The sequence below is a fragment of the Nonomuraea sp. NPDC004354 genome, from assembly GCF_053602555.1.
On sequence record NZ_JBSGDV010000008.1, the window covers coordinates 113,599 to 167,308 of the forward strand.

A 53,710-nucleotide genomic window follows, 5' to 3' on the forward strand; every position below is an offset into this window, starting at 1 on the left:
CATTTCGCCCATTTATCGGCCACGCAGCGGGCCCGGGGATCAGTTTGTACACGGGCACGGAGCCCGTAGCCGCGCCGACGCCTGGTCCACGTAGGTGGAAGATCTTCCCGGTGAGGGCGTGCGGGACTCCTGCAGGTTACGGATGACCTTGAGGTCACGCCTACAGGGCTACCCCATGGCGTAGGTGAGGATGTGCGTGGTCTTGAAGACGCGGCCGTAGGCGGCGATCGCACTCCCGAGCGGGGTGGGGTTACCCGCCTTTGCTTCGTCGTCGCGTACCAGGCGGCGGTGGTGGCGTGCTCATCCTGCTCCCACTCGCTCCGCACGGGCATCCCTCGCGTCGGTGATTACAGTAAGGACCGCCGACCACAAACAAGAACGGGCTCATCCGTCCAGGAAGCGCACCAGCTCCGCAGTGACGAACTGGGGGTTCTCCTCGACGAGCCAGTGTCCCGCGTGCGGCACGTCCACCGCGCGCACGATCTTGGTCATGCGCGGGGCCACTGTGGCTCGGATCGCGTCGAGCTGCCCCTGGGCGGTCATGAGCAGGGTCGGGACACGTACCGGTGCTGCTGCCGCGGTGTCGCGAACGTCTTTGTCGAGGGCGCGGTAGAGCTCGAAGCCGCCCGACAGGACCTCTGGCCGGCTGTAGGTCCGTGCGTACTCGTTGATCTCGGTGTCGGAGAACGGGGACCGATCAGATGTGCCGCCGAACGCCGTGCCGCCGAACGAGACCTGGGGATAGAACAGCGCCAGGTACTCGCGGACGTCGTCGCGTACGACCGCCTCGGGGACCCGTCGCTGGGAGTGAAAGGCGATGTGCCAGCTCAGTGAGCGGTACGTGGACGCATCGATCCTGGGCCCGGGTAGTGGCAGGTCGAAGTAGCCGAGGCGGGCGGTGTCATCGGGGAATTGGCTGGCGTACTGGAAGGCTACTGCGGCGCCGAAATCGTGCCCGACGACGCGGGCGTCACGTATCCCGAGCCGGTCGGCGATCAGCGTGTGGACGTACCGCGCCAGAGTGGCCTTGTCGTAGCCGGTCGGTGAGCCGGTGCTGTCGCCCAGTCCGGGAAGATCGACAGCGTAGACGGTGTGGTTCTTGGCGAGCGCCGGCATGATCGGCCACCAGCCGTACCAGGTCTGCGGCCAACCGTGTATCAGCACTACCGGCGTGCCGCTGCCGCCGGTCACGTAGTGCATACGGACGCCGTCGACGTCGGAGAACTTGTGTCGGAAGGTGTTCTTGAACTGGGGGTCGTCCTGGGTTGCGACGGCGTAGGGGGGAACGTCGCCGGCTGTCGGCGTGGAACAGGCCGCGGTGCCGATCGTGAGCAGGAGGGTGAGCGTGACGGTCGCCACCGTGCGCGCGGATCGGAAGAAGCGGCGCGACAACAGTCGTGTTGCGGTGATCATGTGGTCCTGTTCTGGAGAAGGTGGATCAGCGCCCGGTCGCGCCGTCGATCAGTTCGCGGAGGATGTCCGCGTGGCCCGCGTGACGGCCGGTCTCCTCGATCATGTGGGTGAGGGCCCACCGGATGCTGGGAGCGGGGCGTTCCGGTCGCGGTCGAGGAATCGGCGCGCCGAGATCGGTGCACCCGTCGAGCAGTTCGTTCGCGCGCCTGACCGTTTCTCGGTAGCGGGCGACGACGTCGGCCACTCTGTCCGCCGGCGCAGCCTGGAACGTCGCCTGCCAGTCGGTGACGTCGTCCCCGAGGAACATCGAGCGTTCGACGAAAGTCAGGTGGTTGAGCAGGCCGAGCAGGTTCGTGCCCGACGGCACCACGGCTGTTCGCGCCTGAGGTTCGGGGGCACCCTCGACTTTCGCGGCGATCGAGGTCCGGAGGTAGTCGAGGAATTCGCGCAGGATCTCGGTCTCGCTGCTTCCGGTCCGGGGCGGCGGGGTGTCGCCGCGGCGGTCGCGGCGCGTGGTGCTGGGCACAGTGGCTTCCTTTCTTTCGCTCTTTCGCCGGGGGCGGGTCTGGTGCCGTGTCAGGCGGTACGTCGGATGAGTAGGACGTGGTCGGTGATCTCGGCGGTGCGCCCGCCCGGTCCGGTCGCGATCCGGCGGGGTGTGTCGGCCCGCTCGACCGTCCATGTCGGTGGGTCCAGATCGATTCCCGCGGCGACCTCCCGCGGGCTCGGGTACCGGACGTCGGGATCCTGGTTCCACGACCATGGCGCGGCCGAGCCGTGGTCGACGACCAGCAGCCGCCCGCCCAGGCGCAGTGCGCGCGCGGCTGAGCGCAGGACGGTTGCCCTGTCCAGGTCGAAGGGGGTGTGCAGGTAGTGGGCACAGATCAGGTCGAATCCACCCTGCGGGAACGACTTGTGCAAGTCGTGGCGCACGGTGATGACACGGTCGCCCAGGCCGCGTGAGCGGGCGAGGACGGCGAGCCGCTCGACCGCCACGGCCGAGATGTCGGCGGCGGTGACGTGCCACCCCTGGCCGGCGAGCCACAGCGCGTCGCCGCCGTCGCCGCATCCGAGGTCCAACGCGTCGCCGGGCGGCAGGCTCGTGATCGTCTCGGTGAGGCGCGCATTTGGCTGCGGGTCAATGGCTGCCGGTCGGGCCGCGTGCAGGTCGTCCCAGAACGTGACCGCATCGGTGGTGCTCATCAAGGCTCCTTCTGTCAGGAGCGCTCAGTCTTGCCAGGCGGGCCCGATCTGGCACAGAAACTTGCGGTTCCGGCAAGATGGCCTCATGGATCGCGAAACGGACGACGTCCTTGACGCGGTGGGGCCGCGACTTCGTGCACTGCGTCGTGACCGTGGCATCACCCTCGCTGCCCTCGCGGCGACGACCGGCGTGTCGGAGAGCACCCTGTCCCGGCTGGAGAGCGGGCAACGTCGGGCAACCCTGGAGCTGCTGCTGCCGCTGGCTCGTACCTACGACGTTCCGCTGGACGATCTCGTCGGCGCCCCGCGCACCGGCGACCCCCGGATGCACCTCAAGCCGATCAAACGGTTCGGGATGACCTTCGTGCCCCTGTCCCGGCGGCCGGGCGGAGTGCATGCGTTCAAGATGATCATCCCTGCCCAGCCGAAACCGCTCGAACCGACCCCGCAGACCCATGAAGGCTTCGAATGGCTGTACGTGCTCAGCGGTCGCCTGCGGCTCGTCCTCGGTGAGCGCGACCTGACGTTGCCGCCAGGTGAGGCAGCCGAATTCGACACGTCATTGCCGCACTGGCTGGGCAGCGCCGACGGCGGCGCGGTCGAGCTTCTCATCCTGTTCGGCCTGCAAGGGGTGCGTCTGCACGTACGCGCTGCCCCTCATCGGTCGTCTCACGGCGAGAGCCGGCGGTGAACTCGGCGCAACCGTCGGGGATGGCGTGGCAGTGAAGAACCGGGAGCGGGCGCCGGTGCTCCTCGGCCCCCGCGGCGCTCGACGAGGCCGTGGTTGTCCAGCACTTTAGAGTACACAATTGCATCTAATGGCGGGCTCCGTAAGTCTCCGCGATAAGATGCGCAGGTGGACCGTAAGCGGGAGCGGACCGCGGCTGAGCACGAGGCGATCAGCGCGCAGGCGGCGGAACGTCGTGCCGACGCCGGCACGACCCGCGACGGCGGCGCGTCCCGTCGACGCGGCCGCAAGCTCCAGGACGCGATCCTCGACGCCGCGTGGGACGTGCTGGTCGAGCACGGATATCACGGCTTCACCTACGAAGCGGTCGCCGCCCGCGCCGGCACGAGTCGTCCTGTGCTCTACCGGCGCTGGCCGCAGCGCGACGACCTGCTGCTGGCCACTCTCGCCAAATTCTGGCAGCCGATCACGGTGCCCGACACCGGCAGCCTCCGCGATGACGCGATCGGCTTCCTGCGCAACGCCGACGCTGACCGCGCAGGCATGATCACGTTGATGAGCGTGCAGCTGGCGGACTACTTCCGCGACACCGGCACCAGCCTCGGCGAGCTTCGCGACACCCTCCTGCCGCCGGGCCGGCCGACCACCTTCGAGATGATCGTCGCTCGCGCGGTCGAGCGCGGCGAGCTGCCGGACGTGCCGCGTTCGTCCCGTGTGGTGAACCTGCCGCTGGACCTGTTGCGCCACGACATGTTCATGACCATGCGCGCGGTGTCGGAGGAGTCGATCGTCGAGATCGTGGACGAGGTGTGGCTGCCGCTGCTGGGGGTGCATGGGGGTCCGTCCGCCTCACCGGCCTGAGCCTCGCCGGCGACCTGGCCCGCCAGGTGTTGACCGACCCCCTCGGCGGGCAGGTCGGCGCCCGGCCGGGCGGGTGCAGCCCATGCGACGTGTCACTCCCGGCCTGGCGGGCTCGACCAGAGAACGGCCGGCCGGAGCCACCCGTCTGCCGCCGCCGCCACACCCACGAATGCTGCAAGAGGTCTTGCGAGATCGCCGAAATGCGGGGTCGCCGCGCGCAAGATATGGCTCTCCAGCTTCTGCAGTGATTGGGGTGGAAATGCTGAGTCGCAGGAAGTTATTCACGCTCGGCGGAGTCGCAGGGGCGGCGGTCTTGTTGCCCAAGGCGCTGGAATCATCGGCCGTGACCCGGGAAACCCCGCCCGGCCCCGGCCACACGCACCATTCGACCTCCCCCAAAACCGTCGTCTCCACCCGGGCGCCGGTCGCCCCCTTCTCTGCGCGCATGCCCGTGCCGCAGGTGCTGCGGCCGATCGCCCAGCTGCCCGAAGCCGATGTCTATGAGCTGGCCATCCGCCAGATCGAGGCGGAGATCCTGCCCGGTGTCCGGACTCCCGTGCTCTCCTACGGCAACCAGTTCGTCGGTCCGACCATCCGCGCCAAGAGTGCGCGCCGTACCCTGATCACCTTCCGCAACCGCCTGGAGGCGCCCTCCAACGTGCACCTGCACGGTGGGCACGTACCGGCCGTCAGCGACGGCCACCCCATGGACCTCATCCAGCCCGGGGGCGCCAAGCTCTACAACTATCCCAACCGGCAGCAGGGCGCGACGTTGTGGTACCACGATCACAGCCACCACACCGAGGCCGAGCACGTCTTCCGCGGCCTGCACGGCGCCTACCTGCTGGAAGATGACAGCGAGCGGCATCTCGGGCTGCCCGGCGGCGAGTACGACATCCCGATCCTGCTGCGCGACGCCGCCTTCGACGAGTCCGGGGCCCTCGTCTTCGCCGAGCCCGAGTACCGCACCACCCTCCTGGCCAACGGCAAGCCCTCGCCGTACTTCCCGGTCGCGGCGCGCAAGTACCGCCTGCGCCTGCTCAACGTCTCCACCCACCGCGACTTCACCCTCAGCCTGGGCGGAGTCGAGATGACGCAGATCGCCACCGACGGCGGCCTGCTGCCCGCCCCGGTGCCGCGGAGCACGCTGCTGCTCAGCCCCGGCGAGCGCGTCGAGATCGTGGTCGACTTCTCCCGCCATCCCTTGGGCACCCAGCTGGTGCTGGCCGACACGACCGGGCCGGTGCTCCGCTTCGACGTCGTACGGCGGGCCCGCGACAACAGCCGCGTACCCGACCGGTTGCGGGAACTGCCTCCCCTGCCGGAGGCGACCGCCACCCGCGAGGTCGTGCTCGGATTCGGGTTCGTCGGCGACGTGCCGATGGGCCTGATCAACGGCCGGCCGTTCGACCCGGACCGCATCGACGCGAAGATCAAGCTGGGCACCACCGAGATCTGGCGCATCACCAACGGCGACGTCGAGTACCAGGTGCCGCACAACTTCCACACCCACCTGGTGCAGTTCCGGGTGCTGGACCGCGACGGCAACCCGCCGCTACCGGGCGAGACGGGCCGCAAGGACACCGTGCACATCCGGCCCGGGGAGTCGGTTCGGGTGCAGGCCACCTTCGGCGACTACACCGGGCGCTTCCTCTACCACTGCCACCTGCTCGAACACTCCCAGATGGGGATGATGGCCCAGATGGAGATCACCCGTTAGGCGCGGCTGGCAGCATTCCCGCACAGCAGCGGACACCCTGCCGGGTGACACCGTGTTCCAGGACGGCGAGCTGACTCCGCAACGTCCATGCCGGCGGGCGTCGGCAAGGGGCGAGCGAGCCGGCGTGGCCGCCTTGGCGGGGCTCGCCCCCTCCCTGCCCCGGCACGCCGCCGCGTCCCGGTGGCCGGAGACCCTGGGACATCCCATCAAGCGGCGTCGAGGGCTGCGGTGATCTTGCGGATCATCTCGGTCAGGGTGGGGCTGGGCTCGCCCTGGTGGGTGCGGGCGGCCGCTTCGACGGCGACCAGGACGGTGCTGCGGAAGTTGTCGGCCTCTGCCGGATCCTGCTTCTTGAGCAGGCCCATGGCGGCTGTCAGGGCCGGCAGCACGTGGTCGGCGATCGCGGCCACGGACTTGCCGTCCAGAGTGATGTCCCTGGTCTTCTCGGCGAGCACGTGGCCGACCAGGCCGGTCGCGGAGGCCAGGGCGATGGAGCCCTCGGTGGCGACCTTGTGGGGCTTGCCGGCGGCATCGGCGGCGGCCAGCAGCGAGACGGCGCCGTAGGCGGCGGTGCGCAGGGTGGACTTGTCCTGGTCGGTCAGGGTGATGGACATGGTGGTGTGCTCCTTCAAAGCTGTCAGGAAATCCGATGGAACGGGCGGATGGTGGAATGCGGGGTGAGGTCCGGCCTACCGGGCGAGGGCGCGGGGTCAGTCGTCGATCGCCTGGTAGAGCATGGTCCAGAAGTCGTGGATCAGCCGCGTCGAATCCGGGGTGGACGCCCCGACCTGCGTGAGCAGGATTCCGGTGAGCTGGTTGGCCGGGTCGGCGTAGGTCGCGGTGCCGCTCCCGCCGTCCCAGCCGAACTGGCCGACGGGGGCGTAGTCGCCGCGGTAGGTACGCACCGCCATGCCGAAGCCCCAGCCGCCGTGCTGCCCCTGGCCGTGCGAGATGTGGACGTTGTCGAGGGCCATGGCGTTGCGGGCGGCGTTCTGCTCGGGCGTCAGGCGGTTGGTGGTCATCAGCTCGACGGCGGGCCTGGACAGGATCCGCTCGCTGCCGTGCATTCCGCCGTTGAGCAGCATCCGGAAGTAGGCGTGGTAGTCGTCGACGGTGGAGACCAGCCCGCCGCCACCGCCCTGGAACGCCGGAGGCCGGCTGTGGCGTCCCCCCTTGGCCTCGTCCCACACGAGGAACTGTCCGGTCTGCGGGTCGGGGGCGTACAGGGTCGGCAGCCGGTCGATCTTGTCGGCGGGCACGTGGAACCCGGTGTCCTTCATCCCCAGCGGATCGAAGACGCGTTCGCGCAGGAACGTCTCGAACGACTGGCCGGTGACCCGGGCCACCAGTACGCCGAGCAGATCGTTGCTGATGTGGTACTGCCAGCGCTGTCCGGGCTGGTGCATCAGCGGGAGCGTGCCCAGGCGGCGCATCCACTCATCCGGCCCGGGCATCGGCACCGGAAGATTGGGCGTGAGCCCCTGCTCGAAGATCGCGTTCATGATCGGGGTGCCCAGCGACGTCATGTCCATGCCGAGCCCGAACGTGGACGTCAGCACGTCCCGCACGGTGATCGGCCGCCGCGCCGGCACGGTGTCGTCCAGCGGGCCGTCGATCCGCTTCAGCACCCGCCGGTCGGCCAGTTCCGGCAGCCACGCATCGACCGGGTCATCCAGCCGCAGCCGGCACTCGTCCAGCAACACCATCGCGGCCGCCATCGAAACCGGCTTCGACGTCGAGGCCATCCGGAAGATCGTGTCCCGGCTCATCGGCGGGCCGCCGTCATGACGCATCGTCCCGATCGCCTCGACGTGCGTCTCACCGCCCCGGCTGACCAGGGCGACCAGCCCGGGAATCTTCCCGGAGTCGACATGCCGCGTCAGCACCTCGCGCAGCCTGCGCAGCCCTGCCGCGGAGAAGCCGCTGTTGCTTGTGTCCATCACGTAGCTCCCTGCCTCAAATGTTCGATCTCTGCGAGCCCGTCCCGGCGTGGCACCCCTGGCCTCGGCGAGCCGGGGCTCGGTCGCACCACCTGTGTTCGGGAATCCCTGAACGTCTGCGACACTACATTGCGTTTATACATCAGTCAACAAGCAAAGAGGAGCATTCCCCCTGCTCTTTGGGATCAAAGGGCGTGCATTGCAATGATTGTGATGCTGAATGCAATGGATGATCAGGGCCAGAATTGCAATGGACTGCGCGTGAATGCATACTGTGCAGCGGGGTACGCGGGCGCCGAGCTTCGCGCATGTCGAGCGAGAGGAAACAAGCACCGATGCCCGGAGGCAGGCTCACCAATGAGGACCGGCAGCACATCGCTACGGGGCTGGCCGAAGGACTCGGATACGCAGAGATCGGTCGGCTTCTCGGGCGGCCCGCCTCGACCATCATGCGGGAGGTCACCCGCAACGGCGGCCCCGACGGCTACGGGGCGGACCGGGCGCACGAGGCCACACGCCACCGTGCGCGCCGACGCAAGCAGGCTCAGTCTCCGGCGCCGCCGGTCCCCCACGGCGACCACGGGCGTGACCCCCGAGCGGTTCAGGACTTCACCGAGTCCTTCACCGATCTCCTCGTTCAGCAGGGGCTCCCCCAGATGACGGCCAGGGTGCTGGCCTGCCTGTACATCACCGACTCCGGCGCCCTCACCGCCGCCGAACTGGTCCAGCGGCTTCGCGTCAGCCCGGCGTCGATCTCGCACGCCGTCACCTTCCTCGAACAGCAGGGACTGCTCACGCGGGAGCGGGTTCCCGGCGGGCGCCGCGAACGCTATGTCATCGACGATGAGATCTGGCTCCGGTCCACCCTTGCGGCTGTGCAGACGAACGACGCCCTGGAGGCCGCGTCGCAGCGCGGAGCCGAGATTCTCGGGGTCGCAACCCCGGCGGGCGCCCGCTTCAAGTCCTCCGCCGAATTCCTTCACCTCGTGACCGAGTCCCTCGGGAAGGCCATGGAGCAGTGGCGGCAGAGCCTGGCCGCCCGGAGCACCCAGCACCCTGACCCGGACTCGCTGACCACAAAGGACGAACTCGCGTACTGAACACGGAGTGGGCAGCCGGCGGCTGACTGGCAAGGCTCTGACAGTGCCCAGCTGGCCATCCCGAACACGCAGCGCGCCTACGCCCTCGCCATCGATCACACCATTACCGCCCTCGGGCGGGAGCGGCCGTTGTCATCGGGTGAGGAGATCCGGCGGAGCGGCGCTCCGGTCGGCCCCGGCAAGTCACCCGCGGATCGCGCCGCCCCGCATGCGCGAGATCCGGGTCCGGTTCGCCAGGACCGGCGCCCCTGGCCGGGACCCGTACGACGACGAGCGCAGGACCACCATGCGCGTCGACGCCGAGTGGACCCAGGCCGACGACCCCCGCAGCCAGGAACAGGGAGCTGATCCTGCACAACCCAGTGGAGCCGTTCAGTGCACCAGGTTGGGGCGATGCGGTGAGGTGTTCACGGGGTGGGGTGCGCCGCATCCAGCAGGCGGCGTAGGTGCAGGGTGTCCGGGGCCAGGGCGGTGATCAGGATGGCGGGCCCGGCCAGGGGGGCCAGCAGGGCCTGGCCGGCTTCCGGGTCGTCGCCGAGCAGCCGGACGTGGGGCGGTTGCTGCTGCATGGCCGGATCGATGATGAGGATCTGGCCGACGGCGCGGTGGCCGGCCAGGACGGCGGGGCCGTCCCAGCCGGGTGCGCCGGGGCCGTACATCGCCTGCTGGTCCAGCAGGGGGCGACCGTCGCGCCGGACGGTGAGGCGGGTGGCCAGCCGGCCCGGCGGCTCGCCGGCGCGGCCGAGGACGATTTCTTCACGTAGGAGGAGTCGTGCGGTCGGGGCGAGGTCGATGGTGCAGCTCTGGCGCAGGTTGCTGCGGGCGGCGGAGATCAGCGGCTGGGGCAGCCAGTGCAGGCTTGCCCGCTCGGCAACGGTCAGGTGCACGTCGTAGGTGGCGTGCTCGGTGGTGGGGCCGCGCAGGGCGATGGTGGCGGCGGCGGAGGTGATGTGCAGGTGTGCGTCGTGCTCGGCGGTGGCCTCGATGCGCAGCCGATCGCCGCCCAGGGGGGCGCTCATGGCGGCGAGGACGCACACCCGCGCCTGGTTGCCGTGTGAGCGGCCGCGGCGCAGGTCGAAAGGGCCGTCACCGGCGAGGAGCGGGAGGGCGGTGGTGTTGCCCGCGTGGGTCGCCCGAATGCGGGCGGTGGCATGCACACCCGGCGCGGACCGCCCGGCCGGTGTGGGTGCAGAGGGCGCGAGTGTCATGCGGGGCCCGCGGTCCAGGCGGCCAGGCGCCGGCGGATCCAGTCGGCCACAGGTGTGATGCCGCCGTCGGTCTTGACCGCGGTCAAGACGGTGGGACGGTGGCCGCGCTGGGTCTCGGCGTCGCGTGCCATGGCTTCCAGGTCGGCACCGACGTAGGGGGCGAGGTCGGTCTTGTTGATGACCAGCAGGTCGGAGGAGGTGACGCCGGGGCCGCCCTTGCGGGGGATGTCGTCGCCGCCGGCGACGTCGATGACGAAGATCTGCGCGTCGGCCAGGCCTGTGGAGAAGGTCGCGGTGAGGTTGTCGCCGCCTGATTCGACGAGGATCAGATCGAGCGGGCCCAGGTGTTCTTCCAGGTCTTCGACGGCTTCGAGGTTGGCGGAGATGTCGTCGCGGATGGCGGTGTGCGGGCAGGCGCCGGTCTGGACCGCGGTGATGCGCTCAGCGGGCAGGACGGCCTCGCGCAGCAGGAACTCGGCGTCCTCGCGGGTGTAAATGTCGTTGGTCACGACGGCGATGGACAGCTCCTCGCGCAGCGCGCGGCACAGGGCGGCGACGGTGGCGGTCTTGCCGGAGCCGACCGGCCCGCCCAGGCCGATGCGCAGGGCGCGGCGACGGTCGTCAGGACGGGAGGAGGAACCGCCGGGGCCGTGGGCGTGGGCTTCGGGGAAGGTGTCGCTGTGGTGGAGGTGCATGGCTGCTCCGGGGGTGAAGGGGTGCTCAGGAGGCGAACAGGCGGGTGGGGCGGGCGGCGTGCTGTTCGGCGGTGATGTCGAGCAGCGGCGCGGAGACGGCCGGCAGCGCGGCCGGTCCGTCGGTGTGGACGCGCTGTGCGGCTTCGGCCGCCCGGGCCGCGACGTGGTCGATGTCGGCGGCCAGGCGGGCCAGGACGGCGGTGGCGTCGAAGGGGTCCAGTCTGAGCAGGCGCACGGTCGCGCTGACCGGGCCGCCGACGCTCTCATAGGCCGCCACGTACGCGGCGTCCAGCGGGGTCAGCCCGGCGGAGCGGGCGGCCAGGCCGAGCACCACAGGGTGATGAGCGCCCCGTGGCAGCGCCGCGGCGAGGGAGTCGAGCTCGGAGCAGGGCCAGGCGACTCGGGCGGCCCGCAGCAGCTGCCGGCCGAGCCTGCGCGCGGTGTGCCGCAGGGCGGGGGCGGCGGTGCGGGCGTCGGCCGCCTCTTCCAGCAGCAGCGGGTCGTACCCGGCGGCGGCCGCGGCGGCCAGGCCCGCCGCGACCAGGCCGCTGGTGTACAGCCGGCCGCGGCAGAACTCCTGCAGGCTCGCCACGTCACGCACCCGTCCCGCCGTGACCGCCGCCTCGGCCCCGCCGGAGTGGGCATGCCCTCCGGCGGGGAATCGACCGTCGGCCAGGACGAGCAGGGCGGCACGGTTCATGGTGCGTGACTCACCTTTCGCTGACATGGAGCGTGCCCCCGGGCTGCACGCACGGCGGGCCGTTCCGGGGCGGTCAGAACAGGAAGTAGCGCTGGGCCATGGGCAGCGTGTCGGCGAACCGGGTGCCGTCGACCAGCTGGTCGTCGATCTCCGTCTTGACGTCCTTGGCCTCCGCTCCGCCGATCACGACCTCGAAGGTGTCGGGATCGATGCGGATGTCGGGGCAGGCGTTGTTCTCCCGCATGTCGGCCTTGAACACCTTGCGGGTGTCGCGGATGGCCTTGAACTCCTTGCCCACCGTGAGCCGTTCGGGCAGGCCGGACTTGATGGCGTGTTCGGTGACGAAGTTGACCGCGTTGGCGGCAGGTGCCCGGCCACTGGCCCCCCACATGGGGCGGGGCAGGATCGGCTGCGGGGTGGTGATGGAGGCGTTGGCGTCACCCACCTGCGCGTAGGCGATCTGGCCGCCCTTGATCACCCGGTGCGGCTTGACGCCGAAGAACTTCGGCTCCCACAGCACCAGGTCGGCCATCTTGCCCACCTCGACCGAGCCGACCTCGTGATCGATGCCGTGCGCGATGGCCGGGTTGATGGTGTATTTGGCGACGTAGCGGCGGGCGCGGTGGTTGTCGGCCCCGTCGTCGCCGGCCTGGTCGCCGTCCAACGGGCCGCGCCGGGCCTTCATCACGTGCGCGGTCTGCCACGTCCGTATGATCATCTCGCCGATGCGTCCCATCGCCTGGGCGTCCGACGACATGATCGAGATGGCGCCGAGGTCGTGCAGGATGTCCTCGGCGGCCATCGTGGAGGGCCGGATCCGCGACTCGGCGAAGGCCAGGTCCTCCGGCACCAGCGGGTTGAGGTGGTGGCAGACCATCACCATGTCGATGTGCTCCTTGACCGTGTTGATGGTGAAGGGGCGGGTGGGGTTGGTGGAGGCGGGCAGCACGTTCGGCAGGCTCGCCATCGTGATCATGTCGGGGGCGTGGCCGCCGCCGGCGCCCTCGATGTGGAAGACGTGGATGGGGTGGTCGCCGATGGCGTCGATGGTGTCGGCGACCGCGCCCGCCTCGTTCAGCGAGTCGGCGTGCAGGGCCAGCTGGACGCCGGTCGCCCGGCACACCTCCAGGCACCGGCGCAGGACGGCCGGGGTGGCACCCCAGTCCTCGTGGATCTTGAAACCGAGGATTCCCCCTTCCACCTGGTTGTAGAGGGACTCGGTGGACATGGTGTTGCCCTTGCCGAGCAGCCCGATGTTGACCGGGAAGGCGTCCAGCGCCTCGAACAGGCGGGCGATGTGCCAGGCACCGGGCGTGACGGTGGTGGCGGTGCTGCCTTCGGCCGGGCCCGTACCACCGCCGATCAGGGTGGTGACGCCCGCGGCGAGCGCCTCGGTCACCTGCTCGGGGCAGATGAAGTGCACGTGGGTGTCGATGCCGCCCGCGGTGAGGATCTTGCCGTTGCCCGCGATGACCTCGGTCTCGGGGCCGATCAGGAAGTCCGTGGCCCGCTGGTGCCCGTCGTGCAGCCGGTCCATGGTCTCGTCGTTGTAGGCCTTGCCGAGCGCGACGATCCGGCCGTCACGGATGGCCACGTCGGCCTTGATCACGCCCCAATGGTCCAGGACGACCGCGCCGGTGATGACCGTGTCGGGCGGCTGCGGGGCGCCGAATCTCGCCGAGTCGCGCGGCGCGCAGGACTGCCCCATCGATTCACGGATCACCTTGCCGCCGCCGAAGATGACCTCGTTGCCGCTGCGCCCCGGACCACCCGACCAGTCCTCACTGATCTCGATCCGGAGGTTGGTGTCGGCCAGCCGGATGCGGTCGCCGACCGTCGGCCCGAACCGGTCGGCGTACTGGACCCGGGTCAGCGGCTGATCGATCGGCAGGATCTCCGGGCCTGGCACGCCATCCCGCGACGACGCCCCTGCCGCCAGCTCGTCGGGCGCGTCCGCCGCCGCGTCTGTCAGGGGCTCATCCATCGAGCTGCCCCCCGACCTCGCCGCGCAGGCCGGCGACGATGCGCCTGCCCTCGATGGGCACGAGCGTGACCGTCCTGGTGCATCGAGGCTCGAACCGGACAGAGCTGCCGGCGGGAATGTGCAGGCGCTTGCCGTAGGCGGCGGGACGGTCGAAGCTGAGGCGGGGGTTGGCCTCGTAGAAGTGGTAGTGAGAACCCACCTGGATGGGGCGGTCGTCACTGTTGGTGACGGACACGATCGTGATCTCGCGGCCCTCGTTGAAGGCCACCGGCTCAGCGCCCTCAGGATGGTCGATCTTCCCCGGATGAACCAGCGCCTCCGTTCCCGTTTCGGCGAAGGCGTCGCGGATGGTGACCAGCTTGGTGCCGTCGCGGAACGTCGCCTCGATCTGAATGTCGGAGATCATCTCCGGGACGCCCTCCATGACTTCGTCACGGGAGAGGATCTTCTCCTCGGCGGACATGAGCTCATGGACGGACTTGCCGTCCCGGGCCGCCTCCAGCACATGTGCCGTGATCAGCGCGACCGCCTCCGGATAGTTGAGGAGAACCCCCCGTTCTCTACGCCTCCGGGCCACGTCCGCGGCCACATGGATCATCAGGCGTTCCTGTTCGTGCGGAGTCAGATGCACTCTGCCACCTCGCCTTCGCTCTGCCCCGAGGCGTCGTCCCCGGGCGGCCAACGGTGCAGATCGCGGGGCATGACCGGCGTTCGGTCATGCCGCCGTCCGCTCTTCAGCCGAGAGGTGATCCCTTCGCCGTTGCGCTGGGCTTCGGCGGTCACCACCCGCTGCGACCGAAAGTAGTCCGATGAACGCTCTGAGTGATATGACGGAGGAGTGAAGCGTGTGTTACCAGTGACGCAGGGTGACCTGTCACACAGGCAGAGCCGTGAACCGCATCCGCCCAGACCGGCCGCCCGGCTGGAGACCCTGCTCAGCGGCTCCGCCTGCTCTGTTCCGCATCTGTCCGATCGCCGGCACTACAGGAGCCCGCGCTCCATGGCCACGACGACCGCCGCGGCCCGGGTCTCGACGCCGAGCTTGGCGAAGACGTGCTTGAGGTGCGTCTTCACGGTCGTCTCGCTGATCAGCAGGGTCCTGGCGATCTCCTTGTTGGCCGCCCCCCGGGCCACCAGGCGCAGCACCTCCAGCTCGCGCAGGCTCGGCTCCTGCCCCGCGGGCCGGCCGATGAGCGCGGAGGCGATCGACGGGGCCAGTACGGCGCCGCCGGCCGCGGCCGTGCGCACGGCCCGGTGCAACTCCTCGCGGGGCGCGTCCTTGAGCAGGTAGCCCGCGACCCCGGCCGCCATGGCCCGCGTCACATCGGCGTCTGTGTCGTAGGTGGTCAGCACGATCACCTTGATCTCCGGGTGGTCGACCCGCAACCGCTGGATCGCGCCGACGCCGTCGAGGCCGGGCATGCGCAGGTCCATGAGCACGACGTCCGGGCCCGCCCTCCTGGCCATGGCCAGCGCCTCGAACCCGTCGGACGCCTCGGCCACCACCTCGATGTCGTCCACGTTGTCGAACATGCCGCGCAGCCCGTCGCGGACCACCGGATGGTCATCGACGATCATCAGTTTGAGGGGATGCGCAGGCACAGTGCCGTCCCCTCTCCCGGCGCCGACTCGACCGTCAGCGTGCCGCCCACGCCGCGGGCGCGCTCACGCATGGCCGCCAGCCCGTAACCGGAACCGTGCGCGCCCGGGTCGAAGCCCGTGCCGTCGTCGAACACGTCCAGCGTCACCTCGTCGTCCATGTAGGTCAGTGTGATGGCCACCCGGTCCGCCCGCGCGTGCTTGGCCGCGTTGGACAGCCCCTCCTGCGCCGCGCGCAGCAGCGTGGCGCCCACCTCGGCCGTCAGCGGCCGGGGCGTGCCCTCCACCGTCACGGTGGCGCTCACCTCGGATGTGCGCGACCACCGCTCGGCGACCTGCGCGAGCGCCGCGTCCAGGTGCGCTTCCTGCAGCGGGCCAGGCCGCAGCGCGTCCACCGAGCGCCTGGCCTCCTGGAGGTTGTCGCGGGCCAGTTCCTTGGCCAGCGCGATCCTCCTGCGTACGGCGGGCAGGTCGGGCCTGCCCTGCTCGGGCATGGCCTGCTCGGCCGCCTCCAACTGGGTGATGATCCCGCTCAGGCCCTGGGCGAGGGTGTCGTGGATCTCCCTGGCGAGCCTCGCCCGCTCCTCCAGCACGCCGACCGTCTTGTTCTGCGCGCTCTGCCGCAACACGTAGGCCACGAACAGGCCGATCGCCACCACCAGGCCGCAGCTCCCGACGAGCCGCCACAGGGCGTTGGGGTCGTCCAGGTAGCCCCTGGCGGCGAAGGTGCACAGGATCGTCGCCACCGCCCCCGCGTACGACCACGGGGTGGAGAGCATCAGGTACGGCTGGGGCATCAGCCCGAAGATCACCACATCGAACGAGCGGTCCGTGAGTACCAGCGCGACGTACAGCGCGCACAGCACGGCCAGGTGGAACGCCATGGGGTGGAGCCGGCCGAGCAGGTGCGGGCGGCGCAGGACGAAGAACCAGTGCCAGCCGGCCAGCAGCGCGAGCAGGCCCAGGCTCACCGGGCCTGGGCCGGCGTCCTCGCCGAACGACAGCACCAGGCCGAGCGCCAGGCAGGCGTAGAACAGCATGTGGAAGGCGCGCAGCCAGCGCGCCTCCCAGACGTTCACCTCGTCACTCCCATCGGAACAGCGCGCCGGCCAGGGTCGTGCCCGCAACGATTATCCCGATCAGGATCAGCATCGGGAAGAGCGCGGCGGTGCCGCTCCAGGCACTGGTCAGCGCGTCCACGCCCGGGGTCAGGGGCAGGAAGTCGCCGATCTGCCGCAGCGAGCCGGGCAGGGACTTCCTGGGCACGGCCGCCCCCGCCAGGAAGATCATCGGGAACATGACCAGCATGCCGATCAGGCCGGCGCCCCTGGTGTTGCGCACGATCGCGGCGATCACGAACCCGATCGCGCAGACCGCCACCGAGCACAGCAGGAACGCCACCGCCAGCAGGGGCACGTTCGCGGGCGGCCGCGTGCCGAACACGACGATCGCGGCGGCGATCAGCAGCACCGAGCCCGCCAGGGCCGCGGCGACCTGCGCCACCAACTGCGCGGCCAGCAGCAGCACGGGAGAGATCGGCGTGGTCGCCAGCCGCTTGAGCACCTTGCGCTCGCGGTAGGCGGCCACGATGCCGGGCAGCGCGCCCATGCCACCGATGGCCGCGATCATCGCGACGTACCCCGGGACCGCGCCGGTGTCGCCGCGCTTGAGCACCAGCAGCATCAGCGGGAAGGCCAGCATGAAGAACACCGAGGCAGGATCACGCAGCAGCAGCCTCAGCTCGGTGGCCGTCAAAGCGGCGAACGCCTTCATCGGTCCGCTCCTTCCAGGGCGAAGTACGCCTCTTCCAGGCTGGCGGTGCCGGTCCGGGCGATGATCTCGTCCGGGGTGCCCATGGCCCGGATCCGGCCACGGGCCAGGACCGCCAGGCGGTCGCACAGGGCCTCGGTCTCGTCGAAGTAGTGGCTGACCAGCACCACGGTGGTGCCGGAGGTCTTCAGCTCGCGCACCAGTCGCCAGGTCTCCCGGCGGGCGATCGGGTCCAGGCCGGTGGTCAGTTCGTCCAGCACGACCACCTCGGGGTCGCCGACCAGGGCCAGGGCGAGCATCAGCCGCTGCTTCTGCCCGCCGGACAGGTCACCGTACGCCTTGCGCGCCAGCGGGGTCAGGCCCCAGCGCTCCATGACCTCCCGCCAGTCGGCGGGGTGGCGATAGAAGCAGGCGAAGGCGTGCAGCGCCTCGGCGACCTTCATCCGCTCCGGTAGCGCGCTGTCCTGGAGTTGGGCGCCGATGCGCTGGGCCAGGGCCCGGCGCCGGCGTGCCGGGTCCTCCCCCAGGACCCGCACGCTGCCTCCGTCGGCCCGCCGCAGCCCGATGAGGCATTCGACGGTGGTGGTCTTGCCCGCCCCGTTGTGGCCGGCGATGCCGAAGGTCTCACCGGCGTGGACCGTGAACGTGACGCCGTCCACGACGTTCGTGCCCCCGTACGTCTTGCGCAGGTCTGTCACCTCGATGGCTTCCATGCCTCAAGGTTCCCGTCGTGTCGGGACAGGCGGCATCGCCCATCTCGTCGCCCGGCATCCTCCATACGAGGGATGTCGGGCGAGGCTCTCCGCCTGGCGCCCAGCACGAACCCGCAGGTGCCGCCGCTCCTCGCCTACACCATCACGAGGCGGAGCGGGCGTGAACAAGCGCGGTTCGGAACGTGCGGTCGGCGCCGGTGGCGGTGTCGAGGGCCGCGACGTCCTGCCCGGTCGAGCCTCCGTATGTGGCGATCTTGTACTCGATCGCCATGAGGGAAAGGGTCAGCTCACGGATCCGGCGGCGGGTGGTGTCGCGATGTTCGACCAGCATGTCGAGCCGCTCGGGCACGGTGTGCTCCCCGGCGTCGACCAGTGAGATGTAGTGCTGCAGGTCGCGCATCGGCATGCCGGACAGCCGCATCCTGGTGAGGAACACCAGGCGCCGCACCGCCTCTGCGTCGTAGACCCGGTGACCGTTGCTGTCACGGGCCACCTCGACCAGCCCGGCCCGCTCGTAGTAGCGCAGCGTGTGAGGAGAGAGGTCGAGGAGGTCGGCGACCTCGGCGATCGTCATCGACTCGGGCACCTCGGCCAGGTCGGTGAGGCGGTGGATCGCCTCAACCGACAGCGGGCCGTCGTCCCCGAGCGTGTCGAGCGCCCTGGTCATCAGATCGTCGGTGGCCATGACAGCCAGCCTAAATCGGCCGGACCGACGCCGGGACGTCCTCGAAGTCGGCGCTGCGGGCGATCTCGGCCCACCGGTCGACCTCGTCCAGGCCACGCCGGTACGCACCCGAGATACGCTCGACCGCCTCGCGCCCGAGCGGCAGCCGCAGCGGCACCTCGTCACTGTGCGCGAGGGACACGATGATGTCCGCCGCCCGCGCCGGGTCGCCTTCCTGGAGACCGTCGGCTCCGGCCATGTCCGCGCGGACGGCGGCGAGCACGTCACTGTAGGTTTCGGACGCCTCGGCGAACTCGAGCACGTCCCCCGCGTTGAAGTCGGTCCGGAAGCGGCTGGGCTCAACGATCATCACGCGGATCCCGAACGGCGCGACTTCCCCGGCCAGGGCCTCGGACCAGCCTTCGAGGGCGAACTTCGACGCGGAGTACGTCGACACGCCGGGGAACGACATCCGCCCACCCTGGCTGCTCATCTGCACGATCGTCCCGGCGCCCCGCGCGCGCATCGCCGGCAGCGCCGCACGGACGAGCGCGGCAGGCCCGAACAGGTGCAGTTCCATCAGTTCACGCAGTTGCGCGTCGCTGACCTCCTCGACCGCTCCGACCACGGCCCGGCCCGCGTTGTTGACGAGCACGTCGAGTTGACCGAAGCGGTCGAGGGTGTCCCGCACGAGGTCCGCGGCAGCAGCGACGTCTCGGGCGTCGAACTTCGCGATCAGGCAGTTGTCCGGGTACTCGGCCTCCAGGTCGGCCATACTCTCGGGCCGGCGCACCGCCGCCACCACGCGGTCTCCCGCCGCGAGCGCCGACTCCGCCAATGCGCGCCCGAAACCGCGGGACGCGCCGGTGATGATCCAGGTCTGTGTCGTCATGGCGGCGACGCTACGGCTTCGAGCGCGCTCAAACGCAAACCTTGCGCGCTCGTCCCCCCTGCTGGGCGAACATCGTCGATCAGGCCGTCGTCCTGTTGCACAGCTCCGCCGGCTTCGCGTCCGCCGGGAAGTACGGCATCCACCGCGCCTGCTGGAGCCGCCTCAGCTCGTTACGTCAAGGGACGGTTGGGAGAAGCCGGTCGATGTCGGTGCGCGGGCGACGCCTTCGATCGCGATGGGGCCGGCCACCGACAGGTCCAGGTGGACGAAATGTGAGACCAGGCCTGCGAGGGCGGTCAGGGGGTCGCCGTCGATTTCATGGCTTGCGATGTCCAGGGTGCTGATGTGGAGTCGTCCGACCGGGTGTCCAGTTCCAGGGTGGTGAGGTTGGGGAGCGTGACGAGGTCCGGGCCGGAGCCGGGGAATGCCGATCCGTCGCTGATGGTGGCGCCGCGGAGGCGCTGGTCGGTCAGGGCGTCTCCGGCTATCCCGTGGAAGAGGAGCGCTCCTTCGACGGTCAGCGATCGCAGGGCAGGGAGCGATTTCCACATGGCGTCGGACGCGCTGCCGACGAGTCCCTCGTCGTAGTGGTCCATGGGTTCGATCCGGCCGCCGGTCGAGGTCCGCGCGCGGTGCGGCAGGGGCGGCCTGGCGCCGGCATGGGAAGCCGAGGACATCCACGCCCGCATCGGCGTCCTCGACAGTGGCATGACGTGGCGATCCTGGAGCGTGCGGTCAACGCGCGCCTGGTTCGCTGGTGGCCCAGTTCCAGGTGGTGATCGCCGTGCGCATCAGGCGGGCGGCGGTCGACAGGTGGCTGTCGGCGCCCCAGTACAGCGTGAGCGCGCGACGGCAGTCGGGGCTGTCCACGGTGATCGCGGCGATGGGGGCACGGATGGAGGTCCGCCGGGCCATGGAAGGGACGAGGCCGATGCCGAGCCCCGCGCCGATCAGGTCGGCGATGGCGCTGAGCTCGTCGACCTCACAGACGATCTTCGGTGTGAGGCCTCTGGCGGCGAAGAGCCGATCGAGGAGCCTGCGCTGCCAGTGCCCCTTGCGGGCGGTGACGAAGGACTGATCGGCGAGTTCGTCGAGGCTCACCGAGGTACGGCCCGCCAGCGGATGATCGAGTGACGTGGCCACCCACACCGCCTCGTCCACCAGCTGAACCGCCTCCAAGCCCTCAGCGTGGATCGGCTGCGAGGCGACACACAGGTCGACCTCTTGAGCCCGCAGGTGGCGGGCCATGTCCTCGGCCGCCGCCCAGCGGAGTTCGACCTCGATGGAGGGATGAGCGCGCTTGTAGGCCGCCAGCGGCCCGGTGAGGGTGAGGAACGTCTCCGACGCCAGTCGCACCGTGCCCACCCCCTCACTGGTGGCCTCGGCGACGGCTCGCCGGCCCGCATCGAGCTCACCGAGAGCGCGTTCGACGTGACCGCGGAAGAGCTTGCCCGTGTCGTTCAGCCGGAGCCGGCCGCTGCGCTCGAACAGCGGTGTGCCCAGTTCGTTCTCCAAGCGGGCGATGGTACGGCTCAGCGAAGGCTGGGCGACGCGCAGCTCGTCGGCCGCGCGGCTGAGGTGTTCGAGCCGCGCCACCACCAGGAACTGCCTGAGCGTGTTCAGCTCCATCATGCCTCCCGATACATAACACCATAGCGATATTGATCTTAGACAAGATAACCCGTGGGCCATAGCGTCGATGCCGTTCGCGAAAGCGACGACGAAGTGAGGAGGGCTATCGCATGCTCACCATGGCCGCGCAGCGGACGACACCGACGGGGTGGACACTGCGGGCCGTCGTCAGCGCGCATGTGGTGGCGATCGTCGGCCAGCCGGTGTTCGCCGGGGTGTATCTGACCGGTGACTTCGACAGCCTGCGCTGGCACGCGGTCGGCGCCGACGTGGTCACCTCCATCGGCTACGTGCAGGTGATCGTGGCGATCGTGGTGTGGATCCGGCTGCGTCAGATCTGGCCGTTCGCGGCCACGATGACCGTGGTGGCGGCCGAGACGGTGCAGTACTTCGCCGGGTTGGACGGCGCGCTGTGGTTGCACATCCCGTTGGGTGTGATGATCGTCGCCGCGCTCGTCGTGCTGTTCATCGCCGTCTGGCTCCGGCCCTTGCCGCGGCGGGAGGTCCACCGTGCGTGAGCATGATGCCCGGGGCCTGACCCGGCGGCGGGCGCTGGGCATCGGCGGGGCGCTCGGGCTGATGGCGGCCACCGGGCTGTCGGCCTCGGCGGCGCTGGCGCGCAGGCCGTCGATCACCGGCGCCGAGTTGCGCAGTGCCGTACCGCTACCGCCGCCCTTCCGCGTGCCGCTGCCGATTCCCTCCGTGCTGGCGCCGGTCAGCACCTCGGGCGGAGTCGACCGTTACGAGGTCACCCAGCGCGAAGCGAGCGCGGAGATCCTGTCCGGTGTCAGGACACCGCTGTGGACGTATGAGGGCACCTTCCCTGGGCCGACGATCGAGTCGCGCCGCGGCCGGCCGATCACCGTGTCGCACCGCAACGAGCTGCCCGTGCCGACCGTCGTGCACCTGCACGGCGGACGGACCCCGGCGGCTTCCGACGGGTACCCGACCGACCTCGTCCTGCCCGAGGGCTGGCGGGAGCACTCCCTGGAGACGGGGCACGGTTCCGAACACGGCATGCACGACCCGAGGGCCGTGGTGACCCAGCGGACCAGGGACTACACCTTCCCGCTGGACCAACGGCCCACGCTGCTGTGGTACCACGACCACCGGATGGACTTCACCGCCCCCGCGATCTGGCGGGGCCTGGCCGGGCTGCACATCATCCGCGACGACGCCGAGGACGCCCTCGGCCTGCCCGCCGGACCACGCGAGCTGCCCATCATGATCGCCGACCGGGCGTTCGCCGCTGACGGCAGCCTGGCCTACCCCTCCCTGGACCCCACCCTGCGCGTACGGCCCGGCGTCCGCGAGCCGTATCTCGCCGGGGTCCTCGGCGACGTGATCCTGGTCAACGGCGCCCCCTGGCCCGTGCACGAGGTCGACGCGGCCCGCTACCGGCTGCGCGTCCTCAACGCCTCCAACGCCCGCCACTACGAACTCGAAGCGGTCACCGACGACGGGCGCCGCCTCGACCTCGTCCAGGTCGGGGCCGACCAGGGACTGCTCGCCGCCCCGGTCACCCACCGGCTGCTGCCGATGGCACCCGCCGAACGCTACGACGTGGTCGTCGACTTCTCCGGCGTCCCGACCGGCAGCCTCGTCAAGGTGATCAACCGGCTCGGCTCCGGCCGTACCCGCGACGTGATGGCCTTCCGCGTCGCCCGCAGAGCCGCCGACGACAGCCGCATCCCCCGCACGCTGTCCACCGACCTGCCGGACTGGCGGCGATCGGACGCCGTCAGGGTGCGCGAGTTCGCCTTCCGCGCCGGGCAGATGCACACAGGTCACGGCTGGCTCATCGACGGTCTGCCGTTCGACCCTGCCCGCGCCGATGTCACGACCCGGCTCGGCGACGTCGAGGTCTGGCGGCTCGTCGCCGACGTCCACCATCCTGTCCACCTGCACCTGGTCGGTTTCCGCGTGCTCTCGCGCAGCGGCAGGGCGCCCCTGGCCCACGACGCGGGGCTCAAGGACACCGTCTCGCTACGACCCGGCGAAGCCGTGGAGATCATCACCCGCTTCGACGGCTACCGCGGCCGTTACCTCTTCCACTGCCACAACGCCGAGCACGAGGACATGGGGATGATGGCCAACCTCGAGATCATCTGATCGCGAGCCGGCGGATCAGGGGGCGCCTCGGACGGCTTTGAGGGCTTGGCCGACGTCGGCCGGAGGCGGGTCTGCCGCTCCCGCCGGCCTGACGATCGCCATGCGGCGGTTGCCGAAAGAGCGGCTGGGGGCGAGCGCCGATGGCGCGGTCGGCCGGACACGAGGGCGGACCGGCCGCCTGCCCTCGCGGTCAGACGTCGCCCACGGCAGATCTGGAAGGGCCTCGCCGGCCGGGCTCGAACCGGCGTCCACCCGGTCCCGAGCCGGGCGCTCTACCTCTGAGCTACAACGAGACCACTTCCAGGCACCGCCGACCGGGCTCGAACCGGCGACCACCTGGAAGAAGAGCCAGGCGTTCTACCACTGAACTACGGCGGGCCTGGACCAGTCTGCTCGGTCCCTCCCCGGCAGCGCCACCGGTTATCGGTGGGCGTTTCCCGCCGCGAGAGCGACACCGCTGCCCTACTCCGCGGGACGGCCTGCCGCGGGCAGTTCGCTCACCACCACCCCGGTGGCCAGGCCGTGACCGGCGTCGGCGGCGAGTTCGGGTTTGACGTGCTTGCCGCTGAACGCTCCCGCCCGCCGCAGCAGGGACGCCCAGACCGGGTCGGCGATGCTCACGCCGTGCACCAGCTCGGGCGTCGGCCGGAACACGGCCACACCGCGTCGGACGGCGGGCGCCGTCCAACCGGAGCCCTCCGGGTCGAGCCCGGCCGTACGGCAGGCGGCCTCGACGTCGGCGCGGGTGCAGGCGCTGCTCCCGTCGAGGACCTCCCAGGGCGGCGGCAACGCGGCCCACACCGCGGTGTCGGGGTCGACGCCGCCCCCGGCGCCGTGGTGCCAGGCCACCAGGTCGGCCGCCATCAGCCGCATGGCCTTGCCGGGGCAGGCCACGTCCAGCAGGCGCAGCGCGTCCAGCGAGGCCAGGCAGGCCAGCCACCCCGCTCGGGCGGCGTTGTAGGCGACCGCCAGGTTGTTCCACGTGGTGGAGTCGTCGCCCGGCCGCACGACCATTGAGATGCGGTCGGTGCCGGGATTCCAGCGGTCGCGGAGCATGCCTGCGCTGTGCCGCATGACCGCCGACCACTGACCGAGAAGGCGTCCCCGCTCCTCCTCGGTGAGGCGCTCCAGGATGTCTGGCGCCGCCCGCACCTGGGCGATCAGCCACCAGTCGCTGGAGTCCGTGCACCGATCGAGCAGGACGGAGGCGATCTCGTCGAACGGGTTGTCCCGCCCCGACAGGGTGAACTCCCGGCGCAGCTTGCGCCGCGCGGTGTAGTAGGCGACGAAGCAGGCGGCGTCGACGTCGGCGAGGAAACGCTCGCGCGGGATGTCGGCGCCGAACCCTGTCGTGCCCAGCATGAGCAGCCGCCGCTTGTCCTGCTCGACGCCCAGGGTGTCCGCCTTGGCCGCGAGCCTGCGCAGCATGCGGAAGCGCCGGTTGTACTGTCGCTTGGACAGCTCCATCCCGGCCGCGTCCCGGGACTCCCGGTTGAGCCGGTCGGCCAGGAAGTCGGTACGGTCCGGCGCCCACCGGATGTCGCTCCCCATGGTCGTCGCGAACTCCAGCAGCGATTCCGGGTCGTCGGGGTCGACCTCCACGGAGCGCTCGAACAGCCGGGTCGCCGCCGCGACCTGCCGCGCGCCGCCGACCGGCCGGGCGTAGTCCGTGGACATCGAGGAGAACCATGCCGCGTTGTGCGAGGAGTGCTTGGCCGCGCGCTGGAGCACCACCCGCTCGCGCCTGGACAGGCTCCCTTCCAGCGCCTGCAGCACCAGATCGGCCACATCCTCGGGCCGATGGCGTCGGTCCAGCGAGTCGTACAGCTCGAGCAGGATCTCGCGGGGCGAGCGGTCTCGGTCCTTGCGGAACTTCATGGCGGCCATCATCGCCGCCGATCGCCGGCGACTGCGACCAAATTTCTCCCGTTTCCTTCGCTCAGCTTCTGCCCGGCGACGCGGCTCGGAAGGCGAGGGCTACCGGCGTTCGGCGGCCCCTTCCACCCACGACCGATAGGCGTCGAGGACGAGGCCGTGGAAGTGATGCACGCCGTGCTCGGACAGCCCTGAGCCGGACGGGTCGTACACGATGCGGCCCTGGTCGAAGGCCGGGGTGCTCATGCCCCGCTGGACGCTCTCCACCAGCGCGATGTCCTGCTGCTGCAGCACCTCGTCGATGTACCGCACCGACTGCGCCTCGGCGTCCTCGAGCTCGGCCGTCTCGAAGTAGAAGTCCCAGGTCTCCAGGGTCCGGCCGGGACCGGCAGGAACGACCTGGAAGACCATGAAGTTGCCGCGACCGGGGTATCGCAGCAGACAGGTGTTGGGCCACAGCCACCACACCGCGTGCTGCGTGACTGACGCACCCGACACGTCGTACGCGGCGTTCTCGTGCTTGCCGGCCTCGGCGAAGTGGCTCGACCAGATGCCGTGGGTCTTCACCTCATAGGTGTCCATGTCGACGAGGTCGACGAACTCCTTGTGGGCGATGTGACAGTGGTAGCACTCCAGGAAGTTGTCGATGACGTTCTTCCAGTTGCCGGCGACGTCGTAGGTCAACCGCTTCGCGTGGGTCAGTCCTGCCACGTCGGGAGCCCACCTGGCGATGTCGGCCGCCAGATCCCCGGCCTGCTCGCCCAACGGAGCGGCGCCCTGGTCCAGGTTCACGTAGACGAAACCACCGAACTCCTCCACCAGCACCTGGTCGAGACAGATCTCGCGCTTGTCGAAGGTCGCCATCTTGTCGGCGCGACGAGCCGCCTTCAGCTGCCCGTCGAGGCCGTAGGTCCACGCGTGGTAGGGGCAGACGATGTTGCGCGTGGTGCCGGAGCCCGTGAGCAGCTCATGGGCACGGTGCTTGCAGACGTTGTAGAACGCGCGCAGCGCCCCGTCACGATCGCGGACGATCGCGATCGGCATGCCGGCCACGGTTGCCGATACGTAGCTGCCCGGCGACTCGAGCTTCTCGGCGTGGCAGATCCATTGCCAGGTGCGGGCGAAGATCGCCCGGACGTCGACCTCGAGCCACAGCGGGTCCGTGTACGCCTCCGACCGCAGCGACATCGATCGTCCGGGGTCCTGGTGGAACCCGGTGCCGACGCGGCGTACGTCGTCCATGGTCACTGGTGTCATGGGGGGAGCATACGAGCGTTTGAACGATCGTTCAATGCGCTTCTGGACGTTCGTTCAGATTTGCCGTCGGGCGACCAGTCAGTCGGCGAGTGCGATTTCCTCGCAGCGAGCGACGCTCCTGCCGATCGAGGCGCGGTCGAGCCCCAGCAGGGCCGTGAGCCACAAGCCGTTCTGGATGACGTCGATGTCGGTGGCCCGCTTGTTGCACTCGCCGCGCGACAGCTCGGGGCGGGCCGCACGGATGAGGGCGGCGAGCCCGGCGCGGTAGCGTTTCTGGGCCACCGTGTTGATGCGCTCGAAGTCCTCGTGGGCCTGGGCGAGCGCCCAGAGCTGAAGTCGCAGGGACAGGTATTCCGTCGTCAGGAACTCCGGGTCGGCCACCCGCTTCAGCGCAGCACGCAGCCGCTCTTCAGGCTCCAGGGTGAGGTCCGGCTCGACGATCGCGACGTCCTGCTCCTCGATGCGGTGCAGGGCCGCACGGATCAGGCTCGTCTTGTCCTCGTAGTAGTAGTTCACCAGTCCCAACGAGACCCCGGCCGCACGCGCGACGGCACGCATGCTGACGCCGGATATGCCCTGCAAGGACAAGAGCCGAAGCACCGCCTCGAGGATCCGCGTCTGCCGGTCGACTTTCTCATCGGCGTCCATCGCGCCCACGGACCTAGGACTCACATCCACAACCTTAGTAGTGGATCGGCTGGTCACGTCCGCCTTCGTGCCTACCCAATGGCTAAAACCATATTGCGCCGCCGTGCGTCTGAATAAACAAGTGGCACGGCCGCCGTGCCGGCCATTACTGTCGACACAACGGAACACGGGCGGAGAGCCGCCACGGAAACATCAGGAAAGGCCGGCCATGACCATCGCAGCCACCGCGCACGGACCGGGACGGTGCCGCTGTCGCCGTTGTGCGGCGCTCGGCTGCGCCCTGCTCAGGCAGGCTTCCGGATGATCCGCGAAGGACTTTCGGAGGCCGCCAGGTGCACACCAGGCGGCCTTTTCTCTTTCCCCTGCCCGGAATCCGGGACCGGTATTTTGACAACTCCACAGCGGAACACAAGGACTGTAAGGGTTTCGAGATCCGTTAGTCCACATTGCCGCAGAGGCCGAACTGGTAAGGCAGCTGGCTTCCACCCAGCAGGACGGGGTTCGAGTCCCCGCTGCGGCTCTCTGGCGTCCGTAGCCCAATGGAAGAGGCGCCGGCCTTAGGAGCCGGACGGTGCGGGTTCGAATCCCGCCGGACGTACGCCGCTGATGCGCGAGCTGGGCAGCTGGGGAGCCCACCCGGCGGTAGACCGGACGCTTCGGCTGTGGCGGTTCGACTCCGTCCTCGCGCACGATCCGCCCAGGCGAAAAGGGCGGCCTTGGCGCAGTTCGCCGGTGCGGAGGCGGGCCTGCAAAGCCCGTACGAGCGAGTTCGACTCTCGCCTGCGTCTCCATGTGTGTTCCGCTGCGGAGCGGCTTGACGGTCCTCCCCGAATACGGCGTGGGCCGAGGCAACGTGCTGCTTTTGATCAGCGAAACGGCCCCGTCCTTCCGTGGCCATGCCGTTCCTGTGGTGGACGTGGCTCGACCTCAAGGTTCGCGGGCGCGGAGGTACACGTCCAGGTCGGCGGCGCCCTTGAGCATGGCGCGGCCCCGGGCGGACAGGCGGGTCCGCCAGTCACGCAGGGTCTGCTCCAGCGGTGCGACGCCTCCGGCGGAGCGGACCTGGGCGATCAGCGGGGCGATCTGCTCCAACAGGTATCCGCCCCGTCTGAGCTGGTGGGCCAGCCGGGCGTCGCGTATGTCGGCCGCGCTGTAGACCCGGTAGCCCGTCTGCGGGTCGCGGTGCGGCTGGACCAGTCCGGCGTTCTCCCATTTGCGCAGGGTGGCAGGGCGGATGCCGAGCCTTCTGGCCAGGGGGCCGATGAAGGCGTCGCCGCGTTCCTGCGGTACGGGTGCCAGGTCGCGGAGCGCGGCTTCGACGGCCTGGAGGGTGCGGCGGTCGTCGAGGAGTTGGGCATGGCTTTCGTCGATGAGCCGCAACGCGTCCTCGGTCGCGCCCCCGTTGACCGCCTGCATGATCGACGTGGCCGTCTGGTGGCCGTGCCCGTGCACGAGGGCGAGGAACGCGCGCAGGGCCTGCGCGTGCAGCGGCGTGTAGGTGCGGTAGCCGTGGACGGTGCGTTCGGCGGCGGGCAGGATGCCGGCCTCCTCGTAGTTCCTGATCGCCTGGGTGGACAGGCCGTGCTCGCGCGCCAGGTCCACTGGTCTCATGGGTGCATCACCGTTTGAAGGTCATCGCGATAAGCGCGGGGGTTTCCACGTCAAAGTTTACAACGAAGGTTCAACGATACCGTTGAAGGTATGGATATCAAGGACACGGCCCGGCAGCTCGACGGCGCGGGCATCTCGGCGTTCCTGCGGTCGCTTCCCGCCGAGCCCCTGCTTCTCGGCCTGGGCGAGGCCAGGCATTTCGTCGGGGAGCTGGGGGAGTTGCGCAACGAGATCTTCCGGCATCTGGTCGAGCACGAGGGCTACCGGTCGTTCGCCATCGAGAGCGACTGTCTCATGGGCCTCCTGGTGGACGACTACATCACGACGGGCGCGGGCACGCTCGACGACGTCATGGAACGCGGCTTCAGCCACGGATTCGGCGCCGCACCGGCCAACCGCGACCTCGTACGCTGGATGCGGGCGTACAACGAGAAGCATGACGAAAAGCTCCGGTTCTTCGGGTTCGACGGCCCTCTGGAGTATTGGGCGGCGAGCCCGCGCCAGGCGCTCACCGCCCTCTACGACCTCCTCGACGGCCCGCTCCTCTGCACTGTGGTGACCAGGGAGACCCTCGACACGCTGCTGGGCCCGGACGACCAGTGGTCGAACGAGGCGACGGCCATCGACCCGTCCCAGTCGATCGGCCAGTCCGCCGACGCCCAGCGGCTGCGGCTGATCACCGACGACCTGGTGGCGCTGCTCGACACGCAGGCGCCGCAGCTGAGCGCGGCCGACAGGGAGCGGGCGGCGCTGTACGGGCGCACCGCCACCGGCCTGCTCCGCTACCACTACTGGATGGCCGACGCGTCCCCGGCACGGTGGACGCGGCTGTCGGCCCTGCGGGACGCGATGATGGCCGCCAACCTGCGTGCCGTCGCCGAGCACGGCCCGGCCCTGGTCTTCGCCAGCAACCTCCACCTGCAGCGGAACAAGAGCCTCATGGCGTTCGGCGACCAGGTGCTGGAGTGGTGGAGCGCTGGAGCGATCACCGCGACGCACCTCGGCGACCGGTACGCCTTCCTGGCCTCAGCCCTCGGCACGGTCGGCGACGACACTCCGCCCCCGGACACCGTCGAAGGCATCCTGTCCACGCTCCCGTGGGACCACTCTCTCATCGACGCCCGCCGCATGGCCGAGGCCGTCACGAAGCCCACCTCGCGCACCTCCCACGATTTCGCCTATTTCCCGCTGAACCCGGACCAGCTCGACATGATCGACGGCGTCGTCTTCCTCAAGCAGGCCGTCAGGCTGGGTTGACAGGCGCGTGCGTTGTCAGGCTGTGCTGACACACGCGCCTCGGCTGCTCATGGGCGAGCGGGGTCCGAGCCCGGATCCGAGCAGGTGACGCAGGCACCCCTGTCCCCCGCTTGAGCGCTTAACTGATTAAGGAGCGGCGCGCTAGGGTTGGGGGATGGCCGAGCGAGTGACCCTGCAGACGATCGCGGACCGCGTCGGCGTCTCTCGCGCCACCGTCTCCTACGCCTTCTCCCGGCCCGACCAGCTCAGCGCGGAACTGCGCGAGCGCATCCTGCACGTGGCGGACGAGCTCGGCTACGCCGGCCCCAACCCCACCGCGCGTTCCCTGCGCCTCGGGCGGGCCGGGGTGCTCGGGCTGATCTTCACCGAGACTCTGCCCTATGCCCTCGGCGACCCCTACGCCATCGGCTTTCTGCAGGGGCTGGCCGTGGCCGCCGAGGAGGCGGCCGTCGGGCTGCTGCTCCTACAGCAGCCGCGTGGCGTCGAACGCCCCGAACTCGTGCGGAACGCCGTGGTCGACGCCTTCGTCGTCTTCTGCCTGCCCGACGGGCACGCGGCGCTCGACGCCGTCCTCGCCCGGCGGCTGCCCACGCTCCTGGTCGACGAGCCGATCGTGGACGGCGTGCCGCACCTCGGCATCGACGAGCCGGCCGCCGCCGGCGCCGCCGTCCGGCACGTGCTGGACCTCGGGCACCGGCGCCTCGGGCTGGCCGTGGTCGGCCTGGGACACGAGGGCCGGCACGGCTGGGCCGACCCCGACCGGCAGGAAGCCGCGGTCTTCCGCGCCATTCGCAACCGCGTGCTCGGCTACCGTGCCGCGGCGGAGGCCGCGGGGCTGGACTGGGCGCGGACGCCCGTCTATGAGGTGGCGGCCAACGAACGCGAGTCCGGTCGCGAGGCCGGTCGGGCGCTGCTCGCGCGCTCACCCCGGCCGACGGCGATCCTGTGCAACACCGACGTGCTGGCGCTCGGTGTGCTCGACGCGGCGGCCGAGGCCGGGGTGAAGGTGCCGGAGGAGCTGTCGGTGGTCGGCTTCTCCGACACCGGCGCCGAAGAGGCCGGGCTCACCACGATCCGCCAGTACAGCCGGCTCGCCGGACGGACGGCGGGCCGCCTGGTGCTGTCCGGGGAACCCACGCCCGAGCGCACCCTGCTGCCGCACGAACTCGTCGTCCGCGCCACCACCGCCCCGCCCCCATGACGACGCCATCCGCGAACCGGGCCGGGCTGAGACGTACATCGGTCGATGTCGTTGTTCCCGCCGCGCCTGCTGTCAAAGCGCTGCCGACCTGACCGTAGACGACGCGACGCCGGGCCCGCGCCAGGCCGCCCACACCCTGCAGCGCAGCGGCTCAGTCAGACAGGGACTTCAAAGATGAGCTCGAGGCCGTCCACCTCGTCCCACTGCTCTCCGACCTCGACGAAGCCGAATCCGGAAATCGTGGCCAGGGACGCGGTGTTATCGGGGCTGATCGTCACGCGCGCAGTCCTGACTCCGGATTCGGCCGCGGCCCGACGCATCAGCTCGGTCAGCATCGTCCTGGCGTACCCCTGACGACGGTAGCCGGGAGCCACCGAATAACCGATCTCCACCATGCCCGCCTCGTCCGGCGGCCCGTGGAACCCGGCATACCCCACCACGACGCCTTCGGGCTCGGCTACCACGGCTCGGGTGAGCCACCCGGCGCTAGCTGGATCCGCAGCCAGCTGATCGACCCGATACCGCCAGACCCACTTCGCCTGATCGCTGAGGAAGTACTCCGTCAGCTCGACTCCTGCCTCGGCACTGGCCCGGGCAAGGTCGTCGTCCAGCAGGGCGGTCATGGCCGTGCTCGTCAGATCAACGAATCTCACTGACTTCAGGCCGGCGGTGGGCCGGCGTTCGAACTCATCTGTCACAGCGCGGATGATCGTGGAGCGCCCTGGGCCGTGTCCAACGGTTTTCGGTGTGGTCGATGTCCACCCCGGCCCGCGTCACGACCTCAGTGCGACCTGGTGAACGCTTCCGGGCACAGCACTGGATACACCGCGACCATCCGGGAGCTGCCAAGACTCGGCAACGCCGCACAGCGGTCCGCGCGTGCTGGCGCCATGCCGGTGATCGTCCGGCTCGCGTTCTCAGGTGGTGGCCCGGGAGTGCGCTGAGCTGAGGTAGTGGACGGCGAGCTGTTCGGTGTGCGGGGCGAGCAGCTAGCTGGTGGGGGTCAGGGCTTCCAGGTACCGATGCGGTCGGTGCGACGTCGCTGCTGGGCCGCCGCGGGGACGTCGAGGCCTCGGCCTCGTGCGGTGAGGTGGTCGGCGACGGCGGTGCGGTGCTGGACGGACTTGTGGTCGTCGTATTTGAACTTGCCGCGGACGCCGGTGACCTCCAGACGCAGGCCGCGGATGCCGGACAGCAACCGCCCGTACGGGGGCCGGTCGACGGTGACCTCGGCGTGGTCGCCGTCGGGCTGGAAGTGGGCGAGCTGGCGGGCCAGCAGGTCGGCCTTGCCGTGGGGGTCGTCGATGATGTGGGCGCGGCAGGTGAACTGGACGGCCGCGTAGTAGCTGGTGGGAACCCCGTCCTGGGGAGGGGTGCCAGGGGTGGCGCGCCAGGGGCCGGGGACGAAGGCGTAGTCGCCGATGACGGTGAACGTCACGTTCGGGTCGTGCTCGATCGCCTTCCAGACCGGATTGGGCCGGGCGAGATGGACCAGCAGGTCGTTCCCGTCGCAGATGAAGTGGGTCGGGACGACGACAGGCGGCCGGCCGGGCGGACCGTTGACGCACAGCTGCCCGAAGTCGTGGCCGTCGGCGATCCAGGCCTGCCATTCGGCCTCGTCCAGGCTCGCGTCCCAGGGCTGGATGAACATGCGGTCTCCCTTTCGTGATCGGCGGAGTGGTCATGATCGGCGGAGTGGAAGGCGGAAGGGCGGCGGGACCGGTCAGGTGAGGGCGAGGAGGCTGACCGCGAGGGCGGCGGCGCCCAGGCCGGCGAGCTGGCCGCGACCGATCCGCTCGTGCAGGACCCCCCGGGCGAGCAGGACCGTCCCGGCCGGATACAGCGCGACGATCACCGCGACGATCGCCAAGTCGCCGCTTCTGGCGGCGAGCAGGAACAGCAGGTTAGCCACGGAGTCCAGCACCCCGGCGGTGGCCGACAGCGCGTAGGCGGGCTTCCCGGAGCCGAGCCTGCGGAACATCAGGACGGTCGCGGTCAATGTGATCACCGAGGACACCGCCCGGCCGACGACGTCATCCGCCTGGCCCTCCCCCGGTGGCCAGTTGCGCGCGGGCCTCGTCGATCCAGCCGATGACGCTGTGCGCGCCGTCCGAGCGGGCGAGTGAGGTCGCCTCGTCGAGCAGTTCCAGCGCCTTGTCGCGATCGCCTTCCGCCGCGGTGATGTAGGCCAGGCCGACCAGGTTGGCGGCGACCCCGGCGTGGAAGCCGAGCCCGCGGCGCAGCCGTACCGACTCCTCGAGGTGCGTGCGGGCCGTGTCCAGGCGTCCCGCGTGGTGCGCGGCGATGCCCAGGTGGCGCAGCGCGTACGACGTCGTGAGCGCGTCGCCCGCCTCTGCGGCGAGGGCGCGCGAGCGTTGGAGAGCCGGTACGGCGGCGCCGTCGTCGCCGCGGACCACCTGGTGGAAGGCGCCGATCCAGAACAGCGCCTCGGCTTCGCCGCGAGTGTCGCCGAGCGCGCGGTAGAGGTCGGCGGCTCGCTCGAACAGCTCCAGCTCGCACGGGTCTTCCGCACCGCCGTCCAGGAACCGGGCGTGGACGAGGCGGCCGCGGGCCAGGGCGAGATCGGCCTCGACGGCGTTCAGCGCGTGCTCGGCCGCCGTGAGGGCGTGGGTGTCGCCGGCGAACACCGCCCGGTCGTAGAGCGAGCGGGTGCGCTCGATGCGGTCGTCGGTGGTCATGCGGGGAGGCCGTGTTCGGCGGCGAGGTGGCCGAGCGCTTCGTGCAGCACATCCAGCTGCGTGGGGGTCAGGCCGGCGGTCAGCTCGGTGTCGAGCTCGCGGGCGGCCGTGGTGCACTCGGCCAGGAGCGCGCTCCCCTCGTCCGTGAGCGTGAGCGTCTGGCGGCGGCGGTCGGCCGGGTCGCGCAGGCGACGCACCGCGCCCATGGCCTCGAGGTGGTCGGCCAGGGAGACGACCAGGCTGGGCGCCACTCCCATGAGCTTGGCGATGTCGAGCTGGGAGGCGGCCGCGCCGGATGCCAGCACGGACAGCAGCCCGACGTGTTTCGGCTTGAGATCGTGCGGGGCCAGCCGCGCCGAGAAGCGGTCGGTGGCGATGGCCCCCAGCGTGCCCAGCCGGAAGGCGAGGGTGGAGGTGAGCTTGACATCGTTCACGATCGCTATGCTAGCGTCCCGATATCATTCATAATCTGAACGATTAAGGGGTAGAACGATGCTGGATCATCGTCAGGTGCAGATCGTGTTCGCCGACCTCCAGGACAGCATCGTGGACGCCAGCGCCACGAACAGCCCCGCCGCCATCCGGCGGGCCGCGGGCGTCGTCGGCGGCGTCGCGCCGGCGCTCGGCATCCCGTTCACCGTCTCGGTCGCGCCCAGGCCGGGCGGTCCCGGCGTCATCGCGGAGGTGCCCGAAGCGCCGCCGTTCGCGCGCACCGGTCCCAGCTGCTGGGACGACCCGGCGTGGCGCACGGCGATCGAGGCCCGCGGCCGCAGGACGCTGGTCGTGTGCGGCGTGACCACCGAGATCGTCGTCCTGCACACCGCGCTCGACGCGCTGGCGGGCGGCTATGACGTACGGGTGCTGATCGACGCGAGTGGCGGGCTGGCCGGCCGTACCGAGGACGCGGCGTTGCGCCAGATCGAGGCCGCCGGTGGCGTCGTGACGTCGGTGGCCGGCTTCGTCTCCGACATGGTGCGGGACTTCACCACGCCGACCGGCCGGCAGGCCATCGCCGCCCTGCACGGCCTGACCACGGCGGCCTGACCGGCGGCGGCCTGCTCGGCGGCACGCCACGGTGCGGCGGGCGAGCTCGTGGGCGGGCCGGCGGCACGGGATGCCGCAGGGGCGTACAGGGCGGCCGGCGCGGACTTGGGGTGACCGGCCGGCGGCCACGATGTGGTGCGGGACGGACGAGATGGGCCGCATCTCGTCCGGGCCCCCGCCGCCGCGTTGACTCAGGGCCAGCCGTCCTCCGCCACATCGTGTCGTTTCATTACGGACCCTTGGCGTCGCAGGACGAAAGGTGGGGGTATGTCCTCCCCCATGGGGCGATCTTGTGCCCGGTGAGGAGGAAAGCCATGTACGCAACGGTACGGCGATACGAAGGGGTGACCGATCCCGCCGAGGCGGGACGCCGGGTGAGTGAGGAGTTCGTGTCGCTCATCAGCCAGGTCCCGGGGTTCGTGGCCTACTACTGGGTCGACGCCGGGGATGGGGTGATGCTGTCCACCAGTGTCTTCGAAGATCAAGCCGGAGCCGAGGAGTCCACCAGAAGGGCCGCGGACTACGTGCGGGAGAATCTCGCCTCCCTGCTTCCGAACGCTCCTCAGGTCACGGCCGGCGAGGTCGTGGCGTCCGGGTAGCGGCTACTCCAGGCCTTCGGCGCCGCGGACGGGGAGGATGATCTACGGCGCACCCGGCCGGCCCGGGACTCCAGGTAGCGTTGCTCGGCGATGCTGGCGGTCGACTTCGCGGCCCGCCGGTAGAGCTCGTACGCCCCGGAGTTGTCGCCGGTCTTCTCCAGCAGATGCGCCCGAACGGACAGCAGCCGGTGATGCCCGGCCATCCGCTCGTCCCTGTCCAATGTGGACAGCAGGGCCAGCCCGGCCGCCGGGCCCTCGGTCTCGGCGAGCGCGATCGCCCGGTTGAGGGTCACCATCGGGTTGGGCGCGATCCGCTCCAGGATCAGGTACAGGGCGTGCACCTGTGGCCAGTTGGTCTCCTCGGCCGTGGCCGCGTCGGCGTGCGTGGCGGCGATGGCGGCCTGCAGCTGGTAGGGCCCCAGCGCCGGGCCGGCCAGCGACGCCTTGACCAGCTCGATGCCCTCGTCGATCAGTCCGCGGTCCCACATCGTACGGTCCTGCTCGTCCAGCGGCACCAGGTCGCCGGCCGCCGTCGTCCGTGCCTCCCGGCGGGCGTGGGTCAGCAGCATCAGCGCGAGCAGCCCGGTCACCTCGCCGTCCTCGGGCAGCTGCGCGTGCACCATCCTGGCCAGCCGGATCGCCTCGTGCGCGAGGTCGGCGCGGTGCAGCTCACCGCCCGATGAGGCGGTGTAGCCCTCGTTGAAGATCAGGTAGAGCACGTGCAGGACGACCCGTAGCCGCTCCTCGCGCTCCGCGCCGTCCGGCAGGCTGAACGAGCTGCCGGCGGCCTTGATGCGCTGCTTGGCCCGGCTGATCCTGGCCGCCATCGTGGCCTCCGGCACCAGGAACGCGCGGGCGATCTCGGCCGTGGTGAGGCCGCCGACCGCCCGCAGCGTCAGGGCGGTCTGGGAGGCCGCGGTCAGCGTCGGATGGCAGCACATGAACAGCAGGACGAGCGTGTCGTCGGTGTCCGGTACGCCCTCGGGCACCACCTCGGTGGCCGTCGCCGACTCCCGCTCGCGGCGCGCGTGGTCGCTGCGCATCTGGTCGATGAGCCGCCGGGAGGCGACGGTCACCAGCCAGCCGCGCGGGTTGTCCGGCACTCCCCCGGCCGGCCACTGCACGGTGGCGGCGAGGACGGCCTCCTGCACGGCGTCCTCGCACCCCTCGAACTGGCCGTGCCGGCGTTCCAACGTGTCGAGGACCTGCGGCGTGAGCTCACGCAGCAGGTCCTCGACGGCTGCTGCCGTCATGCCTCCAGGTGTCCGTCAGCGAACATCACCTGGCGCACCTCGATCCCCAGCCCCTCGATCGCGGCGTCCGGGATCTGCGCCGCCAGCTCGATCGCCCGCTCCTTGTTCTCGCAGTCGACCAGGTAGAAGCCGCCCAGGTACTCCTTCGACTCCAGGAAGGGGCCGTCGGTCACCACCGGCTGGCCGTTGCGTACCGACACCACGGCGGCCTGGGACGGGTCGACCAGCGCCTGCGTGGTGATCAGCTCGCCGGACTCCTTCAGCGCCTCGATGAACCTGCCGTGGCCGGCGCCGATCGCCGCCTTCTCCTCGTCGGTCAGCGCGTCCAGCACGGCCGGGTTGATATGCATGCTGATCAGGAACTTCATCTCGTACTCCGCGTGATTCGCGGGCCCCGGCTGGGCCCTTGCACCGGTTGGTCGGAGCGGCCGCCGTCGTCTTGACATCCCCGGCCAGAAAATCCGCATGATTTTTTCGCCCTGGCGGCGCCCGGCCGTCAGCATGTCTGTCCCACCGTGGCGGACGCAAGAGATTTCCGTCCGTCCGATGTCAAGAAGCTCTCGGCCGCTCCGACCAACCGGCGAAACGTCGAGACAACAGGGAGTTTCGGATATGCGGATCAACCGGGCATGGCTGGGACTGGTCGTCCTCATGCTGCCGACATTGCTCGTCGCGATGGACATGACAGCGTTGCTCCTCGCCCTCCCGCGGCTGAGCGCCGACCTGGGCGCCACCAACGTCGAGCAGCTGTGGATCAGTGACAGCTACGGATTCATGGTGGCCGGCATGGTCATCACGATGGGCACGCTCGGCGACCGGATCGGCCGCCGGCGACTGCTGATGATCGGCGCGGCGGCGTTCGGGGTGCTGTCGGTCGTGGCCGCCTTCGCGCCCACCCCGCTGATGCTGATCGTCGCGCGTGCGCTGCTGGGCGTCGCCGGCGCGACCCTGGCGCCGTCCACCCTCGCGTTGATCACCAACATGTTCCGCGACGAACGGCAGCGCGGGCAGGCCATCGCGATCTGGGCGACCTGCCAGTTCGCCGGCGGCGCGCTCGGACCCGTGCTGGCCGGATTCCTGCTCCAGCACTTCTGGTGGGGATCGGTGTTCCTGGTCGCTGTGCCGGCGATGGCGCTGCTGCTGCTCGCCGGGCCGGTCCTGCTGCCGGAGTTCCGCAGCGACCAGGCCGGCAGGACGGACCTGACGAGCGTCGGCCTGTCGCTCGTGGCGGTGCTTTTGATGGTCTACGGCATCAAGCAGCTGACCGTCGAGAGCGTGCCGGTCGTGCCGGCGGTGACCCTCGTCGTCGGCGCAGCCATCGGATTCCTGTTCGTACGCCGGCAACTGCGGCTGGAGACGCCGCTGCTGGACCTGCGGCTGTTGGCCAACCGCCCGTTCACGGCCGTACTCGTCGCGCTGGTCTTCGCCGGCATCGCCATGGCCGGCACGGGCCTGCTGGTCACCCAGTACCTGCAGAGCGTGCTGGGCTTCTCGCCGTTCGCGTCGGCGGTGCTGTTCGCGCCCATGGGCCTGGGTGTGGCGGTCGGCACCATGGCCGCGCCGGCGCTGGCCCGGCGGATGAAGCACACGACCGCCATCGCCGGGGGGCTGGTGGGATCGGCGCTGGGCAGCCTGCTGCTGGTCGGCGTCGACGGGGCGAGCGCCCTGCCGCTGGTGATGATCGGCATCGCCGTACTGGCGCTGGGCACCGGCCCGCTGTTCGCGCTGGGCACCGGGCTGGTCGTCGGGTCCGTACCGCCGGAGCGGGCCGGCTCGGCGGCGTCGATGTCGGAGACGGGCAACTACTTCGGCGGTTCGCTCGGCTTCGCGCTGCTCGGTGTGGTGGCCGCGGTGGTCTACCGCAGCCGGATGGACGGCACGTCCGACTCGCTGGCCGGCGCGGTCGCCGCCAGCCGGCACCTTCCCGCCGGCCAGGGCGCGGAACTGCTGCACACCGCGCGGGAGGCGTTCACCGCCGGCGTGCACGTCACCGGCGTCGTCGCCGCGGTCATCTTCGCCGGGCTGGCCGTCCTGGTCCTTGCCATGCGCCCGGAAACGAGGACCACGCCGGCCGGGCTGCCCGAGTACGAGGCGACTCGCTCGTAGCGCCCTGCCGAGGCAGACATGGTCCTGCGGGCCACGGGCGCGGCGGATGACCGGGCCACCACGATAGGTCATGACGCCCAGGTGACGTTCGGTGTCATCCGTCCATGAGCCCGGCCGGGACGCCGGTCTCATGCCGATTCCGCGTGGCGTGCATGTCCCAGAGGAGGTCGGCAAGCTCGGCGGGGTCGGCGGCGGCCATGTCGGGCACGGGTTCGCCCTGGGCCCGGCGCCGCCGGTGATCAGAGTCGAAGGCGGTGCCGACGATGCGAGCGCCGACGTAGAGCACCCCGACGTGGACGCCCTTGCCGGCGACCTCGGCCGCGAGCGACTGAAGGTAGTTCCGCTGGGCGGCCAGCACCGTGGGCCAGCCGCTCATGTGCGGCCGGCCCCGGACGGCGGCGGCCCCCTGGGCGCTGAGGATGGCGCCGTCGCCCCGCTCGAGCATGGCGGGGAGGAACTCCCGGACCAGGGCCAGGAGCGTGTACATCGTGATCGGCATGCGGTCCTGCAACAGCTCCGGAGTGAGATCGACGGCGGGGACCAGCGCCAGGTCGGTGGGCGCCGGGCCGTAGTAGAGGGCCGTGGGGTCCCCGACGCGCGCGCGGATCCGCTCGGCGAGCGCCGGGACGGCAGCGGTCTGGTCGAGGTCGGCGGTGATCACATGGGTGGTGATGCCCTCGCCGGACAGATCCCGGGCGAGCAGGTCCAAGGGTCCCTGGCGGCGGGCGACCAGGACGACTTCATACCCTTCCTTCCCGTATCGGCGGGCGATGGCCTGGCCCACACCTGGACCGGCGCCGAACACTGCGATGGATTTCGTCATGCCGTCCAGCCAACCGCAGCGGCGCCTGGACGATCCATGGGTGAACATCTGATGTGCCTTTGTGATCGTCTAGGGTGACGGTGTGGACGTGCTGACGGACCTGCTGCACCGAGCCCGCGCGCAGAACGCCCTGGTGAGGCAGCTGATCCAGCGGCCACCGTGGGGGATGACGTACGCCGACGCGCCGCCGCTCACGGTCGCGGCCACGCTCGGCGGCCATGCGTGGATCCGGCTCGGGGACTGCGCTCCCGTGCGCCTCGCCGCTGGTGACATCGCCCTCGTCACCGCGCCCGGCGGGTACACGATCGCGGACGACCCGGCGACCACGCCCCGGTTCGTGATCCGCGACGGACGCAAGTATCTCCCCACCGGCGCCCCGGCCGACCCTCACCCGACACTGGCTCCCCGCACGTACGGCGACGGCCTGTCCGGCGCCACCGTCATGCTCCGCGGCGCGTACGAGTTGCACGGCGACGTGGCTTCCCGGCTGCTGGAGCTGCTTCCGCCACTGGCGGTCGTGCCCGCGGGGCCACGTACTCGGCCGGCCCTCGATCTGCTCTCCGCCGAGGCGGCCCGTGACGAGCCGGGCCAGGACGCGGTCCTCGCCCGGCTTCTGGATCTGGTCCTCGTGATCGCGTTGCGGGCCTGGTGCGCCAGGCCGGAGGCGACGCCGCCCGCCTGGTACCGATCGCTGGCCGACCCCGCGATCGGTGAGGCGCTGCGTCTGCTGCACGAGAATCCCGCCCACCGGTGGACGGTCGCCTCGCTGGCCGCCAAGGCCGGCCTGTCCCGCGCCGCCTTCGCCCAGCGCTTCGCCGCCCTGGTCGGCCGGCCGCCGCTCGGCTATCTCACCGACTGGCGCATGACCCTGGCCGCCGACCTGCTCCGCGACACCCGGCAGACCGTCGCCACGGTGGCCCGACAGGTCGGCTACCAGGATCCGTTCGCGTTCAGCGTGGCGTTCAAGCGCGCCCGCGGACGCACGCCCTCGGCCTGGCGCGACTCCTCCTGACCGGCCGGTGGTCGAGCACCTGACCGCGCGGGGGCGCCGGCGTGGTCGCGGCTCATGACTCCTCCGTGTCCGGCGCCGGGGAGATCGTCGCACCGGCCGACAGCAGCCTTCCCGCCAGCGCGCGACAGCGCCTCGCGAGCTCCGGAGGGTCGAGGACCTCGAAGTCGTGCCCCAGCAGGAGCACGTGCACGAGCACGAAGTCGAGGCTGCCGGCGCCGCTGAGCACCTCGCAGCGCTCGCTCCCCCGCCGTCGGACGACGGCCGCCGACGCCGGGATCTGCGCGCGCACCGTGTCGGCCGGCGCGTGCACGAGGAAGCGCGCCTGGTGCGGGTAGACCCGGCTGGCCACGCTCTCCTGCACGTACGTCGCCGCGTCGGGCGCCGCGCGCGGGCGGAAGCGCCAGGTCCGCGCCGACACCTCGGTCATCCGGTCGACGCGGAAGCTGCGCCAGTCGTCGCGATCGAGGTCGTAGGCCAGCAGGTACCAGCGCCGGTCGGAGGCGACCAGACGGTACGGCTCGACCCGCCGCCGGCGTACCCGGCTCCCGGACGGGTAGTCGAAGCCGGCCTCGACCTCGTCGCGGCAGGCTCTGGCCAGCGTCATGAGCACCTCGGGGTCGACCGGCGTGCGGCCCCCGCCGAACGACTCCACCGAGCCGGAGAGCGCGCGCACCTCGTGCCGCAGCCGGGTGGGCAGCATCCGGTCGAGCTTGGTCAGCGCCCGGAGCGCGGCGTCGCCGGCGCCGGCGACCGCGCCACCCGCGCCGGCGAGCAGCGATACCGCGGTGGCGATCGCCTCCTCGTCGTCGAGAAGCAGCGGCGGCAGGTCCTGCCCAGGGCCGAGCTGGTAACCGCCGCCGACACCCTGGCCGGCATGCACCCGGTAGCCGAGCGTGCGCAGCCGCTCGACATCGCGCCGTATCGTGCGCGGCGTGACCCCGAGCCGGTCGGCGAGCTCGGGGCCGGTCCAGACCTGGCGCTGCTGCAACAGCCCGAGCAGGGCGAACACCCGCTCCGTCGTACCCCGCTCGGCACCGCTCGCCACGTCCATGTCGGCCACCCTGCCAGATAGCGGACCGATACTGTCCGCCAGGGATGCCAGTGTGGCTCCATGGACGCAGACGAACACGACTGGAACCGGACGCTGCGCGAGCAATGGGAGTTCCACTGGAACCATCAGCTCCGAGCCCGGCTCGACGGCCTCACCGACGACGAGTACTTCTGGTCGCCGGTGCCGGAGGCCTGGAGCGTACGGCAGCGCGGCAGCTCGACGGCGCCCGTGCAGGTCGGTGCCGGGCACTTCACGATGGACTACGCCTTCCCCGAGCCGGTCCCCGCGGCCTTCACCACGATCGCCTGGCGACTCGGTCACGTCATCGTCGGCGTGCTCGCCGCGCGCAACGCGGCGCACTTCGGCGCGCCTGCGGCGTCGTACGAGACCTGGGAGTACGCCGGCAGCGCGGCCACCGCGCTCGACCAGCTCGAGACCCAGCTCGACCTCTGGCTGGCCGGGGTGCGCGGCCTCGGCGAGGCGGGGCTGCGGGTCCCGGTCGGCGCGAAGGAGCCCTTCCCCGAGCTGCCCATGGCCGCTCTGGTGCTGCACATCCACCGCGAGCTGATCCACCATCTGTCCGAGGTCTGCCTGCTGCGCGACCTCTACCTGCACACGAATCCCGCTACGAACGGAGCAACCCGATGAGTCGTCACATCCAGGTCACCTTCGACGCCCACGACCCGCGGGCGCTGTCGTCCTTCTGGCGTGACGTGCTGGGCTACGTCCATCCCGGCCCGCCCGGGGTCGACCTGCCCGAGGACGCCGACCCGCTGGCCGCATGGGACGACTTCCTCGCGCGGATCGGCGTGCCGGAGGAGCAGCGCAACACGAGATCGGCCATCGAGGACCCGGACGGGCACGGCCCGCGGCTGTTCTTCCAGCAGGTGCCGGAGGACAAGGTCGCCAAAAACCGTGTCCACCTCGACGTCCGCGCGGCTCCCGGTCTGCTGGGAGAGGAGCGGATGGCGGCACTGGAGGCCGAGTGCGACCGGCTCGTCGCGCTGGGAGCGAAGCGGGTACGTCGGCACGAGCCCGCTCCCCCGATGAGTGCCGGCTTCATCGTGATGACCGACCCCGAGGGCAACGAGTTCTGCCTGGACTGACGCGGCTCGGCTGTTGTTGTCCGCCTACCGCCGCGCCCGCCGAACGCCGCCGGTGTGATCCGATGACCGGTGAGGCAGTGCCCTCACCTCGCGACTCAGCCGAGGATGAGCGGGAGCTTCGCGGCGAGATCGCCCAGCGCGGCCTTCTCCGTGTCGGTCGGGGTGCGACGTCCGGTGCCGATCAGCAGCGTCTCCTTGTCGGAGAACGAGGCGGGAAAGGGGGTCCCGGCGATCTTCTCCAGGGACGCGCGTGCCGCCGCGAGGGTCTCGGCGGGCGGCTCGGCGGCCGACGGCAGATGCGCGATCAGGTCGAGGTGGTGCAGGGTCCATTCGAGCACGTACGCGGACAGGTAGTCGCCGACGGTCAGCACCTCGTCGCGGGTGCTGACCCGGACGGCGGGATCGGCGAGTACGGCGGCGCGGCCCGCGGCGGAACCGACGTCGTCGAGGTGGAACTTGAGCAACCGCGGTTCGCCGTATGCGGCGGCCAGCCGGGGGATCAGCGCGTCGAGCGGGTCCTCGCCGGTCGGGGGTTCGACGAGGTTCCAGTAGGTGACCGCGTCCACGGTCGGTTCGGTTCCGGCGGGCGTGACCAGGGTGATCAGGACGTCCTGGGCGTCGATGACCAGGTGGCACACCAGGTCCCGCACGAGCCAGCCGGTACAGCCGGACGGCCGTTCGAAGTCCTCGTCCGGGGTGTCGGCGACCGCCGCGCGCAGTGCCGTCCAGGAACGTGAGAAGAGATCCACTGCGGCACGGTAGTACCGGACCGGAACGGCGGACAAGCCTCCTCGAAGGGTGGGCTGGGACCGCGGCAGGACGCTCATCGCGGCGACCGGCACAGCATGGCTGCGGCCGGTGGCGTCATGGAGGTGACCGGCGTCCAGGATCAGTTGTCTCGGGTCCCGCGGGCGCTGTCGCGAAGCTGTGCCACCGCCCGGGCGATGAGGTCGCCGCGGCGTCGGTCCTGGCGGGCGTGGACGACGATGCGCCGCGAGACGGTCGGGCGGACCAGGGGCCTGGCGACGACTCCGTCGGGGAGTTCCGCGACGGCCAGGCGCGGCAGGACGGTGACGCCGATGCCCGCCTCCACCAGTCGCAGCGCCGCCCGGTGATCGTCCAGGCGGGCGGCATAGCGCGGCGTGAATCCGGCGGCCCTGCAAGCGGTCACGATGATCTGTCCGATCGGGCTGTCGTAGATGTCGTGGTCTATCCAGGGCTCGCCTTCGAGGTCCCGGAAGGCGAGTTCGCGGGCATCGGCGAGGGGATGGGCGCCGGGGAGCACGGCGACGAGCTCCTCGACGGTGAGTTCATGACGCTGGTAGCCGTCAAGGTGTACTTCGGCGCCGTTGGCGGGCTCCGTCCGGATGTCGAGGTCCGGTCGTCGGCGGCCACGCCCGTCGACCGGTTCGTTGAGGCTGATCTCGACGGCGAGGTTGGGTTGGTGCCGGCGAACGGTCCGCACGACTTCCGGGATCCACCGCTCGGCCGCGGAAGCGAAGCAGGCGATCGCCAGCTGCTGCGCCTGACCGCTCCGAAGGTCCGCCACGACTCGTTCAAGCCGTCCGAAGTCGGCGAGGAGCGACTGAGCTTGGTCTGCCAGGTGCCGTGCGGCATCGGTGGGGCTGATACCGCGTCCCTGCTTCTCGAAAAGGACCAGTCCGGTCTCCTTCGCCAGGGTGGTCATGTGCTGGCTGATCGTCGCGGGAGAGTAGCTGAGGTTCCGCGCCGCTTTGTTGATCGACCCAGCTGCCAGGACAGCGCGCAGGATCGCGAGGCGTTGCGGGTTGAGCATGGCATCGACAGTAAGGCAACGCCGAATGATAAGTCGCATTTGTTTGCTTGTGACGAGTTTTGTCGTCGATTGAAGATGGCATCGAGCAGAAGATTCGACGTCGTCTCGGACGCGGTGAGAGAGGGTTGGCGATGGACACCACCTTTTGGGACGAGGCGGACCGCCTCCTGGTCCGCTACGGAGCCGGCTTCACCCCGCGGGTCATCGAACGTGCCTCCGGTGCGTATGTCTACGATCGCCAGGGCACGCCGATTCTCGACTTCACCTCGGGACAGATGAGTTCCATCCTCGGCCATGCGCACCCGGCCATCGTGGCAACGGTTTCCTCCGCGGTCGCGTCGCTGGACCACCTCTTCAGCGGCATGCTCAGCACTCCCGTGCTGGAGCTCGCCCACCGGCTCACCGCGACCCTGCCCCCGACGCTCAGCAAGATGTTGCTGCTCACCACAGGAGCCGAGGCGAACGAGGCCGCGATCAAGATGGCCAAGCTCTCCACCGGCCGCTTCGAGATCGTCTCCTTCGACCGCTCGTGGCACGGCATGACCCAAGGGGCCGCCGCCGCGACCTTCTCCGCCGGGCGGCGCGGCTACGGCCCGCCGACACCGGGAAACCTCGCGCTGCCCTCGCCGAACGCCTATCGTTCGCCGTTCCGAACCTCCGACGGTTCACACGACTGGGAGGCTGAGCTCGCCTACGGCTTCGCCCTGGTCGACCGGCAATCGGCCGGGAGCCTCGCCGCCTGCCTCATCGAGCCCATCCTGTCCTCGGGCGGGATCATCGACCTGCCGCCCGGGTATCTGCGTCGCCTCAAAGAGATGTGTGACGAACGCGGGATGCTGCTCATCCTGGACGAGGCGCAGACCGGCCTCGGCCGTACCGGGGCGATGTACGCGTTCGAGCGCGACGGGGTCGCACCCGACATCCTCACGTTGTCGAAGACCTTGGGAGCCGGACTGCCCGTGGCGGCCGTCGTCACGACCGCCGAGATCGAGCAGGTCTGCCACGACCGGGGTTTCCTCTTCTACACCACCCACGTCTCCGACCCCTTGGCGGCCGCCGTCGCACTGACGGTCCTCGACGTCATCGCCCGCGAGAACCTCACCGAACGTGCGGCGACGCTGGGCGATCAGCTCACCGACCGGCTGCTGGCGCTTCGCGACACCTACGAAGTCGTCGGCGACGTCCGCGGCCGTGGCCTGCTCCAAGGTGTCGAGCTCGTCAAGGACAAGAAGAGCAAGGCGCCCGCCGACGCGCTGGGCAACGCGATCACCTCGGCCTGCCTCGAACGCGGCCTGCACCTGAACATCGTCCAGCTACCTGAGATGGGCGGCATCTTCCGCATCGCCCCGCCTCTCACGATCGGGGAGGACGAGCTGCACGCCGGCGTGGACATCCTCGAGGCGTCCCTCAAAGCCGTGCTCGACGCCGGAGCCCGGACGGCCGCCAGGGCCTGACGACCAGCTCATTCCCCGCGTCCTGCTCGTTGCGATCACCGCCGTCATCTGGGCGCGCACGCGGCGGACCGACCACCGAAAGCCGGGGTCGGCCCCCGGCGTTCCGTCTCACCGGGGTCAGGCAGGTGACACGCCGGCGTTCGCGCAGGTCACCGGTGTCGGGTGGCGCGCACGACGACATCGTGGAGGGGGACCGTCCGGCCCCCGTGGCCGGCGAGCGTGCGGAGGTGCTCTTCGGCGGTGACGATCTCCCACTGCATGCCGTCCAAGCGCGCGGTGATGGCCGCTGAGGTGACCGACGCTTCGGCGGGAGGGTGGTGTCCGTGGCCGGTGGAGCCCGCGGTGTGCAGGTGCCCGACGATGAGCAGCGTGCCGCCCGGAGCCACCCATCCGGCGATGCGGTCGTAGAACTCCAGCTGCGGCATCGCCGGGTGAGCGTAGTGGGTCATGACCAGGTCGAACTGCACGCCAGGGCTCCAGACGCGCAGATCCGCCTCAACCCACTGCAGGCGCTCGGGTGCCCGGCCCGTCGCCGCGCGCTCGGCGGCGCGGGCAAGGGCCTCGGACGAGATGTCGGCTGCGGTGACATGCCAGCCATGGGAGGCGAGCCAGATCGCCTCGGCGCCGCCGCCGCACCCCGCATCCAGTGCCGTGCCCGGTGTCAGGCCGCTGGTCTCACGAGCGAGGTACGGGTTCGGCGGGTTGCCGCCCATGGACGCGGGGCCCCCGGCTCGCCCCTGCTGCCAGCGCTGCTCCCAGAAGTCCTTGTCGAATCGGGGCGTCAAAGGTCGTCCTCCTCGTTCGCGGTGATCTATCTCTCCGCCTGCAGCCCCATCGGCGCCGACAGGTCGCGCACCCCCTCGGCGGGCGCGTTCCTGATGGTGCGGACGGACCAGGCGGATCTGCAAATGCTGTTGCCGAATGGCAAAAAGGACGTCGTGGGCGGCGGCTTCGGCCGGCCGGGTGGCGTTGGTCGTGGTCCGGTGCCGCCATGCGGCGTCGCCGCGGCATCTGGTCGTCTCGCCTGCCAAGTCGGACAGCCGAGTGACACCGGGGGTTGCTGGTGGAGCGTATGGTGGAGCGTCCTTCGCAGACGTGGGCAACCCGGGGCAGCGGCCCTGCTGTGACGTTCGACCGCGGAAGAAGTGGATGGTCTGCCATGCATGACAAGCCCGAACGGCGGGTTGCGGTGTTCGGCGCCGGCTACATCGGTCTGGTGACCGGTGCCTGTCTGGCCGAGCTCGGCCACCGGGTGGTGGTACGGGACATCGACCCCGAGAAGATCAGGCTGCTGCGGTCCGGCGATGTGCCGATCTACGAGCCGGGGCTGGGTGACATGATCGCCCGGAACAAGGAGCGGCTGACCTTCACCGTGGATCTGCAGGAGGCCTTGGACGGGGCCGAGATCGTGTACGTGTGCGTGGACACGCCGCCGTCGGCGTCCGGTGACGCGGACCTGTCGCGGGTCTGGGCGGTGGTGAAGTCGCTGGAGGGCGCATCACACCTCCGGGCCGTGGTGGTGAAGTCCACGGTGCCGGTGGGGACGGGCACGCTTGTACGGGCCGCGCTGGATGCGGCCGGTCTCGGGCACGTCGGGTACGCCGCGAATCCCGAGTTCACCGCTGAAGGCACGGCCGTCCACGACTTCCTGCACCCGGACCGCGTCGTCGTGGGAGCCACCGACGAGGCGACCGCACACCTGATCTCGCAGCTGCACCAGGGCGTGGACGGGCCGGTCGTGGTGATGGATGTGCGGTCCGCCGAGATGGTCAAGCTCGCCTCCAACGCCCTGCTCGCCACGAAGATCAGTTTCATCAACGAGATCGCCACCTTGTGCGAGAAGACCGGCGCCGACGTCGAGGAAGTGGCTCACGCTGTCGGCCTGGACCACCGCCTTGGCCGCCACTTCCTGCGTCCCGGCATCGGCTGGGGCGGTTCCTGCTTCCCCAAGGACTCCGAGGCGTTGCGGCAGTTGGCCAGCAACACCGGCTACCACCTGCAGCTGCTCACGGCCGTGATCGAGGTCAACAACCTGCAGAAGCGCAGGGCGATCCAGAAGCTCAAGGACGTCCTCGGCAGCCTGGCGGGCGCGCGGGTGGCGCTGCTCGGGCTGACGTTCAAACCGGGAACCGACGACATGCGGGAGGCGCCCAGCACCGTGTTGGCGGCCCGGCTGCTGGCCGAGGGTGCCGAGGTGCGCTGCTGGGATCCGATGGCTCGGCCGGCCGAACGGGAGCCGTGGACGTCGACGAGCCGCCACGCGAGCCCGGAGTTGGCAGTCGAGGGGGCGGACGCGGCGATCGTGGTGACGGAGTGGCCGCAGCTGACGGAGGTCGACTGGGCGCGAGCCGCTTCGGTGATGCGCAGGCTCGTGCTCTTCGACGGCCGCAACCTGCTGGACCCGGCCGAGATGCGGGCTGTCGGTTTCACCTATCTCGGCGTCGGCCGGCCGTAGGTTCATGCTGCTGCCCCGTGCCGCCGACGGTTCCGGCCGCACGGGGCAGCAACCTGCTTGACGGATGGCGGTGGATGCCGGACTGCCCCATCCGGCCGAACTCCTCGGAGAACAGGTCGTCGTGGTGGCCGCGTCCCTGGAAGCCGGCGTACCCTCCGTCCGCCAGAAGGGACCTACCAGGGCACGGTGCCGTCGTCCTGGAGGTAGGCGCCGCTCGGGCCGTCGGCGTCGAGCGTGGCCAGCCGTACCGCGATCGCGGCGCCCTGCTCGGCCGTACGGAAACCGGTGTGCGCGTTGAGGTCGGTCGCGCAGTAGCCGGGGTTGGCGGCGTTCACCTTGATCGGGGTGTCCAAGAGCTCCTTGGCGTAGGCGACGGTGATCATGTTGAGCGCCGACTTGGAGGAGTTGTAGGCCGCGTAGTTGTGCGGCCAGAAGGGGCTGTCGGGATCGATCGCCAGGGCCAGCGAGCCCAGTTCGCTCGACATGTTCACGATCCGCGCCGCGGGCGCCTCGCGCAGCAGTGGCATCATCGCGTTGGTGACGGTGACCACGCCGAACACGTTGGTCTCGTAGACCTGCCTGAACGTCTCGGCCCCGGTGACGCTGGGGCGCGGGTCGTCCTGCCACACCGTGATCCCGGCGTTGTTCACCAGGATGTCCAGCGCGCCGTACTCCTCCTCCAGCCATTTCGCCGCCGCCTGCGCGGAGGCCGGGTCGGTGACGTCGAGCCGCACGTACGGCTGGCCGAGCCGCTCGGCGGCGGCCCGCCCGCGTTCCTCGTCGCGCGCCCCGATGACGGCGGTGATGCCGCGCTCGGCGAGCAGCCGCGCGATCTCGAAGCCGATTCCCTTGTTGGCACCAGTGATGAGTGCTGTCGTCATGGCGACCACCTTCCAGCCGGCGCGCCAGGAGCGGGAGAGACATCCGGAGGCTGGGATCGGCAGTACCACCCACGTCGCGCGGACCTGCCGCAGGATGGGGTCATGAACCGTGACCAGCTGGCCGAATTCCTCCGCAGCAGGCGTGCCAGGCTCACGCCGCGCGAGGCGGGGCTGCCGCAGGGCGAACGCCGCCGCACGCCGGGCCTGCGCCGCCAGGAGGTGGCCCAGCTCGCGGGCATGTCGGTCGACTACTACATCCGGCTGGAGCAGGCCCGCGGCCCGCACCCGTCGCGTCAGGTGCTCAACGCGCTGGCCAGGGCGCTCATGCTCACCACCGACGAGCGCACGCACCTGTTCCACCTGGCCGGCCAGCCGCTGGAGCCGGCCAGACGGCGCGCCGACGTGCCCGCGAGCACATTGCACCTGATCGCGTTCCTGGAGGAGGTGCCTGCCTACGTCCTGGACGCCAAGTACGACATCCTCGCCTGGAACCCGCTCGCCAGCGCGCTGATGGGCGACCTCGACGCCCAGCCGCGCGACCAGTTGAACGTCATCCGCTGGGTCTTCCGCTCCCCCGACCTGGCCGAGCACCTGAGCGACGAGGAGAAGGGCCGCTTCGCCCGCGCCTCGGTCGCCGACCTGCGCTGGGCGGCCGGCCGCTACCCCGACGACCGGGAGATCCAGTCGCTGGTGGCCGAGATGCTGGCGCTCAGCCCCGAGTTCGCCGCGTTGTGGGCCGAGCACGAGGTGAAGGTGCGCAGGGAGCAACGCAAGCGCATCACCCATCCGGCCGTCGGCTCGATCGACGCGATCTGCCAGGTGCTGCCCGTCCCCGAGCGCGACGACCTGCGGCTCGTCCTCTACACCACAGAACCCGGTTCGCCCTCGCACCAGGCCCTGCGCAGGTTGCGGGAGGTGATTCCAAGCTCGTGAGACGACCGGCCGAACCGGCCGTCCTGGTCGCCTACGACCGAGCCGGTGCCCGCCGACCCGACGGCCCGCGAGCACGTACCGTTGCCGATATGACCGACGACCTGCATCGGCTCGTGCGCGGCCTTGAGCAGCCGAAAGCCGGGCGTGCCACTTCGAGGCCCACCTCGGTTGACCGCACTCTTGACGCTGTCGGAGCGAGGTTGAAGCGCCTTCGGCTGCAACGCGACGTCACGCTCGCCGACCTCGCGGCGGAGACCGGCATCTCCACCAGTACCTTGTCCCGGCTCGAGGCGGGCCTGCGACGTCCCACGCTCGAGCAGTTGCTCCCGCTCGCGCGCGTCTACGGGGTCACACTCGACGAGCTCGTCGACGCGCCGCCGACCGGCGATCCCCGCATCAATCTGCGTCCCATCCCCTGCGGCGACGGCTCGGTCGTCCTGCCGCTGACCCGTCGGCCCGGAGGAATCCAGGCCTACAAGTTCGTCCTCCCGGCCGGAAGTGACGACACCGAGCCCGACCTGCGCGCCCACGAGGGCTACGACTGGATCTATGTCCTCAACGGAACGCTCCGCCTCGTCCTCGGGGAACACGACCTCGTCCTCAGACCCGGGGAGGCCGCGGAGTTCGACACGCGCACCCCGCACTGGTTCGGGGCCACCAGCGCCGGGCCCGTCGAGTACCTGAGCCTCATCGGGAAACAAGGCGAACGCGCGCACGTCCGCGCAGCACCGCGACACGTCCCGCCCGAGTAGGAAAGGCCAGGGACCTCGATCCTGGGACCTGCCCAGCTCGTTCACGCTGCGAAGACCCCGCGGGACCGCACGAGCTGCGGGCCGGCGCGGGGGGCCGGCGCCTCCGCGCGGACCTCTCGGTCCTGCGCGAGGCCGCCGGGGCGTGGAGCGGCTCAGGCGGTGCGCTTGAGGAGGAGGGTGACGAAGCCGAGAATGCCGCGGTAGCCGTTCAGCCACATGTCGCGGTGTTCGAGTGCGGCCGCGAGAGCGCGGTCGGCGTCGGGGCCGGGGTGGTCGAGGGCCCAGCGGGTCAGGGTGCCGGTCCAGGACCATTCGTAGTCGTCCCATTCGGCCGGCTGGCTGGTGTGGGCGTAGATCGTGCGCAGGCCCGCGCTCTCGGTGGCCGCGACCGTGCCCGGCAGGTCGCTGTAGTCGTCCGGGGTGGCGCCGAGCTTGGCGAGGGCCTGCGGGGTGGGCGGGCGCTCCCAGAAGCCGTCGCCGATCAGAGCCAGTCCGCCGGGTTTGAGCTGGGCGTGTACGGCGGTCGCGGTCGAGGTGAGGCCGCCGAAGGCGTGCGCGGCGCCGACGCAGAGCACCAGGTCGTACGGCTCGGCGGCGCGGAAGCCGTCGGCGGGCGTCTCGTGCAGGCGCAGGCGTTCGGACAGGCCGCGCGCGGCGGCGGCCTTGGCGGCGGCGGTGAGGGCGTGGGGGCTGATGTCCACGCCGTCGGCGGTGGCGTCCGGGTAGAGCTCGAGGGCTCGAAGCGTCCAGGTCGCCTCGCCGCAGCCGAGGTCGACGATCCTGGCCCGGGCGGGGAGTGCGGCGCGGCGCAGCAGCCGTTCCTGGTTGGCCTCGGTGATGGGGGCGGCGATCGGGTGATCGGCGTGGGCGATGGCGCTGATGAGCTGACGATCCATCGGACCACCATGGCGCAACGGAATCACCGGTTGCCACCGCATTTGCCGTACGGAATCTCCGCGGCCGCGGCCCGGTCGGCGAGGTCGCGCCCGGCGTCGAACGGCTACCGCTTCGAGGGCGTCAGCAGGTGAGCGAGGCCAGGAAGCCGTCGACCAACCGGGTCTGCTGATCGGGCGGGAAGCCGTCGGGGTCGAAGAGCGCCTGCACCACCAGGCCGTGCGTGAAGGACAGCGCGGTCACGGCCAGGCGCTGCGCGTCAGCGCTTTCCGGCAGCTCGCCCAGGTGTCGCGCGTCCTCGACGGCGGCGCTCAGGTCGGCGCGGATGCGCTCGTACCTGGCCGTCTGCGCGGCGAAGAGCTTCGGGTCGGACAGGGCCACGTCCCAGGAACCGACCCAGATGCGGTTCATCGCCACGCCCTCGGGGGTCAGCGGCAGGATGTTGAGCAGGTGGGTGCGCAGCGTCGCCAGTCCGGGAGCGGGCGCCTTCAGGCGTGGTCGCTGCTGCGAGCGGGCCTCCAGGATGTCCAGGGCGTGCGCGACGAGCTCCCGTTTGCCCGCGAAGTAGTGGGTGACCAGCCCGGTGGAGGCCCCCATCGCCGCGGCGACCGCACGCAGGGTGAGCCCGGCGAAGCCGTGTTCCGCCAGGACGCGCCAGACGGCCTCGGAGACGTCACGGCGTCGGGCGTTGTGATCGGCACGGGCGGGGCTCATGTCCTGTAGCGTACATACCAAACATTTGTTATGTATGGAGGCCGGATGTTCTCTCTCCCCCTCACCGCCGACGCCGAACTGCGGCCGCTCGACCCCTGGCTGGCTGAGGAGTTCCTGGCCAACCTTGACCGGGCACGCGAGCACATCGCGCCGTGGGTGTCGCCGTCGTTCGTGGCGGCCGACCTCGCCGAGGCGCGTGCGGTGTTGCAGCGCTATGCCGACAAGCGGGCCAGGGACGCCGGCGGCATCTGGGGGATCTGGCTGGAGGGCAGGCTGGTCGGCGGCGTGCTGTTCGTGTCGTTCGACACCGAGCAGGGCGGCTGCGAGGCGGGCTGCTGGCTGGAGCCCGGCGTGCAGGGGCGCGGGCTGATCACCCGCGCCGTCGAGCGGATCGTCGGCTGGGCGGTCGAGGAACGCGGCATCCAGCGCGTCGAGTGGCGCGTCATCGCGGGCAACACGCGCAGCATCAACGTCGCCAAGCGGCTGGGCATGAGCCGCGACGGCATCCTGCGCCAGTCCGTCCGGGGCGAGAACGGCCGGCTCGACGTCGAGGTCTGGTCGCTGCTGGCCGGCGAATGGCGTGCCCGCACGGCTTCATAGCGCGAGCCTGAAGGGCGCGTTCCAGGAGTACGGACTTGTTCCCCCCTGAAGGCCGCTGCTTCGCTGTTGGGGGGATCACGCTGCCTGCCGTTGAGCCGGGCGCCACCTGCCGTGCCTTCGCGCGTCACCGAGCCGGTCTAGCCTGCGCGCATGATTCTGCGCAGGTTGCTCGCCGGTGTTACGGTCGCCGTCGTGCTGATCCAACCCCAGCCCGCCGCGGCCCATGGGCACAAGGACCCCGTCGTCATCGGGCACCGGGGCGCCAGTGCCCACCGGCCCGAGCACACGCTGCTCTCCTACGAGGCCGCCATCGCGATGGGCGCCGACTACATCGAGCCCGACTTGGTCGCCACCAAGGACCACGTGCTGGTCGCCAGGCACGAGAACGAGATCTCCGGCACCACGGACGTTGCCGTCCGGCCCGAGTTCACCGACCGGTACACCACCAAGACCATCGACGGCCGCCCGGTCACCGGGTGGTTCACCGAGGACTTCACGCTGGCCGAGCTGAAGACGCTGCGCGCCAAGGAGCGCATCCCGGACATCCGCCCCGACAACGCCGCCTTCGACGGGCTCGCGGAGATCCCGACCTTCGAGGAGGTCGTCCAGCTCGCCCAGCGGCACGGGGTCGGCGTCTACCCCGAGACCAAGCACCCCTCCTACTTCGACTCCGTCGGGCTGTCGCTGGAGGAGCCGCTGCTGGAGGTGCTGGGACGGTACGGCGTGCGCAAGGCGTTCATCCAGTCCTTCGAGACGGCCAACCTGCGCGAGTTGCGGGGCAAGACACGGCTGCCGC

The 53,710-nt window shown here is 70.6% G+C and carries 57 protein-coding genes and 6 tRNA genes (1 of these 63 cut by a window edge); 24 read left to right on the plus strand and 39 right to left on the minus strand.

Annotated features, from left to right (window positions below; genetic code table 11):
- Positions 1-384 precede the first annotated feature (384 nt).
- The 3 genes from ACWENQ_RS23110 to ACWENQ_RS23120 are packed head-to-tail and all read right to left on the minus strand — an operon-like array spanning position 385 to position 2,616.
- Positions 385-1,413: an alpha/beta fold hydrolase gene (locus ACWENQ_RS23110; RefSeq protein ID WP_452416035.1), complete on the minus strand. Its 1,029-nt coding sequence runs from the start codon at positions 1,411-1,413 to the stop codon at positions 385-387.
- Positions 1,414-1,438: 25 nt separating this feature from the next.
- Positions 1,439-1,939, minus strand: a complete 501-nt coding sequence (locus ACWENQ_RS23115) for a DinB family protein (protein ID WP_452416036.1) — start codon at positions 1,937-1,939, stop codon at positions 1,439-1,441.
- Between the two features lie 50 nt (positions 1,940-1,989).
- The gene (locus ACWENQ_RS23120) at positions 1,990-2,616 is read right to left on the minus strand and encodes a class I SAM-dependent methyltransferase (RefSeq protein WP_452416037.1); all 627 of its coding nucleotides are present in this window, start codon (positions 2,614-2,616) and stop codon (positions 1,990-1,992) included.
- Between the two features lie 85 nt (positions 2,617-2,701).
- On the opposite strand from ACWENQ_RS23120, the gene ACWENQ_RS23125 reads away from it, so the two are divergent.
- From ACWENQ_RS23125 to ACWENQ_RS23135, 3 genes are all read left to right on the plus strand, one after another.
- Positions 2,702-3,307 (plus strand): helix-turn-helix domain-containing protein, encoded by a 606-nt coding sequence (locus ACWENQ_RS23125; protein ID WP_449923371.1) that lies wholly within the window; start codon positions 2,702-2,704, stop codon positions 3,305-3,307.
- A 165-nt stretch (positions 3,308-3,472) separates the two neighbouring features.
- A complete protein-coding gene (locus ACWENQ_RS23130; RefSeq protein ID WP_452416039.1) occupies positions 3,473-4,165 on the plus strand; it encodes a TetR/AcrR family transcriptional regulator in 693 nt (230 codons plus the stop codon).
- Positions 4,166-4,610: 445 nt separating this feature from the next.
- Entirely contained in the window at positions 4,611-5,885 is a 1,275-nt protein-coding gene (locus ACWENQ_RS23135; protein ID WP_452416040.1) for a multicopper oxidase family protein, read from the plus strand.
- Positions 5,886-6,091: 206 nt separating this feature from the next.
- On the opposite strand, the gene ACWENQ_RS23140 is transcribed toward ACWENQ_RS23135, so the two are convergent.
- Both ACWENQ_RS23140 and ACWENQ_RS23145 read right to left on the minus strand, forming a co-directional pair.
- Complete coding sequence (locus tag ACWENQ_RS23140) at positions 6,092-6,499, minus strand: hypothetical protein (RefSeq protein ID WP_452416041.1); 408 nt, start codon at positions 6,497-6,499, stop codon at positions 6,092-6,094.
- Between the two features lie 96 nt (positions 6,500-6,595).
- Positions 6,596-7,825: a serine hydrolase domain-containing protein gene (locus tag ACWENQ_RS23145; RefSeq protein ID WP_449923381.1), complete on the minus strand. Its 1,230-nt coding sequence runs from the start codon at positions 7,823-7,825 to the stop codon at positions 6,596-6,598.
- 335 nt (positions 7,826-8,160) lie between these two features.
- Here ACWENQ_RS23145 and ACWENQ_RS23150 point away from each other — a divergent pair, with 335 nt between their 5' ends.
- Positions 8,161-8,925 (plus strand): helix-turn-helix domain-containing protein, encoded by a 765-nt coding sequence (locus ACWENQ_RS23150; RefSeq protein ID WP_452416043.1) that lies wholly within the window; start codon positions 8,161-8,163, stop codon positions 8,923-8,925.
- A 407-nt stretch (positions 8,926-9,332) separates the two neighbouring features.
- Here ACWENQ_RS23150 and ACWENQ_RS23155 read toward each other — a convergent pair whose 3' ends face one another.
- The 13 genes from ACWENQ_RS23155 to ACWENQ_RS23215 form a co-directional block, all read right to left on the minus strand.
- Entirely contained in the window at positions 9,333-10,082 is a 750-nt protein-coding gene (locus tag ACWENQ_RS23155) for an urease accessory protein UreD (protein ID WP_452416045.1), read from the minus strand.
- Positions 10,083-10,129: 47 nt separating this feature from the next.
- Positions 10,130-10,828 carry an urease accessory protein UreG gene (gene ureG, locus ACWENQ_RS23160; protein ID WP_452416046.1) on the minus strand — a complete coding sequence of 233 codons (699 nt, stop codon included), beginning with the start codon at positions 10,826-10,828 and terminating at the stop codon, positions 10,130-10,132.
- Positions 10,829-10,853: 25 nt separating this feature from the next.
- Entirely contained in the window at positions 10,854-11,528 is a 675-nt protein-coding gene (locus tag ACWENQ_RS23165) for an urease accessory protein UreF (protein WP_452416048.1), read from the minus strand.
- Between the two features lie 73 nt (positions 11,529-11,601).
- Positions 11,602-13,512: an urease subunit alpha gene (locus ACWENQ_RS23170; RefSeq protein ID WP_452416050.1), complete on the minus strand. Its 1,911-nt coding sequence runs from the start codon at positions 13,510-13,512 to the stop codon at positions 11,602-11,604.
- Positions 13,505-14,143: an urease subunit gamma gene (locus ACWENQ_RS23175; protein ID WP_452416052.1), complete on the minus strand. Its 639-nt coding sequence runs from the start codon at positions 14,141-14,143 to the stop codon at positions 13,505-13,507. Before ACWENQ_RS23175 ends, ACWENQ_RS23170 begins: the two co-directional genes overlap by 8 nt.
- A gap of 350 nt (positions 14,144-14,493) precedes the next feature.
- A complete protein-coding gene (locus tag ACWENQ_RS23180) occupies positions 14,494-15,090 on the minus strand; it encodes a response regulator (protein WP_452416054.1) in 597 nt (198 codons plus the stop codon).
- On the minus strand, positions 15,090-16,190 hold the full coding sequence (locus ACWENQ_RS23185) for a sensor histidine kinase (protein ID WP_449923398.1): 1,101 nt from the start codon (positions 16,188-16,190) through the stop codon (positions 15,090-15,092). Before ACWENQ_RS23185 ends, ACWENQ_RS23180 begins: the two co-directional genes overlap by 1 nt.
- Positions 16,191-16,194: 4 nt before the next feature.
- The gene (locus tag ACWENQ_RS23190) at positions 16,195-16,884 is read right to left on the minus strand and encodes an ABC transporter permease (protein WP_354908828.1); all 690 of its coding nucleotides are present in this window, start codon (positions 16,882-16,884) and stop codon (positions 16,195-16,197) included.
- Entirely contained in the window at positions 16,881-17,594 is a 714-nt protein-coding gene (locus tag ACWENQ_RS23195) for an ABC transporter ATP-binding protein (protein ID WP_452416056.1), read from the minus strand. Before ACWENQ_RS23195 ends, ACWENQ_RS23190 begins: the two co-directional genes overlap by 4 nt.
- Positions 17,595-17,736: 142 nt before the next feature.
- A complete protein-coding gene (locus ACWENQ_RS23200; RefSeq protein WP_452416058.1) occupies positions 17,737-18,279 on the minus strand; it encodes a MerR family transcriptional regulator in 543 nt (180 codons plus the stop codon).
- 10 nt (positions 18,280-18,289) lie between these two features.
- Entirely contained in the window at positions 18,290-19,150 is an 861-nt protein-coding gene (locus tag ACWENQ_RS23205; RefSeq protein ID WP_452416060.1) for an SDR family NAD(P)-dependent oxidoreductase, read from the minus strand.
- A gap of 296 nt (positions 19,151-19,446) precedes the next feature.
- Positions 19,447-19,746, minus strand: coding sequence for a hypothetical protein (locus tag ACWENQ_RS23210; protein WP_452416062.1), 300 nt, complete (start codon positions 19,744-19,746; stop codon positions 19,447-19,449).
- 139 nt (positions 19,747-19,885) lie between these two features.
- Complete coding sequence (locus ACWENQ_RS23215; protein ID WP_452416064.1) at positions 19,886-20,782, minus strand: LysR family transcriptional regulator; 897 nt, start codon at positions 20,780-20,782, stop codon at positions 19,886-19,888.
- 110 nt (positions 20,783-20,892) lie between these two features.
- On the opposite strand from ACWENQ_RS23215, the gene ACWENQ_RS23220 reads away from it, so the two are divergent.
- Both ACWENQ_RS23220 and ACWENQ_RS23225 read left to right on the plus strand, forming a co-directional pair.
- Positions 20,893-21,300: a hypothetical protein gene (locus tag ACWENQ_RS23220; protein ID WP_452416066.1), complete on the plus strand. Its 408-nt coding sequence runs from the start codon at positions 20,893-20,895 to the stop codon at positions 21,298-21,300.
- Entirely contained in the window at positions 21,293-22,894 is a 1,602-nt protein-coding gene (locus tag ACWENQ_RS23225) for a multicopper oxidase family protein (RefSeq protein WP_452416068.1), read from the plus strand. The genes ACWENQ_RS23220 and ACWENQ_RS23225 overlap by 8 nt, the downstream gene beginning before the upstream one ends.
- 221 nt (positions 22,895-23,115) lie before the next feature.
- Here the strand turns inward: ACWENQ_RS23225 and ACWENQ_RS23230 are convergent.
- The 5 genes from ACWENQ_RS23230 to ACWENQ_RS23250 all read right to left on the minus strand — a co-directional run bounded on the left by ACWENQ_RS23230 (position 23,116) and on the right by ACWENQ_RS23250 (position 26,674).
- Positions 23,116-23,187, minus strand: a tRNA-Pro gene (locus ACWENQ_RS23230).
- Between the two features lie 12 nt (positions 23,188-23,199).
- Positions 23,200-23,272 (minus strand) — tRNA-OTHER (locus ACWENQ_RS23235).
- Positions 23,273-23,356: 84 nt separating this feature from the next.
- Positions 23,357-24,772, minus strand: coding sequence for a hypothetical protein (locus ACWENQ_RS23240; RefSeq protein WP_452416070.1), 1,416 nt, complete (start codon positions 24,770-24,772; stop codon positions 23,357-23,359).
- A gap of 99 nt (positions 24,773-24,871) precedes the next feature.
- The gene (locus ACWENQ_RS23245) at positions 24,872-26,026 is read right to left on the minus strand and encodes an aromatic ring-hydroxylating oxygenase subunit alpha (protein ID WP_452416071.1); all 1,155 of its coding nucleotides are present in this window, start codon (positions 26,024-26,026) and stop codon (positions 24,872-24,874) included.
- A gap of 78 nt (positions 26,027-26,104) precedes the next feature.
- Entirely contained in the window at positions 26,105-26,674 is a 570-nt protein-coding gene (locus ACWENQ_RS23250) for a TetR/AcrR family transcriptional regulator (protein ID WP_452416073.1), read from the minus strand.
- A gap of 448 nt (positions 26,675-27,122) precedes the next feature.
- On the opposite strand from ACWENQ_RS23250, the gene ACWENQ_RS23255 reads away from it, so the two are divergent.
- The 4 genes from ACWENQ_RS23255 to ACWENQ_RS23270 all read left to right on the plus strand — a co-directional run bounded on the left by ACWENQ_RS23255 (position 27,123) and on the right by ACWENQ_RS23270 (position 27,465).
- Positions 27,123-27,194 (plus strand) — tRNA-Gly (locus ACWENQ_RS23255).
- A 5-nt stretch (positions 27,195-27,199) separates the two neighbouring features.
- Positions 27,200-27,272, plus strand: a tRNA-Leu gene (locus tag ACWENQ_RS23260).
- Between the two features lie 10 nt (positions 27,273-27,282).
- Positions 27,283-27,363 (plus strand) — tRNA-Tyr (locus tag ACWENQ_RS23265).
- Between the two features lie 29 nt (positions 27,364-27,392).
- Positions 27,393-27,465, plus strand: a tRNA-Cys gene (locus tag ACWENQ_RS23270).
- Between the two features lie 136 nt (positions 27,466-27,601).
- Here the strand turns inward: ACWENQ_RS23270 and ACWENQ_RS23275 are convergent.
- Positions 27,602-28,285 carry a TioE family transcriptional regulator gene (locus ACWENQ_RS23275; RefSeq protein ID WP_449923427.1) on the minus strand — a complete coding sequence of 228 codons (684 nt, stop codon included), beginning with the start codon at positions 28,283-28,285 and terminating at the stop codon, positions 27,602-27,604.
- A gap of 90 nt (positions 28,286-28,375) precedes the next feature.
- Here ACWENQ_RS23275 and ACWENQ_RS23280 point away from each other — a divergent pair, with 90 nt between their 5' ends.
- On the plus strand, positions 28,376-29,542 hold the full coding sequence (locus tag ACWENQ_RS23280) for an erythromycin esterase family protein (protein ID WP_452416075.1): 1,167 nt from the start codon (positions 28,376-28,378) through the stop codon (positions 29,540-29,542).
- Positions 29,543-29,696: 154 nt separating this feature from the next.
- The gene (locus ACWENQ_RS23285) at positions 29,697-30,743 is read left to right on the plus strand and encodes a LacI family DNA-binding transcriptional regulator (protein ID WP_452416077.1); all 1,047 of its coding nucleotides are present in this window, start codon (positions 29,697-29,699) and stop codon (positions 30,741-30,743) included.
- Positions 30,744-30,898: 155 nt separating this feature from the next.
- Here ACWENQ_RS23285 and ACWENQ_RS23290 read toward each other — a convergent pair whose 3' ends face one another.
- The 5 genes from ACWENQ_RS23290 to ACWENQ_RS23310 all read right to left on the minus strand — a co-directional run bounded on the left by ACWENQ_RS23290 (position 30,899) and on the right by ACWENQ_RS23310 (position 33,876).
- Positions 30,899-31,441 (minus strand): GNAT family N-acetyltransferase, encoded by a 543-nt coding sequence (locus tag ACWENQ_RS23290; protein WP_449923436.1) that lies wholly within the window; start codon positions 31,439-31,441, stop codon positions 30,899-30,901.
- Positions 31,442-31,746: 305 nt separating this feature from the next.
- On the minus strand, positions 31,747-32,394 hold the full coding sequence (locus tag ACWENQ_RS23295) for an FMN-binding negative transcriptional regulator (RefSeq protein WP_452416078.1): 648 nt from the start codon (positions 32,392-32,394) through the stop codon (positions 31,747-31,749).
- Positions 32,395-32,466: 72 nt separating this feature from the next.
- Positions 32,467-32,751 carry an EamA family transporter gene (locus tag ACWENQ_RS23300; protein ID WP_452416080.1) on the minus strand — a complete coding sequence of 95 codons (285 nt, stop codon included), beginning with the start codon at positions 32,749-32,751 and terminating at the stop codon, positions 32,467-32,469.
- Positions 32,752-32,776: 25 nt separating this feature from the next.
- Positions 32,777-33,442 (minus strand): tetratricopeptide repeat protein, encoded by a 666-nt coding sequence (locus tag ACWENQ_RS23305; RefSeq protein ID WP_452416082.1) that lies wholly within the window; start codon positions 33,440-33,442, stop codon positions 32,777-32,779.
- Positions 33,439-33,876: a MarR family winged helix-turn-helix transcriptional regulator gene (locus ACWENQ_RS23310; RefSeq protein ID WP_452416084.1), complete on the minus strand. Its 438-nt coding sequence runs from the start codon at positions 33,874-33,876 to the stop codon at positions 33,439-33,441. Before ACWENQ_RS23310 ends, ACWENQ_RS23305 begins: the two co-directional genes overlap by 4 nt.
- A gap of 58 nt (positions 33,877-33,934) precedes the next feature.
- On the opposite strand from ACWENQ_RS23310, the gene ACWENQ_RS23315 reads away from it, so the two are divergent.
- Together ACWENQ_RS23315 and ACWENQ_RS23320 are read left to right on the plus strand one after the other, a co-directional pair.
- Positions 33,935-34,486 (plus strand): isochorismatase family protein, encoded by a 552-nt coding sequence (locus tag ACWENQ_RS23315; RefSeq protein ID WP_452416086.1) that lies wholly within the window; start codon positions 33,935-33,937, stop codon positions 34,484-34,486.
- 314 nt (positions 34,487-34,800) lie between these two features.
- The gene (locus ACWENQ_RS23320; protein WP_449923451.1) at positions 34,801-35,085 is read left to right on the plus strand and encodes a hypothetical protein; all 285 of its coding nucleotides are present in this window, start codon (positions 34,801-34,803) and stop codon (positions 35,083-35,085) included.
- On the opposite strand, the gene ACWENQ_RS23325 is transcribed toward ACWENQ_RS23320, so the two are convergent.
- Together ACWENQ_RS23325 and ACWENQ_RS23330 are read right to left on the minus strand one after the other, a co-directional pair.
- Positions 35,049-36,338: an RNA polymerase sigma factor gene (locus tag ACWENQ_RS23325; protein ID WP_449923453.1), complete on the minus strand. Its 1,290-nt coding sequence runs from the start codon at positions 36,336-36,338 to the stop codon at positions 35,049-35,051. The genes ACWENQ_RS23320 and ACWENQ_RS23325 overlap by 37 nt on opposite strands.
- Complete coding sequence (locus ACWENQ_RS23330) at positions 36,335-36,706, minus strand: YciI family protein (RefSeq protein WP_449923456.1); 372 nt, start codon at positions 36,704-36,706, stop codon at positions 36,335-36,337. Before ACWENQ_RS23330 ends, ACWENQ_RS23325 begins: the two co-directional genes overlap by 4 nt.
- Before the next feature lie 244 nt (positions 36,707-36,950).
- Between ACWENQ_RS23330 and ACWENQ_RS23335 the strand changes: the two genes are divergently transcribed.
- Positions 36,951-38,444 carry an MFS transporter gene (locus ACWENQ_RS23335; RefSeq protein ID WP_452416088.1) on the plus strand — a complete coding sequence of 498 codons (1,494 nt, stop codon included), beginning with the start codon at positions 36,951-36,953 and terminating at the stop codon, positions 38,442-38,444.
- A 94-nt stretch (positions 38,445-38,538) separates the two neighbouring features.
- Here ACWENQ_RS23335 and ACWENQ_RS23340 read toward each other — a convergent pair whose 3' ends face one another.
- Entirely contained in the window at positions 38,539-39,267 is a 729-nt protein-coding gene (locus ACWENQ_RS23340) for an SDR family NAD(P)-dependent oxidoreductase (protein ID WP_452416090.1), read from the minus strand.
- Between the two features lie 82 nt (positions 39,268-39,349).
- Here ACWENQ_RS23340 and ACWENQ_RS23345 point away from each other — a divergent pair, with 82 nt between their 5' ends.
- Positions 39,350-40,279 carry an AraC family transcriptional regulator gene (locus ACWENQ_RS23345; RefSeq protein WP_452416092.1) on the plus strand — a complete coding sequence of 310 codons (930 nt, stop codon included), beginning with the start codon at positions 39,350-39,352 and terminating at the stop codon, positions 40,277-40,279.
- Between the two features lie 52 nt (positions 40,280-40,331).
- On the opposite strand, the gene ACWENQ_RS23350 is transcribed toward ACWENQ_RS23345, so the two are convergent.
- Positions 40,332-41,330 carry a helix-turn-helix transcriptional regulator gene (locus ACWENQ_RS23350; protein WP_449923467.1) on the minus strand — a complete coding sequence of 333 codons (999 nt, stop codon included), beginning with the start codon at positions 41,328-41,330 and terminating at the stop codon, positions 40,332-40,334.
- 60 nt (positions 41,331-41,390) lie between these two features.
- Between ACWENQ_RS23350 and ACWENQ_RS23355 the strand changes: the two genes are divergently transcribed.
- The gene (locus ACWENQ_RS23355) at positions 41,391-41,978 is read left to right on the plus strand and encodes a DinB family protein (RefSeq protein WP_449923470.1); all 588 of its coding nucleotides are present in this window, start codon (positions 41,391-41,393) and stop codon (positions 41,976-41,978) included.
- Positions 41,975-42,436, plus strand: a complete 462-nt coding sequence (locus ACWENQ_RS23360) for a VOC family protein (RefSeq protein WP_449923472.1) — start codon at positions 41,975-41,977, stop codon at positions 42,434-42,436. Before ACWENQ_RS23355 ends, ACWENQ_RS23360 begins: the two co-directional genes overlap by 4 nt.
- Before the next feature lie 95 nt (positions 42,437-42,531).
- On the opposite strand, the gene ACWENQ_RS23365 is transcribed toward ACWENQ_RS23360, so the two are convergent.
- Both ACWENQ_RS23365 and ACWENQ_RS23370 read right to left on the minus strand, forming a co-directional pair.
- Positions 42,532-43,185 carry a maleylpyruvate isomerase N-terminal domain-containing protein gene (locus ACWENQ_RS23365; RefSeq protein WP_449923475.1) on the minus strand — a complete coding sequence of 218 codons (654 nt, stop codon included), beginning with the start codon at positions 43,183-43,185 and terminating at the stop codon, positions 42,532-42,534.
- A gap of 140 nt (positions 43,186-43,325) precedes the next feature.
- Entirely contained in the window at positions 43,326-44,231 is a 906-nt protein-coding gene (locus ACWENQ_RS23370; protein WP_449923478.1) for a LysR family transcriptional regulator, read from the minus strand.
- A 131-nt stretch (positions 44,232-44,362) separates the two neighbouring features.
- Between ACWENQ_RS23370 and ACWENQ_RS23375 the strand changes: the two genes are divergently transcribed.
- Positions 44,363-45,685, plus strand: coding sequence for an aspartate aminotransferase family protein (locus tag ACWENQ_RS23375; protein WP_452416093.1), 1,323 nt, complete (start codon positions 44,363-44,365; stop codon positions 45,683-45,685).
- 149 nt (positions 45,686-45,834) lie between these two features.
- On the opposite strand, the gene ACWENQ_RS23380 is transcribed toward ACWENQ_RS23375, so the two are convergent.
- A complete protein-coding gene (locus tag ACWENQ_RS23380) occupies positions 45,835-46,470 on the minus strand; it encodes a class I SAM-dependent methyltransferase (protein WP_449923483.1) in 636 nt (211 codons plus the stop codon).
- A 374-nt stretch (positions 46,471-46,844) separates the two neighbouring features.
- Here ACWENQ_RS23380 and ACWENQ_RS23385 point away from each other — a divergent pair, with 374 nt between their 5' ends.
- A complete protein-coding gene (locus ACWENQ_RS23385) occupies positions 46,845-48,140 on the plus strand; it encodes a UDP-glucose dehydrogenase family protein (RefSeq protein ID WP_452416094.1) in 1,296 nt (431 codons plus the stop codon).
- 173 nt (positions 48,141-48,313) lie between these two features.
- Here the strand turns inward: ACWENQ_RS23385 and ACWENQ_RS23390 are convergent, their stop codons facing one another.
- On the minus strand, positions 48,314-49,021 hold the full coding sequence (locus tag ACWENQ_RS23390; RefSeq protein WP_452416096.1) for an SDR family oxidoreductase: 708 nt from the start codon (positions 49,019-49,021) through the stop codon (positions 48,314-48,316).
- Positions 49,022-49,123: 102 nt separating this feature from the next.
- Here ACWENQ_RS23390 and ACWENQ_RS23395 point away from each other — a divergent pair, with 102 nt between their 5' ends.
- Together ACWENQ_RS23395 and ACWENQ_RS23400 are read left to right on the plus strand one after the other, a co-directional pair.
- Positions 49,124-49,954 carry a helix-turn-helix transcriptional regulator gene (locus ACWENQ_RS23395; RefSeq protein ID WP_452416098.1) on the plus strand — a complete coding sequence of 277 codons (831 nt, stop codon included), beginning with the start codon at positions 49,124-49,126 and terminating at the stop codon, positions 49,952-49,954.
- A gap of 89 nt (positions 49,955-50,043) precedes the next feature.
- Positions 50,044-50,706 (plus strand): helix-turn-helix domain-containing protein, encoded by a 663-nt coding sequence (locus ACWENQ_RS23400; RefSeq protein WP_449923494.1) that lies wholly within the window; start codon positions 50,044-50,046, stop codon positions 50,704-50,706.
- A gap of 152 nt (positions 50,707-50,858) precedes the next feature.
- Here ACWENQ_RS23400 and ACWENQ_RS23405 read toward each other — a convergent pair whose 3' ends face one another.
- Both ACWENQ_RS23405 and ACWENQ_RS23410 read right to left on the minus strand, forming a co-directional pair.
- Complete coding sequence (locus ACWENQ_RS23405; RefSeq protein WP_452416100.1) at positions 50,859-51,602, minus strand: SAM-dependent methyltransferase; 744 nt, start codon at positions 51,600-51,602, stop codon at positions 50,859-50,861.
- 121 nt (positions 51,603-51,723) lie between these two features.
- Positions 51,724-52,314 (minus strand): TetR/AcrR family transcriptional regulator, encoded by a 591-nt coding sequence (locus tag ACWENQ_RS23410; RefSeq protein ID WP_449923500.1) that lies wholly within the window; start codon positions 52,312-52,314, stop codon positions 51,724-51,726.
- 45 nt (positions 52,315-52,359) lie between these two features.
- On the opposite strand from ACWENQ_RS23410, the gene ACWENQ_RS23415 reads away from it, so the two are divergent.
- A complete protein-coding gene (locus ACWENQ_RS23415; RefSeq protein ID WP_354922349.1) occupies positions 52,360-52,914 on the plus strand; it encodes a GNAT family N-acetyltransferase in 555 nt (184 codons plus the stop codon).
- A gap of 150 nt (positions 52,915-53,064) precedes the next feature.
- Positions 53,065-53,710: the 5' portion of a glycerophosphodiester phosphodiesterase gene (locus ACWENQ_RS23420; protein WP_452416101.1), read on the plus strand. 425 nt of this gene lie beyond the right edge of the window; only the first 646 of its 1,071 coding nucleotides appear in the window; the start codon lies at positions 53,065-53,067; its stop codon lies off the right edge, out of view.

Bases quoted from the DNA above. Each gene is read 5' to 3' on its own strand.
- ACWENQ_RS23110 (WP_452416035.1), bottom strand. From the start codon at position 1,413: ATGATCACCGCAACACGACTGTTGTCGCGCCGCTTCTTCCGATCCGCG.
- ACWENQ_RS23120 (WP_452416037.1), bottom strand. From the start codon at position 2,616: ATGAGCACCACCGATGCGGTCACGTTCTGGGACGACCTGCACGCGGCC.
- ACWENQ_RS23125 (WP_449923371.1), top strand. From the start codon at position 2,702: ATGGATCGCGAAACGGACGACGTCCTTGACGCGGTGGGGCCGCGACTT.
- ACWENQ_RS23135 (WP_452416040.1), top strand. From the start codon at position 4,611: ATGCCCGTGCCGCAGGTGCTGCGGCCGATCGCCCAGCTGCCCGAAGCC.
- ACWENQ_RS23140 (WP_452416041.1), bottom strand. From the start codon at position 6,499: ATGTCCATCACCCTGACCGACCAGGACAAGTCCACCCTGCGCACCGCC.
- ACWENQ_RS23145 (WP_449923381.1), bottom strand. From the start codon at position 7,825: ATGGACACAAGCAACAGCGGCTTCTCCGCGGCAGGGCTGCGCAGGCTG.
- ACWENQ_RS23150 (WP_452416043.1), top strand. From the start codon at position 8,161: ATGCCCGGAGGCAGGCTCACCAATGAGGACCGGCAGCACATCGCTACG.
- ureG (WP_452416046.1), bottom strand. From the start codon at position 10,828: ATGCACCTCCACCACAGCGACACCTTCCCCGAAGCCCACGCCCACGGC.
- ACWENQ_RS23165 (WP_452416048.1), bottom strand. From the start codon at position 11,528: ATGAACCGTGCCGCCCTGCTCGTCCTGGCCGACGGTCGATTCCCCGCC.
- ACWENQ_RS23170 (WP_452416050.1), bottom strand. From the start codon at position 13,512: ATGGATGAGCCCCTGACAGACGCGGCGGCGGACGCGCCCGACGAGCTG.
- ACWENQ_RS23180 (WP_452416054.1), bottom strand. From the start codon at position 15,090: ATGATCGTCGATGACCATCCGGTGGTCCGCGACGGGCTGCGCGGCATG.
- ACWENQ_RS23190 (WP_354908828.1), bottom strand. From the start codon at position 16,884: ATGAAGGCGTTCGCCGCTTTGACGGCCACCGAGCTGAGGCTGCTGCTG.
- ACWENQ_RS23195 (WP_452416056.1), bottom strand. From the start codon at position 17,594: ATGGAAGCCATCGAGGTGACAGACCTGCGCAAGACGTACGGGGGCACG.
- ACWENQ_RS23200 (WP_452416058.1), bottom strand. From the start codon at position 18,279: ATGGCCACCGACGATCTGATGACCAGGGCGCTCGACACGCTCGGGGAC.
- ACWENQ_RS23205 (WP_452416060.1), bottom strand. From the start codon at position 19,150: ATGACGACACAGACCTGGATCATCACCGGCGCGTCCCGCGGTTTCGGG.
- ACWENQ_RS23210 (WP_452416062.1), bottom strand. From the start codon at position 19,746: ATGGACCACTACGACGAGGGACTCGTCGGCAGCGCGTCCGACGCCATG.
- ACWENQ_RS23215 (WP_452416064.1), bottom strand. From the start codon at position 20,782: ATGATGGAGCTGAACACGCTCAGGCAGTTCCTGGTGGTGGCGCGGCTC.
- ACWENQ_RS23220 (WP_452416066.1), top strand. From the start codon at position 20,893: ATGCTCACCATGGCCGCGCAGCGGACGACACCGACGGGGTGGACACTG.
- ACWENQ_RS23240 (WP_452416070.1), bottom strand. From the start codon at position 24,772: ATGAAGTTCCGCAAGGACCGAGACCGCTCGCCCCGCGAGATCCTGCTC.
- ACWENQ_RS23245 (WP_452416071.1), bottom strand. From the start codon at position 26,026: ATGACACCAGTGACCATGGACGACGTACGCCGCGTCGGCACCGGGTTC.
- ACWENQ_RS23250 (WP_452416073.1), bottom strand. From the start codon at position 26,674: ATGGACGCCGATGAGAAAGTCGACCGGCAGACGCGGATCCTCGAGGCG.
- ACWENQ_RS23275 (WP_449923427.1), bottom strand. From the start codon at position 28,285: ATGAGACCAGTGGACCTGGCGCGCGAGCACGGCCTGTCCACCCAGGCG.
- ACWENQ_RS23280 (WP_452416075.1), top strand. From the start codon at position 28,376: ATGGATATCAAGGACACGGCCCGGCAGCTCGACGGCGCGGGCATCTCG.
- ACWENQ_RS23285 (WP_452416077.1), top strand. From the start codon at position 29,697: ATGGCCGAGCGAGTGACCCTGCAGACGATCGCGGACCGCGTCGGCGTC.
- ACWENQ_RS23295 (WP_452416078.1), bottom strand. From the start codon at position 32,394: ATGTTCATCCAGCCCTGGGACGCGAGCCTGGACGAGGCCGAATGGCAG.
- ACWENQ_RS23305 (WP_452416082.1), bottom strand. From the start codon at position 33,442: ATGACCACCGACGACCGCATCGAGCGCACCCGCTCGCTCTACGACCGG.
- ACWENQ_RS23315 (WP_452416086.1), top strand. From the start codon at position 33,935: ATGCTGGATCATCGTCAGGTGCAGATCGTGTTCGCCGACCTCCAGGAC.
- ACWENQ_RS23320 (WP_449923451.1), top strand. From the start codon at position 34,801: ATGTACGCAACGGTACGGCGATACGAAGGGGTGACCGATCCCGCCGAG.
- ACWENQ_RS23325 (WP_449923453.1), bottom strand. From the start codon at position 36,338: ATGACGGCAGCAGCCGTCGAGGACCTGCTGCGTGAGCTCACGCCGCAG.
- ACWENQ_RS23330 (WP_449923456.1), bottom strand. From the start codon at position 36,706: ATGAAGTTCCTGATCAGCATGCATATCAACCCGGCCGTGCTGGACGCG.
- ACWENQ_RS23335 (WP_452416088.1), top strand. From the start codon at position 36,951: ATGCGGATCAACCGGGCATGGCTGGGACTGGTCGTCCTCATGCTGCCG.
- ACWENQ_RS23340 (WP_452416090.1), bottom strand. From the start codon at position 39,267: ATGACGAAATCCATCGCAGTGTTCGGCGCCGGTCCAGGTGTGGGCCAG.
- ACWENQ_RS23350 (WP_449923467.1), bottom strand. From the start codon at position 41,330: ATGGACGTGGCGAGCGGTGCCGAGCGGGGTACGACGGAGCGGGTGTTC.
- ACWENQ_RS23355 (WP_449923470.1), top strand. From the start codon at position 41,391: ATGGACGCAGACGAACACGACTGGAACCGGACGCTGCGCGAGCAATGG.
- ACWENQ_RS23360 (WP_449923472.1), top strand. From the start codon at position 41,975: ATGAGTCGTCACATCCAGGTCACCTTCGACGCCCACGACCCGCGGGCG.
- ACWENQ_RS23370 (WP_449923478.1), bottom strand. From the start codon at position 44,231: ATGCTCAACCCGCAACGCCTCGCGATCCTGCGCGCTGTCCTGGCAGCT.
- ACWENQ_RS23375 (WP_452416093.1), top strand. From the start codon at position 44,363: ATGGACACCACCTTTTGGGACGAGGCGGACCGCCTCCTGGTCCGCTAC.
- ACWENQ_RS23385 (WP_452416094.1), top strand. From the start codon at position 46,845: ATGCATGACAAGCCCGAACGGCGGGTTGCGGTGTTCGGCGCCGGCTAC.
- ACWENQ_RS23390 (WP_452416096.1), bottom strand. From the start codon at position 49,021: ATGACGACAGCACTCATCACTGGTGCCAACAAGGGAATCGGCTTCGAG.
- ACWENQ_RS23395 (WP_452416098.1), top strand. From the start codon at position 49,124: ATGAACCGTGACCAGCTGGCCGAATTCCTCCGCAGCAGGCGTGCCAGG.
- ACWENQ_RS23400 (WP_449923494.1), top strand. From the start codon at position 50,044: ATGACCGACGACCTGCATCGGCTCGTGCGCGGCCTTGAGCAGCCGAAA.
- ACWENQ_RS23405 (WP_452416100.1), bottom strand. From the start codon at position 51,602: ATGGATCGTCAGCTCATCAGCGCCATCGCCCACGCCGATCACCCGATC.
- ACWENQ_RS23410 (WP_449923500.1), bottom strand. From the start codon at position 52,314: ATGAGCCCCGCCCGTGCCGATCACAACGCCCGACGCCGTGACGTCTCC.
- ACWENQ_RS23415 (WP_354922349.1), top strand. From the start codon at position 52,360: ATGTTCTCTCTCCCCCTCACCGCCGACGCCGAACTGCGGCCGCTCGAC.